At 72.1% G+C, this 55,889-nt stretch carries 54 protein-coding genes, 1 tRNA gene and 1 riboswitch (1 of these 56 running past the window's edge); of the genes, 25 read left to right on the forward strand and 30 right to left on the reverse strand.

The features are described 5' to 3' along the window. Window positions 1-194: 194 nt before the first annotated feature. Together M1E25_RS07665 and M1E25_RS07670 are read right to left on the reverse strand one after the other, a co-directional pair. Window positions 195-1,013: a methyltransferase domain-containing protein gene (locus M1E25_RS07665; protein WP_251411705.1), complete on the reverse strand. Its 819-nt coding sequence runs from the start codon at window positions 1,011-1,013 to the stop codon at window positions 195-197. Continuing rightward, window positions 1,010-1,717, reverse strand: coding sequence for a copper homeostasis protein CutC (locus M1E25_RS07670; protein WP_251411708.1), 708 nt, complete (start codon window positions 1,715-1,717; stop codon window positions 1,010-1,012). The genes M1E25_RS07665 and M1E25_RS07670 overlap by 4 nt, the downstream gene beginning before the upstream one ends. Window positions 1,718-1,789: 72 nt before the next feature. On the opposite strand from M1E25_RS07670, the gene M1E25_RS07675 reads away from it, so the two are divergent. Both M1E25_RS07675 and M1E25_RS07680 read left to right on the forward strand, forming a co-directional pair. After that, window positions 1,790-2,461 (forward strand): HD domain-containing protein, encoded by a 672-nt coding sequence (locus M1E25_RS07675; RefSeq protein WP_251411711.1) that lies wholly within the window; start codon window positions 1,790-1,792, stop codon window positions 2,459-2,461. A 429-nt stretch (window positions 2,462-2,890) separates the two neighbouring features. After that, a complete protein-coding gene (locus M1E25_RS07680) occupies window positions 2,891-4,141 on the forward strand; it encodes a Cmx/CmrA family chloramphenicol efflux MFS transporter (RefSeq protein WP_251412018.1) in 1,251 nt (416 codons plus the stop codon). On the opposite strand, the gene M1E25_RS07685 is transcribed toward M1E25_RS07680, so the two are convergent. Together M1E25_RS07685 and M1E25_RS07690 are read right to left on the reverse strand one after the other, a co-directional pair. Next, window positions 4,104-4,364 (reverse strand): DUF4031 domain-containing protein, encoded by a 261-nt coding sequence (locus tag M1E25_RS07685; RefSeq protein WP_251411714.1) that lies wholly within the window; start codon window positions 4,362-4,364, stop codon window positions 4,104-4,106. The two genes, M1E25_RS07680 and M1E25_RS07685, sit on opposite strands and share 38 nt — an antisense overlap. Next, window positions 4,361-4,732 (reverse strand): DUF8819 family protein, encoded by a 372-nt coding sequence (locus M1E25_RS07690; protein ID WP_251411717.1) that lies wholly within the window; start codon window positions 4,730-4,732, stop codon window positions 4,361-4,363. Before M1E25_RS07690 ends, M1E25_RS07685 begins: the two co-directional genes overlap by 4 nt. A 66-nt stretch (window positions 4,733-4,798) precedes the next feature. Between M1E25_RS07690 and M1E25_RS07695 the strand changes: the two genes are divergently transcribed. The 4 genes from M1E25_RS07695 (at window position 4,799) to M1E25_RS07710 (ending at window position 9,320) form a co-directional block, all read left to right on the forward strand. Then, window positions 4,799-5,713, forward strand: a complete 915-nt coding sequence (locus M1E25_RS07695; RefSeq protein ID WP_251411719.1) for a MurR/RpiR family transcriptional regulator — start codon at window positions 4,799-4,801, stop codon at window positions 5,711-5,713. Window positions 5,714-5,754: 41 nt separating this feature from the next. Beyond that, window positions 5,755-6,696, forward strand: a complete 942-nt coding sequence (murQ, locus tag M1E25_RS07700; protein WP_251411722.1) for an N-acetylmuramic acid 6-phosphate etherase — start codon at window positions 5,755-5,757, stop codon at window positions 6,694-6,696. 117 nt (window positions 6,697-6,813) lie between these two features. Continuing rightward, complete coding sequence (locus tag M1E25_RS07705) at window positions 6,814-8,391, forward strand: PTS transporter subunit EIIC (protein WP_251411724.1); 1,578 nt, start codon at window positions 6,814-6,816, stop codon at window positions 8,389-8,391. A gap of 140 nt (window positions 8,392-8,531) precedes the next feature. Then, the gene (locus M1E25_RS07710; RefSeq protein ID WP_251411726.1) at window positions 8,532-9,320 is read left to right on the forward strand and encodes a VOC family protein; all 789 of its coding nucleotides are present in this window, start codon (window positions 8,532-8,534) and stop codon (window positions 9,318-9,320) included. Window positions 9,321-9,352: 32 nt separating this feature from the next. Here the strand turns inward: M1E25_RS07710 and M1E25_RS07715 are convergent, their stop codons facing one another. The 6 genes from M1E25_RS07715 to thrC all read right to left on the reverse strand — a co-directional run bounded on the left by M1E25_RS07715 (window position 9,353) and on the right by thrC (window position 14,790). Next, entirely contained in the window at window positions 9,353-9,946 is a 594-nt protein-coding gene (locus M1E25_RS07715; RefSeq protein ID WP_251411728.1) for a Uma2 family endonuclease, read from the reverse strand. Window positions 9,947-10,051: 105 nt separating this feature from the next. Next, entirely contained in the window at window positions 10,052-10,249 is a 198-nt protein-coding gene (locus M1E25_RS07720) for a type II toxin-antitoxin system VapB family antitoxin (protein WP_251411730.1), read from the reverse strand. A gap of 113 nt (window positions 10,250-10,362) precedes the next feature. Beyond that, the gene (gene groL / locus M1E25_RS07725) at window positions 10,363-11,985 is read right to left on the reverse strand and encodes a chaperonin GroEL (protein ID WP_251411732.1); all 1,623 of its coding nucleotides are present in this window, start codon (window positions 11,983-11,985) and stop codon (window positions 10,363-10,365) included. Between the two features lie 426 nt (window positions 11,986-12,411). Continuing rightward, on the reverse strand, window positions 12,412-12,615 hold the full coding sequence (locus M1E25_RS07730; RefSeq protein WP_037653356.1) for a cold-shock protein: 204 nt from the start codon (window positions 12,613-12,615) through the stop codon (window positions 12,412-12,414). 484 nt (window positions 12,616-13,099) lie between these two features. Next, window positions 13,100-13,375 (reverse strand): MoaD/ThiS family protein, encoded by a 276-nt coding sequence (locus M1E25_RS07735; protein ID WP_251411734.1) that lies wholly within the window; start codon window positions 13,373-13,375, stop codon window positions 13,100-13,102. 122 nt (window positions 13,376-13,497) lie between these two features. After that, the gene (gene thrC / locus M1E25_RS07740; protein WP_251411736.1) at window positions 13,498-14,790 is read right to left on the reverse strand and encodes a threonine synthase; all 1,293 of its coding nucleotides are present in this window, start codon (window positions 14,788-14,790) and stop codon (window positions 13,498-13,500) included. A 17-nt stretch (window positions 14,791-14,807) separates the two neighbouring features. Beyond that, window positions 14,808-14,933: riboswitch (SAM riboswitch) on the reverse strand. A 217-nt stretch (window positions 14,934-15,150) separates the two neighbouring features. Between thrC and M1E25_RS07745 the strand changes: the two genes are divergently transcribed. Next, window positions 15,151-16,146 carry a glucosyl-3-phosphoglycerate synthase gene (locus M1E25_RS07745; RefSeq protein WP_251411738.1) on the forward strand — a complete coding sequence of 332 codons (996 nt, stop codon included), beginning with the start codon at window positions 15,151-15,153 and terminating at the stop codon, window positions 16,144-16,146. 112 nt (window positions 16,147-16,258) lie between these two features. Beyond that, a complete protein-coding gene (locus M1E25_RS07750) occupies window positions 16,259-17,767 on the forward strand; it encodes an alpha,alpha-trehalose-phosphate synthase (UDP-forming) (RefSeq protein ID WP_251411740.1) in 1,509 nt (502 codons plus the stop codon). A 31-nt stretch (window positions 17,768-17,798) separates the two neighbouring features. On the opposite strand, the gene otsB is transcribed toward M1E25_RS07750, so the two are convergent. From otsB to M1E25_RS07765, 3 genes are read right to left on the reverse strand one after another with little or no spacing between them, the layout of a single operon-like run. After that, entirely contained in the window at window positions 17,799-18,668 is an 870-nt protein-coding gene (gene otsB, locus M1E25_RS07755; protein ID WP_251411742.1) for a trehalose-phosphatase, read from the reverse strand. 47 nt (window positions 18,669-18,715) lie between these two features. After that, window positions 18,716-18,994 (reverse strand): DUF3263 domain-containing protein, encoded by a 279-nt coding sequence (locus tag M1E25_RS07760; RefSeq protein ID WP_251411744.1) that lies wholly within the window; start codon window positions 18,992-18,994, stop codon window positions 18,716-18,718. Further along, window positions 18,991-20,262 (reverse strand): extracellular solute-binding protein, encoded by a 1,272-nt coding sequence (locus M1E25_RS07765; protein ID WP_251411746.1) that lies wholly within the window; start codon window positions 20,260-20,262, stop codon window positions 18,991-18,993. Before M1E25_RS07765 ends, M1E25_RS07760 begins: the two co-directional genes overlap by 4 nt. 202 nt (window positions 20,263-20,464) lie before the next feature. Between M1E25_RS07765 and M1E25_RS07770 the strand changes: the two genes are divergently transcribed. The 3 genes from M1E25_RS07770 (at window position 20,465) to M1E25_RS07780 (ending at window position 23,630) form a co-directional block, all read left to right on the forward strand. Then, window positions 20,465-21,394 (forward strand): ROK family protein, encoded by a 930-nt coding sequence (locus M1E25_RS07770; RefSeq protein WP_251411748.1) that lies wholly within the window; start codon window positions 20,465-20,467, stop codon window positions 21,392-21,394. Between the two features lie 7 nt (window positions 21,395-21,401). Next, window positions 21,402-22,586, forward strand: a complete 1,185-nt coding sequence (gene nagA, locus M1E25_RS07775; RefSeq protein WP_251411749.1) for an N-acetylglucosamine-6-phosphate deacetylase — start codon at window positions 21,402-21,404, stop codon at window positions 22,584-22,586. A gap of 102 nt (window positions 22,587-22,688) precedes the next feature. Beyond that, window positions 22,689-23,630 (forward strand): 1-phosphofructokinase family hexose kinase, encoded by a 942-nt coding sequence (locus M1E25_RS07780; protein WP_251411750.1) that lies wholly within the window; start codon window positions 22,689-22,691, stop codon window positions 23,628-23,630. 140 nt (window positions 23,631-23,770) lie between these two features. Here the strand turns inward: M1E25_RS07780 and M1E25_RS07785 are convergent, their stop codons facing one another. After that, window positions 23,771-24,769 (reverse strand): carbohydrate-binding protein, encoded by a 999-nt coding sequence (locus M1E25_RS07785; RefSeq protein WP_251411751.1) that lies wholly within the window; start codon window positions 24,767-24,769, stop codon window positions 23,771-23,773. Window positions 24,770-25,105: 336 nt separating this feature from the next. Continuing rightward, window positions 25,106-26,776, reverse strand: coding sequence for a diguanylate cyclase CdgB (cdgB, locus tag M1E25_RS07790; RefSeq protein ID WP_251411752.1), 1,671 nt, complete (start codon window positions 26,774-26,776; stop codon window positions 25,106-25,108). A 355-nt stretch (window positions 26,777-27,131) separates the two neighbouring features. On the opposite strand from cdgB, the gene M1E25_RS07795 reads away from it, so the two are divergent. After that, window positions 27,132-27,608, forward strand: coding sequence for a flavin reductase family protein (locus tag M1E25_RS07795; protein WP_372500541.1), 477 nt, complete (start codon window positions 27,132-27,134; stop codon window positions 27,606-27,608). 81 nt (window positions 27,609-27,689) lie between these two features. Here M1E25_RS07795 and arfB read toward each other — a convergent pair whose 3' ends face one another. After that, window positions 27,690-28,118: an alternative ribosome rescue aminoacyl-tRNA hydrolase ArfB gene (gene arfB, locus M1E25_RS07800; RefSeq protein WP_251411754.1), complete on the reverse strand. Its 429-nt coding sequence runs from the start codon at window positions 28,116-28,118 to the stop codon at window positions 27,690-27,692. Window positions 28,119-28,291: 173 nt separating this feature from the next. On the opposite strand from arfB, the gene M1E25_RS07805 reads away from it, so the two are divergent. The 6 genes from M1E25_RS07805 (at window position 28,292) to M1E25_RS07830 (ending at window position 33,948) form a co-directional block, all read left to right on the forward strand. Continuing rightward, the gene (locus tag M1E25_RS07805; protein WP_251411755.1) at window positions 28,292-28,867 is read left to right on the forward strand and encodes a TerD family protein; all 576 of its coding nucleotides are present in this window, start codon (window positions 28,292-28,294) and stop codon (window positions 28,865-28,867) included. Window positions 28,868-29,052: 185 nt separating this feature from the next. Beyond that, window positions 29,053-29,292, forward strand: a complete 240-nt coding sequence (locus tag M1E25_RS07810; RefSeq protein WP_251411756.1) for a hypothetical protein — start codon at window positions 29,053-29,055, stop codon at window positions 29,290-29,292. A 573-nt stretch (window positions 29,293-29,865) separates the two neighbouring features. Continuing rightward, a complete protein-coding gene (locus M1E25_RS07815; RefSeq protein WP_285830523.1) occupies window positions 29,866-31,413 on the forward strand; it encodes a M4 family metallopeptidase in 1,548 nt (515 codons plus the stop codon). A gap of 152 nt (window positions 31,414-31,565) precedes the next feature. Next, window positions 31,566-32,651 (forward strand): S-(hydroxymethyl)mycothiol dehydrogenase, encoded by a 1,086-nt coding sequence (locus M1E25_RS07820; protein ID WP_251411760.1) that lies wholly within the window; start codon window positions 31,566-31,568, stop codon window positions 32,649-32,651. Further along, complete coding sequence (locus tag M1E25_RS07825) at window positions 32,651-33,307, forward strand: MBL fold metallo-hydrolase (protein ID WP_251411761.1); 657 nt, start codon at window positions 32,651-32,653, stop codon at window positions 33,305-33,307. Before M1E25_RS07820 ends, M1E25_RS07825 begins: the two co-directional genes overlap by 1 nt. Window positions 33,308-33,447: 140 nt before the next feature. Further along, on the forward strand, window positions 33,448-33,948 hold the full coding sequence (locus M1E25_RS07830) for a hypothetical protein (RefSeq protein ID WP_251411763.1): 501 nt from the start codon (window positions 33,448-33,450) through the stop codon (window positions 33,946-33,948). An 18-nt stretch (window positions 33,949-33,966) separates the two neighbouring features. Here the strand turns inward: M1E25_RS07830 and M1E25_RS07835 are convergent, their stop codons facing one another. The 6 genes from M1E25_RS07835 to M1E25_RS07860 form a co-directional block, all read right to left on the reverse strand. After that, window positions 33,967-34,407 carry a hypothetical protein gene (locus tag M1E25_RS07835; protein WP_251411765.1) on the reverse strand — a complete coding sequence of 147 codons (441 nt, stop codon included), beginning with the start codon at window positions 34,405-34,407 and terminating at the stop codon, window positions 33,967-33,969. A gap of 111 nt (window positions 34,408-34,518) precedes the next feature. Next, window positions 34,519-35,208 (reverse strand): pentapeptide repeat-containing protein, encoded by a 690-nt coding sequence (locus tag M1E25_RS07840; RefSeq protein WP_251411767.1) that lies wholly within the window; start codon window positions 35,206-35,208, stop codon window positions 34,519-34,521. Between the two features lie 100 nt (window positions 35,209-35,308). After that, entirely contained in the window at window positions 35,309-35,779 is a 471-nt protein-coding gene (locus M1E25_RS07845) for a GNAT family N-acetyltransferase (protein WP_251411769.1), read from the reverse strand. Then, window positions 35,776-38,031: a SpoIIE family protein phosphatase gene (locus M1E25_RS07850; RefSeq protein WP_251411771.1), complete on the reverse strand. Its 2,256-nt coding sequence runs from the start codon at window positions 38,029-38,031 to the stop codon at window positions 35,776-35,778. The genes M1E25_RS07845 and M1E25_RS07850 overlap by 4 nt, the downstream gene beginning before the upstream one ends. A 297-nt stretch (window positions 38,032-38,328) precedes the next feature. Further along, a complete protein-coding gene (locus tag M1E25_RS07855) occupies window positions 38,329-38,877 on the reverse strand; it encodes a hypothetical protein (RefSeq protein ID WP_251411773.1) in 549 nt (182 codons plus the stop codon). Between the two features lie 477 nt (window positions 38,878-39,354). Then, a tRNA-Thr gene (locus M1E25_RS07860) sits at window positions 39,355-39,427 on the reverse strand. 178 nt (window positions 39,428-39,605) lie between these two features. Here M1E25_RS07860 and M1E25_RS07865 point away from each other — a divergent pair. From M1E25_RS07865 to M1E25_RS07875, 3 genes are all read left to right on the forward strand, one after another. Next, window positions 39,606-40,742 (forward strand): ABC transporter ATP-binding protein, encoded by a 1,137-nt coding sequence (locus M1E25_RS07865; RefSeq protein ID WP_251411776.1) that lies wholly within the window; start codon window positions 39,606-39,608, stop codon window positions 40,740-40,742. A gap of 203 nt (window positions 40,743-40,945) precedes the next feature. Further along, the gene (locus M1E25_RS07870; protein WP_251411779.1) at window positions 40,946-41,362 is read left to right on the forward strand and encodes a hypothetical protein; all 417 of its coding nucleotides are present in this window, start codon (window positions 40,946-40,948) and stop codon (window positions 41,360-41,362) included. Window positions 41,363-41,477: 115 nt separating this feature from the next. Next, window positions 41,478-42,275, forward strand: coding sequence for a nucleotidyltransferase family protein (locus M1E25_RS07875; protein ID WP_251411782.1), 798 nt, complete (start codon window positions 41,478-41,480; stop codon window positions 42,273-42,275). 92 nt (window positions 42,276-42,367) lie between these two features. On the opposite strand, the gene M1E25_RS07880 is transcribed toward M1E25_RS07875, so the two are convergent. The 6 genes from M1E25_RS07880 to M1E25_RS07905 form a co-directional block, all read right to left on the reverse strand. Next, entirely contained in the window at window positions 42,368-43,993 is a 1,626-nt protein-coding gene (locus tag M1E25_RS07880) for a DoxX family protein (RefSeq protein WP_372500538.1), read from the reverse strand. A 183-nt stretch (window positions 43,994-44,176) separates the two neighbouring features. Next, window positions 44,177-45,127, reverse strand: a complete 951-nt coding sequence (rlmB, locus tag M1E25_RS07885; protein ID WP_251411785.1) for a 23S rRNA (guanosine(2251)-2'-O)-methyltransferase RlmB — start codon at window positions 45,125-45,127, stop codon at window positions 44,177-44,179. 164 nt (window positions 45,128-45,291) lie between these two features. After that, complete coding sequence (gene cysS, locus M1E25_RS07890; RefSeq protein WP_251411788.1) at window positions 45,292-46,686, reverse strand: cysteine--tRNA ligase; 1,395 nt, start codon at window positions 46,684-46,686, stop codon at window positions 45,292-45,294. Between the two features lie 125 nt (window positions 46,687-46,811). Then, a complete protein-coding gene (gene ispF, locus M1E25_RS07895) occupies window positions 46,812-47,357 on the reverse strand; it encodes a 2-C-methyl-D-erythritol 2,4-cyclodiphosphate synthase (protein WP_251411791.1) in 546 nt (181 codons plus the stop codon). Next, a complete protein-coding gene (gene ispD, locus M1E25_RS07900; protein ID WP_251411794.1) occupies window positions 47,347-48,117 on the reverse strand; it encodes a 2-C-methyl-D-erythritol 4-phosphate cytidylyltransferase in 771 nt (256 codons plus the stop codon). The genes ispF and ispD overlap by 11 nt, the downstream gene beginning before the upstream one ends. A gap of 389 nt (window positions 48,118-48,506) precedes the next feature. Further along, window positions 48,507-48,989 (reverse strand): CarD family transcriptional regulator, encoded by a 483-nt coding sequence (locus M1E25_RS07905; protein WP_003953493.1) that lies wholly within the window; start codon window positions 48,987-48,989, stop codon window positions 48,507-48,509. A gap of 598 nt (window positions 48,990-49,587) precedes the next feature. On the opposite strand from M1E25_RS07905, the gene M1E25_RS07910 reads away from it, so the two are divergent. Continuing rightward, window positions 49,588-50,259 carry a DUF461 domain-containing protein gene (locus M1E25_RS07910; protein WP_251411797.1) on the forward strand — a complete coding sequence of 224 codons (672 nt, stop codon included), beginning with the start codon at window positions 49,588-49,590 and terminating at the stop codon, window positions 50,257-50,259. 106 nt (window positions 50,260-50,365) lie between these two features. On the opposite strand, the gene phoP is transcribed toward M1E25_RS07910, so the two are convergent. Both phoP and M1E25_RS07920 read right to left on the reverse strand, forming a co-directional pair. Beyond that, window positions 50,366-51,046: a two-component system response regulator PhoP gene (gene phoP / locus M1E25_RS07915; RefSeq protein ID WP_251411800.1), complete on the reverse strand. Its 681-nt coding sequence runs from the start codon at window positions 51,044-51,046 to the stop codon at window positions 50,366-50,368. Beyond that, window positions 51,043-52,458 (reverse strand): sensor histidine kinase, encoded by a 1,416-nt coding sequence (locus M1E25_RS07920; protein WP_251411803.1) that lies wholly within the window; start codon window positions 52,456-52,458, stop codon window positions 51,043-51,045. Before M1E25_RS07920 ends, phoP begins: the two co-directional genes overlap by 4 nt. A 205-nt stretch (window positions 52,459-52,663) precedes the next feature. Between M1E25_RS07920 and phoU the strand changes: the two genes are divergently transcribed. The 3 genes from phoU to M1E25_RS07935 all read left to right on the forward strand — a co-directional run. Beyond that, window positions 52,664-53,344, forward strand: a complete 681-nt coding sequence (gene phoU / locus M1E25_RS07925) for a phosphate signaling complex protein PhoU (RefSeq protein ID WP_251411806.1) — start codon at window positions 52,664-52,666, stop codon at window positions 53,342-53,344. Between the two features lie 1,028 nt (window positions 53,345-54,372). Next, the gene (locus M1E25_RS07930; protein ID WP_251411847.1) at window positions 54,373-55,278 is read left to right on the forward strand and encodes a hypothetical protein; all 906 of its coding nucleotides are present in this window, start codon (window positions 54,373-54,375) and stop codon (window positions 55,276-55,278) included. A gap of 334 nt (window positions 55,279-55,612) precedes the next feature. After that, window positions 55,613-55,889, forward strand: the 5' portion of a protein-coding gene (locus M1E25_RS07935) for a SpoIIE family protein phosphatase (protein WP_251411850.1). Its footprint extends 1,397 nt past the window's final position; only the first 277 of its 1,674 coding nucleotides appear in the window; it begins with the start codon at window positions 55,613-55,615; its stop codon lies off the right edge, out of view.

Below are 55,889 nucleotides of genomic sequence, written 5' to 3' on the forward strand. Positions count from 1 at the left end.
ACCCGTGACGCCGCCCGTCGTTCGTGCCCCGAGTCCGTGACCGGGCCCGTCACGGCCGGCCCAGCGAGCAGCACGCCTTTCCGGTCACCGGGCGGGACACGCAGGCAGCGGCCCGCTTCCGGCGTCCGCCGCCCGCGCCGCGCGTCCCGATCAGCCGCCGGCTCCCGTGCACGACGGTCGGCCGGGGGTCCGGTTCAGGGCCGACGGCCCCAGGCCGAGATCATGGGCCCGGTGGCGAGGTCCATGTCACCGCGCGCGACATTGGCGAGGTGCTCGTCGATCTCCGCGTCCGTGGCCAGTCCGGCGGCGACCAGCCGCCCCCGCACCTGGCGCACGGTCGCGGCCTCGAGCGTCCGGCAGGCCGGCAAGGCGAGGGGAAACCAGGCGTCGGCGGCGACCTGTTCGAGGCCGGCCTCGCGGAGCAGCCGCGGCAGGGTCCGCCCGTAGGAGAGGTCCGCCCCGCGCTCGGCGAGGAGGGTCCTGAAACCCTGCCGCAGCCGGTTGGCGAGGCGTTGCGCGGGGCCGTGCTCGTCCGGACTGACGAGCGGCTGGAGTGCGGGGTCGGCGTCCTCCAGCAGCAGCACCCCGCCCCGCTCCAGCGTCCCGATCATGTTCCGCAGGGCGGTCTCCCGGTCCCGGACGTGGACCAGCACCAGGCGCGCGTGCACCAGGTCGAAGCGCTCCGCGGGCGGCGCGTCGGCAGCGACGTCGTGCCGTCGGAGTTCGACGGGCGGCGCCGCCTCCCCGGCCCAGGAGATGTCGATGTCGGTGGCGAGCACCCGGCCGTGCGCGCCCACGCGCCCGGCGAGCCACCGCGTGACGCCCGTGCCGCCGGCGCCGACCTCCCAGCAGCGCCACCCCGGGCCGACCCCCAGCCGTTCGAAGTGACGGAACGTCGACGGGTCGAACAGCTCGGACAGCGCCGTGAAGCGCTCGCCCGCCTCGGACTGCCGGTTGTCCAGGAGGTATCCCTCGGTGCCGGACGGCGGTACAGCGTCACCGTGTCTGCTCATCGCGCCTCCTCAGGGGCGTCCAGGAGTTCGCGCCACTGCCGGACCGCCGCGGCGTCCACCGGTTCGTCCCATCCGCCCGCACGTGCGGCGCTGCCGATGTGGAACGCGTCGATCCCCGCCGCGCGCAGCTCCGCCACGTGCTCCCGGCGCAGCCCGCCGCCGGCCACGATCCGCGGCTCGTACCCCGGTTCGCCGGCGGCCGTACGGGACGCCTCGTCCCGCAGCACGTCCAGGCCGTCGCCGACGCCGTGCGGCGAGCCGGCCGTCAGACAGGCGTCCAGACCCGGGAGTTCCGCGATCAGCCGACGGGTCTCGTGGCGGTCGGCGCTGTGGTCGATGGCCCGGTGGAACGTCCAGGCGCAGCCCTCGATCTCACCGACCACCATCTCGGTCGCCACCAGGTCGGGGTGCCCGTGGTGGTCGAGGAAGCCGAGCACGAACTCGTCGGCCCCCTCGGCGCGCAGTGCCACCGCGGAGGCGCAGACGACGTACGGGTCCCCGACGCCGAACCCGTCCTGTGCACGCAGCATCACCCGCAGCGGGACGTCGACGGCCGCACGGATCCGGGCGAAGGTCTCGCGGGTGGGAGTGAGCCCGTCGGCGTGCATGCCGGCGACCACTTCGAGCCGGTCCGCGCCGCCGGCGCACGCCGCCACCGCGTCCTCGGGCCCGAGCGCGATCACTTCGAGCAGTGGTCCGGCCATGGCTCCACCCTGCCACAGCCGATCACTGCGGCGGGGCGTCATCAGCACACCCGGGCGGACGACAATGGGCCCATGCCCGCAGCGAACCCCGACCGCCACCCCGCCCACGACACCCTGCTCGCCCGCTGGACGCGGACGCTGGGCGCCCTGGCCGAACCGGATCCCGAAGCCCCCGAGCCGCACCGCTACGGCGAGGACCTGCTCGCCCGCTGGGCCGAACCCCAGCGGCGCTACCACACCACCGACCACCTGATCGCCGTCCTCGACCGGGTCGACGAGCTCGCTGCGCACGCCGCCGATGCGGACCTCGTCCGCCTCGCAGCCTGGTTCCACGACGCCGTGTACCTGCCGGAGCGGTCCACCAACGAGGAGCGCAGCGCCCGGCTCGCGGAGCGGGCCCTGCCCGAAGCGGGGGTGGCTGCCGGCGCCGTCGCCGAGGTGGCGCGGCTCGTCCGGCTCACGGTCACCCACGACCCGCAGCCGGGCGACCGCAACGGCGAGGTGCTGTGCGACGCGGACCTCGCCGTGCTCGCCGGCACCCCGCAGGACTACGCCGGCTACGCGGCTGCCGTGCGCCAGGAGTACGGCTTCGTCCCCGACGACGCCTTCCGCGAGGGCCGGGCCGCGGTGCTGCGGCACCTGCTGGGGCTCCCCCGGCTGTTCCGGACGCCTGCGGGCCGTGACCGCTGGGAGCGAGCCGCCCGGCACAACGTGGCCACCGAACTGGAGTTGCTGGGGTCCTGAGCCCCGGTCGCCGGCGACCCGGTCCGCCGGGGCCGTCCGCCGCCACGGCACCGGGCAGTACCCGGGGAAACGGACCGGTGTGCGGCCCGCGAGGCCGCCGGGCACCCCGCGCACGGAACGGCGGGGGCCCGTCCGGTACCCGGGCGCCGGCAGCCGTGCGGCAGGACGTACGCGGCGCATCCGGTGTGGGCCGGGCTCGGGGCCGGGACGTCCCGCCCGGCACGCAGGGCGGTGCGATCTCCGGCTGTGCTCCGGCCCGGGGCGAGCTGTCCGGACGTTACGCCCGGCATCGCGGCGCGCACTCCGGCCGGTCCGCCCGGCAGCCGCACCCGGCCGCCGGGCGTGACGTGCCGGACACCGACCGCGGGAATCCCCGGGCTCCGGGGCGCGTTGGACACCGTCATGCCCACCCGTGCCGAGCACACCCGCATGCCCGTAGCCGTTCATGTCCTGGGCCTCGCGGTCTTCGCCCTGGGCAGCTCCGAGTTCATGCTCTCCGGACTGCTGCCGTCGATCGCGCGCGACATGGACGTCAGCATTCCGCAGGCCGGGATGCTGATCTCGGCCTTCGCGATCGGCATGGTCGTCGGCGCCCCGCTGCTCGCCGTCGCCACCCTGCGGCTGCCCCGCCGCACCACCCTGATCGCGCTGCTCGCGGCCTTCGGGCTCGGCCAGGTCGCCGGGGCTCTGGCGCCGACCTACGCCGTGCTCTTCGCCTCCCGGATCGTCAGCGCCCTCGCCTGCGCGGGGTTCTGGGCCGTCGGCGCGGCGGTCGCCGTCGCGACGGTCCCGGCGACGGCCCGGGCCCGGGCGCTGGCCGTGATGATCGGCGGGCTGAGCATCGCCAACGTCCTCGGTGTGCCGGCCGGAGCCTTCCTGGGGACCAACTTCGGCTGGCGGTCCGCGTTCTGGGCCGTCGGCGCGGCGTCCGCCATCGCCTTGGCCGGGGTCGTCGCGCTGGTCCCGCGCACCGCCGACAGCCCCACGGCCGACGGCACCGACGGTCCGCGGCTGCGCCAGGAGATGCGCATCTACCGGGACCGGGCGGTGTGGCTGGCGGTGGTGACCACGGCTCTCGTGGGCGGCGGGGTCTTCTGCACCTTCAGCTACCTCGCGCCGCTGCTCACCGACGTCGCCGGGCTGACCCCGCAGTGGGTGCCGACCGCGCTCGGTCTGTTCGGGGTCGGAGCACTGATCGGCACCACCCTCGGCGGCCGGCTCGCAGACGCCCACCTGTTCGGGGTGATGCTCGGCGGCGTCACCGCGTCCACCGTGCTGCTGGTGCTGATGGCGCTCACCGCCCGCAGCCCGGTCGCCGTGGTGGTGTTCTCGTTCCTCGTCGGCGTCTCGGCGTTCTTCACCGCTCCCGCGCTCAACGCCCGGATGTTCGACGTCGCGGGCGCCGCCCCGACCCTCGCCGGGGCCACCACCACGGCCGCGTTCAACCTCGGAAACACCGGTGGCCCGTGGGCCGGCGGCATCGTCATCGACCTCGGGTTCGGCTTCACGTCGACGGCCTGGGCGGGCGCGGCGATCAGCGCGGCGGGCGTCGCGGCCACCCTCGCCTCGATGCGGCTGCACCGCTCCCGCGCTTCCCGCACGGTCGCATCCTCGGCGTCGCTTGCCGCTACCGGGACGCCGGTCAGCGGTGCTTCGGGCGGCGCAGACCGGCGTCGGTGAGCCGGCGCAGCAGCTCCTTGCTGCCCACCTCGACCGCGCCGAGCCCGACCGCGTCCCGGTAGCGCTCGCTCGGCACGTCGTAGTGGTCGCGCTCGAACGCGCGGCGCGGTGCGCCCAGGCGCTCCGCGAAGGCGTGCAGTTCGTCGAAACTCACGTCGCTGATCAGGTGCGACCACAGCCGTCCGTGCCCCGGCCAGGTCGGCGGGTCGATGTACACCGTCACCCGGCGGCCGCTCCGCCGAGCCCGCCGAGCCCGCCCACCCGTGCCACGACGACCCCGGCCTTGCCGCACACCCAGTGCGGGTCGGGGCCCAGCTCCGGCTCGACGTCCAGGGCGTGCGGATCCCCGCTGTCCGTGCAGACGGGACACAGCGGCCAGCGGCCGTACCGCTCCAGCAGCGCGTCCTGCACGTCCTGCGCGACGAGTCCGGCCACGAAGGGGGCACCCTCCGGCCACTGCTCGACCCACCAGCGCCGGTGCGCCACCGCGTCCTCGACGAGGGAGACGACATCGGCCCGTGCCACGTCCCCCGCCGCCAGGTCGGCCATCACCAGGGCTCGCGCCGCGTGCAGTGCCTGCTCAAGCTCCATACGGCCATTGTCCAGCCCTGATCCACCGGGGTTGACTCCCCCCAGGGGTGAAAATACCTTTCATGGGTGAGCAGCAACCTGAAGGAAACTTTCACTCACGCTCCGCCCGCTCCCGCAGCACTCGCAGCGAAGGTCCGCACGCTCGGTCCGTCGATGACCCGGTCCATGCAGCGGGTCGCCGAGGCCGTCGCGGCCGATCCCGCGGGCTGCGCCGCGCTCACCGTCACCGGTCTCGCGGAGCGCACCGGCACCAGCGAGGCCACCGTCGTCCGCACCGCCCGTGTCCTCGGCTACCCCGGCTACCGCGATCTGCGTCTGGCGCTCGCCGGTCTCGCCGCCCAGCAGCAGTCCGGCGGCGCTCCGGCCGTCACCGCCGACATCGCCGTCGACGACCCGCTCGCCGAGGTGGTCGCCAAGCTCGCCCAGGAGGAGCAGCAGTGCCTGGCCGACACCGCGGCCGGGCTCGACACCTCCCAGCTCGACGCGGCCGTGGCGGCTCTGGCCACCGCCCGCAGGATCGACGTGTACGGCATCGGCGCCTCCAACCTCGTCGGCCAGGACCTCGTCCAGAAGCTGCTGCGCATCGGGCTGATCGCGCACGCCCCCGGCGACCCCCACCTGGCCGTGACCAACGCCGTGCAGTTGCGGGCCGGGGACGTCGCCATCGCCATCACCCACTCCGGGCGCACCGACGACGTGATCGAACCGCTGCGCGCGGCCTTCGACCGCGGCGCCACTACCGTCGCGATCACCGGAAGGCCCGACGCCGAGGTGACCCAGTACGCCGACCACGTACTGACCACCTCCACGGCGCGGGAGAGCGAACTGCGCCCCGCGGCCATGTCGAGCCGGACCAGCCAGCTCCTCGTGGTGGACTGCTTGTTCATCGGCGTCGCCCAGCGGACGTACGAGTCGGCGGCGCCCGCGCTCTCGGACTCCTACCAGGCCCTCGCCCACCGGCACAGCCCCCGCCACAGCTGAACCCCGTGCCCTCCCCCCCACCAGTGAAAGAGCCGCCTCCCATGACCTCGACCGCCGACCACAGCCGGCTGCGGGCCCAGCTCGACACCCTCGCCACCGAGGCGTTCCGCAGCGAGCTCGCCGACATCGACCGGCTGCCCACCGCCGAGATCGCCCGCATCATGAACGGCGAGGACACGAGCGTCCCGGGCGCCGTCGCCGAACAGCTGCCCCGGATCGCCGCCGCCATCGACGCCACGGCGGAACGGATGGCCCGGGGCGGACGGCTCGTCTACGCGGGCGCCGGCACGGCGGGACGCCTCGGGGTGCTCGACGCCAGCGAGTGCCCTCCCACCTTCAACACCGACCCCTCGGAGGTCCGGGGACTGATCGCGGGCGGGCCGTCGGCGATGGTGTCCGCCGTCGAGGGCGCCGAGGACAGCGCCGAACTGGCCGCGGCCGACCTGGACGGCATCGGGATCGGCCCGGACGACGTGGTGGTCGGCATCTCCGCCTCCGGCCGCACCCCGTACGCCGTCGGCGCCGTCGAGCACGCCCGTGCCCTCGGCGCGCTGACCATCGGGCTGTCCTGCAACGCGGACTCCGCGCTCGCCGCCGCCGCGGACCACGGCATCGAGGTCGTCACCGGACCGGAGCTGATCACCGGCTCCACGCGGCTCAAGGCGGGGACGGCGCAGAAGCTCGTACTCAACATGCTGTCGACGATCACGATGATCCGGCTGGGCAAGACCTACGGAAACCTGATGGTCGATGTGCGCGCCTCCAACGAGAAGCTGCGGGCCCGCTCCCGGCGCATCGTCGCCCTGGCCACCGGCGCATCCGACGCGGAGATCGAGACCGCGCTGGAAGCCACCGGCGGCGAGGTGAAGAACGCGATCCTCACCATCGTGGGCCAGGTGGACGCGGCCACGGCTGCCCGTCTGCTCGACGCGTCGAACGGCCATCTGCGGGCCGCGCTGCAGGCCGCCGCGCAGCAGGGCTGACCCGGTCCGCCGGCCGCACCTGCACCCCCGCCCCGCCCCTGCTCTCCCGGCTCCGCGCCGGGGCCCTCACACCACATCCCCACGCAACCGCCCAGTTCGCACAGCAAGGCACCACTCATGGCAGAGAACAAGCACCGCGACATCGCCGCGTCGATCCTCCCGCTGGTCGGCGGCGCCGGAAACGTCACGTCGGTCGCGCACTGCATGACCCGGCTCAGACTCGGGCTGGCCGACCGCTCGCTCGTCCAGGAGGACCCGCTCAAGGCGCTCCCGGCGGTCATGGGCGTCGTCGACGACGACACGTACCAGATCGTGCTCGGGCCCGGTGCCGTCGCCCGTGTCACCCCGGAGTTCGAGCAGCTGGTCGCGGAGGGCCGTCCCGCCGGGCCCGCCGACTCCGCCGCTGACGGTTCCGCACCCGCCGCGGGCACCGGCGGGACCAGCGCCGAGGACCTCGCCGCACGGGGGGCCGCCATCCGCGCCGAGCGCAAGCAGCGGAACGCCACCCCGGTGAAGTTGTTCCTGCGCCGGATCGCGAACATCTTCGTCCCCCTCATCCCGGCCCTGATCGGCTGCGGCATCGTGGCGGGCCTCAACGGCCTGCTGACCAACCTCACCGGCACCGGGCACCTCACCTGGGCCGCCCCGCTCGTTCCGGCGCTGGCAGCCATCGCGTCCGGATTCATGTCCCTGATCGCGGTCTTCGTCGGCATCAACACGGCCAAGGAGTTCGGCGGCACCCCGGTGCTGGGCGGCGCGGTCGCGGCCGTGATCGTGTTCGCGGGCGTGTCGAACGTGCACGTGCTCGGCCAGAAGCTCGCGCCCGGCCAGGGCGGGGTGCTCGGTGCGCTGGGCGCGGCACTGCTCGCGGTCCGGATCGAGAAGTGGTGCCGGCGCTGGATCCCGGAGGCGCTGGACGTCCTGATCACGCCGACGATCACCGTGCTGGTCACCGGCCTGGTCACGCTGTTCGGCCTGATGTTCGTCGCGGGTGAGGTGTCGACGGCGATCGGCACCGGCGCCGACTGGCTGCTCTCCGCGGGCGGCGCGCCGGCCGGGTTCGTCCTCGGCGGCCTGTTCCTGCCGCTGGTGATGCTGGGCCTGCACCAGGCTCTGATCCCGATCCACACCACCCTGATCGAGCAACAGCAGTACACCGTGCTGCTGCCGATCCTCGCGATGGCGGGCGCCGGCCAGGTCGGTGCGGCGATCGCCGTGTACTTCCGCCTGCGCCGCAACGCCTCGATCCGCAAGACGATCCGCTCGGCCCTCCCGGCCGGTCTGCTCGGTGTCGGCGAGCCGCTCATCTACGGTGTCTCCCTGCCGCTCGGCCGGCCGTTCGTCACCGCCTGCGTGGGCGGCGCGTTCGGCGGCGGGTTCGTCGGTCTGCTCAACCAGCTGGGCGACTCGGTGGGCTCCACGGCGATCGGCCCGTCCGGCTGGGCCCTCTTCCCGCTGCTCGACGGCAACAAGCCGCTCGGCACGGTGGTCGCGATCTACGCGGCCGGGCTGCTCGCCGGCTATGTGACGGGCTTCCTCGCCACGTACTTCTTCGGGTTCGGCAAGCAGATGCTGACCGACCTGAACCGCGCGCCGCAGGAGGCGTCGGGCGGCGGCGCCGTCGCGGACCCGGCCGCTGCCCTCGTCCACGAGACGCCGGCCGAACCGGCCGGGGCAGCCACACCGGCGGGCTGACCGCCGTCTGCCTCACCGGCCTGCACCGCGCCCGGCCCGCCATGTCCCCGGCGGGCCGGGCGCCGTCGTTTCGGACGTGTGCCCGGCGGGAACCCATCGGCCCCGGCGAGCGTGCAGACCGACCCGACCAGGAGGCCCCGATGTCCCACGTCACCGTGCCCTACCAGCCCGGCACCCCGTGCTGGATCGACCTCGTCGTGCCCGACCAGCAGGCCGCCCTCGACTTCTACGGTTCGCTCTTCGGCTGGTCGGGCGAGATCGGGCCGCCGGAGGCCGGCGGCTACTCGGTCTGCATGTCCGAGGGGCACCCGGTGGCCGGGATCATGTCCTCGCAGGGGATGACCGGCCAGCCCGAGCCGCCGACCGTCTGGACGACGTACCTGTGCACGGCCGACGCGAATGCCACAGAGGAGGCCGTCACCCGCAACGGCGGGAACGTGCTCGTGAGCGCGATGGACGTGATGGAGCACGGGCGGATGCTCGTGGCCGCCGACCCCTCCGGCGCGGTGTTCGGCGCCTGGGAGCCGAAGAAGTTCATCGGTGCGGGGACGGTGAACCAGCCCGGCGCACTGATCTGGAACGAGCTGAACACCGGTGATCCGGACGCGGCCTCCGCGTTCTACTCGGAGGTCTTCGGCATCGACACCGAACCGATGGAGGCGGAGGGGGCGGAGGGCTACTCCGCCCTCAAGGTCAACGGCCGGACCGTCGGCGGCTCCCGGAAGCTGGACGAGAACGTGCCCGCGGGCACCCCCTCGCACTGGATGGTGTACTTCGCCGTCGAGGACGTCGACGCATCCGTGGCCAAGCTGACCTCGCTGGGCGGTTCGGTGATCCGGGCCCCGTTCACGATGGTCGCCGGCCGGATGGCGCTGGTCACCGACCCGCAGGGCGCGCCCTTCGCCGTCATCGCGCCCGTGCCCATGTGACGCGGCGCCGGTGATGCTGCGCGCAACTTCCGTCAGGAGCTGAGACAGATCGCCGTGAGGTCGATCTCGACGGGGAACGGCACGGTAGTCCTGAACTTGTCGTGGTGGATGCCCGTCACCGCGTATGTCCCTGTGGCGGGCTCCAACTCGAACTGGTAAACGACAGGCCTGTCGCTGTCGTTCTCCACACGCCAGAAGTGCGGAATGCCCGCGGCGGCATACTTCCGCGGTTTGGCATCCCTGTCGCGGTCCTCGGAATCCGGTGAGACCACCTCGATCACCAGGAGGACGTCGTCCGGCCGGAAGCTCGTCTGCCGCAGACCGGCAAAGGCCTCAGCGCGCACCATCATGAGATCGGGCTCCGGGCGATTGCGCGGCCCCAAGGTGACAGTCATCTCACGGACGACCTCCAGTTCCGGCGGCGCGGCCTGAAGCAAGTGGTTCTCGAGCACGCGCATGGCGCGCATATGGAACAGGGCCTGCGGGCTCACGAAGACAAGGCTCCCGTCGATCAGCTCCGTATGGGGAGGCAGATTCGGCAGCCTGTCCAGGTCATCGGCGGTGTATCCGCCCACCGGTGGGCGCGGCCACTCGTACTCGGGCTCGACACTCATCACTGCTCCCATGAGCCGGATCCTCGCCGACCGGTCCAGCGTACTCAGATGGTTCACGGGAAGGACCACTCCCACGAGCGAACGGACAGGGAGGACACGGTCGCAGCACGGGTGCGGCTACCGCCACGCTTCGGCCGGCACGTCTGGGTCCGCAAGATCATCCAGGGCTCCCTCGTCCAGCAGCTCGACGAAATGGCGGCGCCTGGCGGCAGCGACGAGTTCCGTGAGAACGCCGTGGACGGTTGCCTTGATCGTCGCCGTGCCCAGTACCTCCGCGGCGTCCTGTACAAGCGCGTCATCTGCTTCTCCAGGCATGCGACAGAAGAGTCCTCACGCCGAACGTGGGGCACGACGCCCGAGGGCGGCACCTCCGCCAGGAAGGTGCCGCCCTCGGTCGGTACGACTGGAACAGCCGATCCGTTGCCGGATCAGAAGTCCATGTCACCGCCCGGCATGCCGCCCGGAGCAGCCGCGGCGGCCTTCTCCGGCTTGTCGGCGATGACGGCCTCGGTGGTGAGGAAGAGCGCCGCGATGGAGGCGGCGTTCTGCAGCGCGGAGCGCGTGACCTTGGCCGGGTCGATGATGCCCTCGGCGACCAGGTCGACGTACTCGCCGGTCGCGGCGTTGAGACCGTGACCCGGGGTCAGGTTGCGCACCTTCTCCACGACGACGCCGCCCTCGAGGCCGGCGTTGACCGCGATCTGCTTCAGCGGGGCCTCGAGCGCCAGCTTGACGGCCTGCGCACCGGTGGCCTCGTCGCCCTCGAGGTCGAGCTTCTCGAACACGGAGACGGTCTGCAGCAGGGCCACGCCACCACCGGCGACGATGCCCTCCTCGACGGCGGCCTTGGCGTTGCGCACCGCGTCCTCGATGCGGTGCTTGCGCTCCTTGAGCTCGACCTCGGTCGCGGCGCCGGCCTTGATGACGGCCACGCCGCCGGCCAGCTTCGCGAGGCGCTCCTGGAGCTTCTCGCGGTCGTAGTCCGAGTCCGAGTTCTCGATCTCGGCGCGGATCTGGTTCACGCGGCCCTGCACCTGGTCGGCGTCACCGGCGCCGTCCACGATGGTGGTCTCGTCCTTGGTGACGGTGACCTTGCGGGCGCGGCCGAGCAGGTCGACGCCGGCGTTCTCGAGCTTGAGGCCGACCTCCTCGGAGATCACGGTGCCACCGGTGAGGATGGCGATGTCTCCGAGCATGGCCTTGCGACGGTCGCCGAAGCCCGGGGCCTTGACGGCGACGGACTTGAAGGTGCCGCGGATCTTGTTGACGACCAGGGTCGCCAGCGCCTCGCCCTCGATGTCCTCGGCGATGATCAGCAGCGGCTTGCCCGACTGCATGACCTTCTCGAGGAGCGGGAGCAGGTCCTTGACGTTCGTGATCTTCGAGTTGACGATCAGGATGTACGGGTCGTCGAGCGACGCCTCCATACGCTCCATGTCGGTCGCGAAGTACGGCGAGATGTAGCCCTTGTCGAAGCGCATGCCCTCGGTGAGCTCGAGCTCGAGCCCGAAGGTCTGCGACTCCTCGACGGTGATGACGCCTTCCTTGCCGACCTTGTCCATCGCCTCGGCGATGAGCTCGCCGATCTGCGGGTCGGCGGCGGAGATGGAGGCCGTGGAAGCGATCTGCTCCTTGGTCTCCACGTCCTTGGCCTGCTCGAGCAGCTGGGCGGAGACGGCCTCGACGGCCTTCTCGATGCCGCGCTTGAGAGCCATCGGGTTGGCGCCGGCCGCCACGTTGCGCAGACCCTCGCGGACCAGCGCCTGGGCCAGGACGGTCGCGGTCGTCGTGCCGTCACCGGCGACGTCGTCCGTCTTCTTGGCGACTTCCTTGACCAGCTCGGCGCCGATCTTCTCGTACGAGTCCTCGAGCTCGATCTCCTTGGCGATGGACACACCATCGTTGGTGATCGTGGGGGCGCCCCACTTCTTCTCGAGGACGACGTTCCGGCCCTTGGGGCCGAGGGTCACCTTGACGGCGTCGGCGAGCTGGTTCATCCCGCGCTCGAGGCCGCGCCGCGCCTCCTCGTCGAACGCGATGATCTTGGCCATGTGAAGTGGTCCTCCCAGGACTTCGGGGGTCCCCCCGGCCTATGGCTGGGGGAGGATTGCTCCGGACCGCGCTGGCGCCCGCGACGGACGGCCTGCATGCCCAGCGGTTCCCTTCCCCGCCCGGCCTGCGGGCCTCACCGACCCGGCCCTTCTGTCACTCTCAACCTCAGAGTGCTAATGCCAATGATTAGCACTCGACCCCCTCGAGTGCAAGCGTGACCCATGACCCGGGGCGGCGCCGGCCCGGCCGGCGACCTCATCACGGCAGGTGGGAGCGACGTCGCCCGCACGGACACGAAACGGGGACGAACCCCGGCCGACAGCGACCCGCCCCAGGCGCAGGACATCGGAAGACGTCCCCCGGACGCACCGAAGGGCCCACCCCGGCGGGGGCGGGCCCTTCGTGACATCCGGTCAGCCGACGCTTCAGACTGCCACGCGGACCATGTCCGCCTGCGGCCCCTTCTGGCCCTGCGAGATCTCGAACTCGACCCGCTGACCTTCCTCGAGGGTGCGGTAGCCGTCCATCTGAATCGCGCTGTAGTGCACGAAGACGTCCGCACCACCGTCGACCGCGATGAAGCCGTACCCCTTCTCCGCGTTGAACCACTTGACGGTGCCCTGAGCCATGCCCAACTCCCCTATTACTGGCCCTTGCACAGGACCGCACTTCGCGGACCCGGGTCAGACCTCACCCCCTGCCGAAGCGGAGGTGTGCGCCGGAACGCGTCGACCGCGGCTGAATGTATCTGCACGGATGCCGTCCGCAACAGGTCCATCGGACGAGAAATCTGGGCGCGAACGATCGTCGCTTTAACGAAATTGACGGGCAATCAGGGCGATTCGGCCCGGGCATGGCGGACGAAAAGGGCAATCCGCATCCACACTTCGGGCACAGAATCTCGCATTCTCATATGCGCTCGGCACAACCGCAGTGTGGGACGCCCCAACTCTACCGCGGATCAAGAGCTCGGAATCCCACGCTCCCTTTGTGAATCCCGGAAAGCTCCCGGACGGCAGGCCCCGCGACCGGGCGGAAAAACCGGCCGTCTCCGGGCCGGCGGGCACGCGCAGCACCCGTCGGCCCGGAGGCGGCCCGGAAGCGGTCGGGGCCTCAGCCGCCCGCGACGGCCGGAATGATCGAGACGCCGGCGCCGTCCGGGGTGGGGGTCCCGAGGCCCTCGACGAACCGGACGTCGTCGTCGTTGACGTACACGTTCACGAACCGGCGCAGCTTCCCGGTGTCGTCCAGCACCCGTGCGCCGATGCCCTGGTGGTTCTTCTCCAGGTCGGCGAGCACCTCGGCGAGCGTGGCTCCCTCGGCGGAGACCTCGGCCTGTCCGCCGGTGTAGGTGCGCAGGATGGTCGGGATACGGACGTTGACGCTCATGCTTGGCTCCTCGCTGGTCTCTCGGACGCGCACTCGGCGCGCCCCGGATGAATCGCCCGGCCACCGCGCCGTACCCGCCGGGTGCCCCCGGGCCGGGCGGCGCTGCGGCGCGCGCACGCCGGTCAGGCCAGTCCGGCCTCACGGAAGGCTTCGAGACTGGGGCGGATGGTCGCGGAAGGGCCGGTGGTGGGCGCCACCGCGTCCAGGGTCTTGAGGCCGTCGCCGGTGTTGAGGACGACCGTGTCCTCGGCCGGGTCGATCGCGCCGGTCTCGATCAGCTTCCTCAGCACGCCGACCGTCACGCCGCCCGCCGTCTCGGCGAAGACGCCCTCGGTGCGGGCCAGCAGCTTGATCGCGTCGACGACCTGCTCGTCGTTCACGTCCTCCACGGCGCCGCCGGTGCGCCGGCAGATGTCCAGCACGTACGGCCCGTCGGCCGGGTTGCCGATGGCCAGCGACTTCGCGATGGTGTCGGGCTTCACCGGACGCACCACGTCGTGGCCGTCCTTGAACGCCCGCGAGACCGGGGAACAGCCCTCGGCCTGGGCGCCGAAGATCCTGTACGGCCGGTCCTCCACCAGGCCGAGCGCGATCAGCTCCTTGATGCCCTTGTCGATCTTGGTGAGCTGCGAGCCCGAGGCGATCGGGATCACGATGTTGTCCGGGATCCGCCAGCCGAGTTGTTCGCAGATCTCGTACGCCAGCGTCTTCGAGCCCTCGCCGTAGTACGGCCGGAGGTTGACGTTGACGAATCCCCAGCCCTCGCCGACCGGGTCGCCGATCAGTTCCGAGCAGAAGCGGTTCACGTCGTCGTAGTTGCCCTCGATGCCGACCAGGTCACCGCCGTAGACCGCGGCCATGACGACCTTGCCCGCCTCTAGGTCGTGTGGGATGAACACACAGGACCGGAAGCCGGAGCGGGCCGCCGCGGCGCCCACCGCGCCGGCCAGGTTGCCGGTGGACGAACACGAGAGCGTGGTGAAGCCGAAGGCGCGGGCGGCCTCGACGGCGATCGCCACGACACGGTCCTTGAACGAGTGCGTGGGGTTGCCCGAGTCGTCCTTCACGTGGAGGCCGCCGGTGACGCCCAGCTCGCGGGCGAGGTTGTCGGCCTTGATGAGCTTGGTGAAGCCCGGGTTGAGGTTCGGCTGCGAAGCGACGTCGGCGGGGACGGGCAGCAGCGGCGCATACCGCCAGATGCTGTTCGGTCCGGCCTCGATCCGCTTGCGCAGGCCCTCCGGGTCGCCGACCGGAAGGTCGTAGGCCACCTCGAGCGGGCCGAAGCAGGCCTGACAGGCGAAGACCGGGCCGAGCGGTGAACGCTCGCCGCACTCGCGGCAGGAAAGCGCCGCGGCGGGCCCGAGATCGACGGAGGTGGTGGAGTCTGCAGCGTTCTGAGCGGTCTGCACAGCCATGGAGGCGGAAGCCCTTCTCCTCATCTTTCTCGCGACGTCTCTCGCCGCGAGGCGGAATTGGCACCTTCCCGAGTCGGACGATCACCGACCGGAGGGTTGCCGGGGCTTCAACGGGCCGTTCCCTCTGCCCCTCTGGATGAGCGGTATGGCGCCGGGCCTGGCCCGGGCTTTTGTCCCGCGGGGACGACCCCGGTATGCGGGGTTCCTGCGCGTTGCTCAAGACTGTAACCGAAGGCCCGGAGTGCTGAGACAGTCGTCCGAACCGCGAGACACCGCGCATCGGCGCGCGGTCCCGGGCGGACGCCGCGTCCCTCGGCACGCGGTCCGGGAGCACGAAACCAGGCAGGGGCGGAGAGCAGAGTGCTGGACGAGGTGGAGCAGTGGCTGAAGCGGCGCTCCTGGAGCGCCGCCGAGCGGCCCCTGGACCGTCTGCTCACCGCCAAGCGCGCGGCCGGACGGGCGGGCACGGTGAGCGTGGTGCTCCCGGCGCTCGACGAGGAGGCGACGGTCGGCGCGATCGTGGAGACGATCCGCCGCGAGCTGATGAGCGACGCCGTGCCGCTCGTCGACGAACTCGTGGTCCTCGACTCCGGCTCGCGCGACGGCACCGGCCGGGTGGCGGCCGAGGCGGGAGCGCGCGTGGTGCACCGCGACACGGTGCTGCCGCGACTGCCCGCGCTGCCCGGAAAGGGCGAGGTGCTGTGGCGTTCGCTGCTGGTGACCGGCGGCGAGATCGTCTGCTTCGTCGACGCCGACCTCCGGGATTTCCGCGCCTCGTTCGTCTCCGGCATCGTCGGGCCGCTGCTGACCGATCCGGACGTCCGGCTGGTCAAGGCGATGTACGACCGGCCGCTCGCCGGCGCGTCAGCCGCGGCGGGCGGCGCCGCCCGGGGCGGCCGGGTCACCGAGCTCGTCGCCCGGCCGCTGCTCAACCTGCACTGGCCGCGGCTGGCCGGCTTCGTGCAGCCGCTCGGTGGCGAGTACGCCGCCCGCCGCTCGCTGCTGGAACGGCTGCCGTTTCCCGTCGGCTACGGCGTCGAACTGGCCATGCTCGTCGACTCGCTCGATCTGGTCGGCCTCGACGCGCTCGCCCAGGTCGACGTCGGGGTCCGGCACCACCGCCACCAGGACGACCAGGCGCTGGGCCGGATGGCGGCGACCATCTACCGGACCGCCCAGGCGCGGCTCGGCGGCAGCCGGCTGGTGCGGCCGGTGCTGACCCAGTTCGACCGTGCCCCGGACGGCGGTTTCGCCCCCACCGTGCACGAGATCGCAGCGCTGGAGCGGCCTCCGATGGGCACGATCGCCGAGTACGCGGCCCGCCGGGAGCGCGGCTGCGGGGACCAGGTGGCCTGAGCCGGCCGGTGCGGCGACCCACGGCGGCGCGCGCCCGGATCGGCCCGCAGCAACGCGAGCGCGGGTGATCACCGTGCGTTTGAGGACATACGCGACGGGCTAGGCTCGCGACATGGTCGCTGAGCAGCCTGCCCGGATCCTGGTCGCCTCCAACCGCGGCCCGGTCTCGTACACCCGGACCGAGGACGGTGCCGGGCTCGCAGCCAAACGGGGCGGCGGCGGACTCGTCTCGGGCCTGTCGGCCGTCGGCTCGGGCGCGGAGGCGCTGTGGGTGTGCGCCGCGCTCGGGGACGGCGACCGCGAAGCGGTCCGGCGCACTGCCGGCCGGCTCGACCCGGCCGACACCGGCGGGCAGCGCGTGCGCATGCTCGACATCCCGAAGGACGTCTTCACCGACGCCTACAACGGCATCGCGAACTCGGTGCTGTGGTTCGTGCACCACATGCTCTACCGGACGCCCTTCGAACCGGTCTTCGACCAGGAGTTCCGGCGGCAGTGGGCGTCGTACGAGGCGTACAACACGGCATTCGCCGACGCGCTCGCCGAGGAGGCGGCCGAGGAGGCCGCCGTCCTGGTGCAGGACTACCACCTGTGCCTGGTGCCCGGCCTGCTCCGCGAGCGCCGGCCCGATCTGCGCATCGGGCACTTCTCCCACACCCCCTGGGCGCCCGCGGACTGGTTCGCGATGCTGCCCGACGACATCGCCGCGCAGCTGCTCGGGGGCATGCTGGGTGCGGACCGGGTGGCGTTCCTCACCCACCGCTGGGCCACCGCCTTCACCGAGAGCTGCCGGACCGCGCTGCCGGGCCGGTGCACCGTCGAGCCGGGGGACGACGACGGCCTGCCGGTCCTCCGGCACAGCGGCACCGGCTCCCCCGCGGACACCCCGGGAGGCAGGCACCCGCGCACCACCCGGGTCGGTGTGCACGGGCTCGGCGCGGACGCGGACTTCCTGCGCGAACGGGCGCACCGTCCGGACGTCGACGAGCGGCTGGCGACCCTGCGCGCGCAGATCGGCGGAGCGGACCGCAAGGTGATCGTGCGGGTGGACCGGACCGAACTGTCCAAGAACATCGTCCGGGGTCTGCTCGCCTACCGGCACCTGCTGGCGGAGCGGCCGGAGTGGCACGGCCGCGTCGTGCACGTCGCCTTCGCCTACCCCTCCCGGCAGGACCTGGCCGTCTACCGGGAGTACACCGGGGAGGTGCAACGGATCGCCGCGGAGATCAACGCGGCCTTTGCCACGCCGGACTGGCAACCGGTCGAGATGCACGTCCGGGACGACTTCGCGCGCTCGCTGGCCGCGTACCGGCTGGCCGACGTGGTGCTGGTCAACCCGATCCGGGACGGCATGAACCTGGTCGCCAAAGAGGTCCCGGTGGTCTCGGAGCACGGCTGCGCCCTGGTGCTGTCCCGTGAGGCGGGGGCCGCGGAGGACCTGGGCGAGCACGCCGTCATGGTCAATCCGTACGACGTGACGGGCACCGCCGACGCCCTGCACGAGGCGCTGGTGATGCCGGCCGCGGAGCGCACCGACCGCTCCAAGGCGCTGGCGACCGCCGCGACGGCGCTGCCGCCGGCCCGCTGGTTCAAGGACCAGCTGGAAGCGCTGGGCGGCTGACCGCGCGGACGGGTCGCGCTCCCGGCACCGCTCAAGGCGCTCCGAGCCGGTCGGCCAGGGCGTTCAGCAGGCCGACGACACCGTCCGGACCGTCGACCAACAGGTCTGCCTGTGCGGCGAGCTCGGGTGGCGTTCCGGTTCCGGCGGAGCCCCTGGCCGCGCTGCACACCCGCACCCCTGGCACTCCCTCGGCCCGCAGTGCCTCGACGGCGCCGAACGCGGCCAGGTCCCCGAGGTCGTCACCGGCGAACAGCACGGCTCCGGCCCCTGCTGCGCGCACGTGCCCGGTCAGCGCAGCTCCCTTGTCCATCCCGGGCGGGCGGAGCTCCAGCACGAACTTCCCCGGCTCCACGATCAGCGAGTTCCGTTCCGCGAGCCGCGCCAGCGGCTCCCACAGCGCGTCCAGAGCGCCCTGCGGATCAGCGGCACGGCGGGTGTGGACGGCGACGGCACGGCCCTTGTCCTCGATGTACGTGTCCCGCCCGGCGGCCGTCCGCGCCAACACGTCCGGCAGTTCGGCCGTCGCGGCGGCGACCCCCGGGGGCGCGGCGGGCGCCCGGACCTCGCCGGTAGCGGCCTCCCAGCGTTCGGCACCGTAATGGCCGAGGACCACGAGGTGTCCGAGCCCCGGCACCCCCGCGAAGCCGCCGCTGCGCACCGCCACCTCGGCCGGACGCCCCGTCAGCACCGCGACGGAACGCACCAGCGGCGCCAGCCGGACGAGCGCCGGGACTGCGCCGGGGTGGGCCCTTGCCTGCTCGGGGTCGTCGACGATCGGGGCGAGGGTGCCGTCGAAGTCCAGCGCGATCACGGCGTCCTCGGGCCGCGCCAGAAGCGCGGCGAGACCGTCGCGGCCGGCGTCGGTCCGCGAGTCCGGCACGGAGTGCGCGTCACTGCCCATGCGCCGACCCTACCGGCGGGCGCCGCCGGGCCGCCTCCGCCAGGGGACTACCTCCGCCTGCGGCGGGTCTCGCGCAGCCGCCGCAGCCGGTTGACGGTGACCGGATCGTGCGCCAGCGCCAGCGGATCGTCCAGCAGGGCGTTGAGCAGCTGGTAGTAGCGGGTGGGCGACATTCCGAGCTGTTCGCGCACCGCCCGCTCCTTGGCCCCCGGACCGGGCCAGGACCGCCGTTCGAGCGCGAGCACGGCCCGGTCCCGGTCGCTCAGCCCGGCACCGGCCGCGGGCTCCCCGCCGTCCGTGGCCGGCCCGGTCTCGCGATCCGTCATGACGGGCTCGCGTTCTCCGACGCGTCGGCCTCGCGCTGGAGTTCGGCGAGCACGCTCGCCGGGTCGCCGCCCTGCTCGACCGTCTTTCCGATCGTCAGTTTGAGCTTCTTGGCGACCGGCGCCCAGGACTGCTTGTTGACGGGGTAGAACTCGGCGGACGGCAGCTGCTCGAGGAACGGCCACAGGCTGCGGTTCTTGCGGTTCCCGCGCATGGCCTCGGAGGCCGAGTTGGTCACCGGCAGCAGGTTGTACTGCTCGGCGAACTCGAGCACGTTCTTCTTGCTGTACACGAAGTCGAGGAACTTGCCGACCTCGGCGCGGTGGCCGCCCGCCTTGAAGGCCATCATCCAGTCGGCGACACCGGTGGTCGCCGGGGAGGTGCCCCGCCGGCCGGGCAGCGGCACCATCCCGTAGTCCACATTGTTCTTCTCGGCCATGCCCATGAGCGTCGGGTGCCCGTTGAGCATGCCGACCTTGCCCTGGGTGAAGGCGCTGAAGACGTCACGCCGGTCGGTCTTCGCGGGGTGCGGGTTGGTCAGGCCCTTGGCCACCATCTCGTCGCGCAGCCACTGGAAGGTGCGGATGTTCTCGTCCGAGTCGATCGTGTACGTGCCGATCTTGTCGGTGTAGCCGCCGCCTCCCCCGAGGATCCAGTTCAGCGCCTCGGCCTGCGGTTCCTCGGGGCCGAGCGGCAGCCCGTAGGGGACCGGCACGCCGGCCCGCTTGAGCGCCACCGCGGTGTCGCGCAGTTCGTCCCAGGTGCGGGGCGGCTGCGTGATGCCGGCCTTGGCGAAGTGCGCCTTGTTGTAGAAGAGGACACGGGTGCTGGAGACGAACGGCAGGCCGTACTGCACCCGGTGCACCTCGCCGGCCTCGGCCAGTGAGGGTATGAAGTCCGCCTGGTTCGGTATGGAGAGCAGCTCGTCGGCGCTGTAGAGACGGTCCTGGGCCGCGTAGTCGGCGTACGCGCCGATCTGCGCCATGTCCGGCGGGTTCCCGTGCTTCACCATGTCGGCGACGCGGGTGTCCACCTCGTTCCAGTTGTAGACCTTGACGTCCACGTCGATGCCGGAGTGCCCGGCCTCGAAGTCGGCGGCCAGCCGGTCCCAGTACTTCTGGGAGCTGTTCTCGGAGCTGTTGCCGTAGTCCGCCGCGACGAGCCGCAGCGTGACATCGCCGGTGGCCGCTGTGTCGCCGCACCCGGAGAGTGCGGCCGCCATGACCGTCGCGACGCCTGCTGCTGCCAGGCCCAAGTACCGCCGCTGCACTGACGTACCCCTTTTTCATGGTTGTTCCTCGGCACCGGGCCGTGTGGGTCCCGGCAGGTCTGCGAGTCTGCTGTACCGGGATGACAAGGTCCACACCGGGGTCGGCCACCGACCGGCCGGTGGCCGCCGGGTGTCCGGCCCATGACGCACACACGGCCCAGTGGACTAGACCTCTCGTCCCCGCGCCGGGAGACTGGGGCCCGTGAGACACGTCATCGCCCTCGATGTGGGCGGAACCGGCATGAAGGCGGCGCTCGTCGGCACGGACGGCAGCGTGCTGCACGAGGCGCACCGGCCGACACGCGGCGAGGACGGACCCGAAGCCGTGGTCGCCTCCGTCCTCGACTTCGCCGCGGACCTCCGGGACGTCGGACGGCACCGGCTCGGCGAACCCCCCGCGGCGGCCGGGATCGCGGTGCCCGGCGTCGTCGACGACGAACGCGGCATCGCCCGCTGGTCCGCCAACCTCGGCTGGCGGGACGTGCCGCTGCGCCGGCTGCTCGCCGAGCGGCTCGGCGACCCGGACCTCCCCGTGGCCCTCGGCCACGACGTGCGTGCCGGTGCCCTGGCCGAGGGCCGCAGCGGTGCCGGCGCAGGCTGTGACCGCTTCCTGTTCGTCGCCCTGGGCACCGGCATCGCGGCGGCCCTCGGCACCGGCGGCCGCATCGACGCCGGCGCGCACGGGCAGGCGGGCGAGCTCGGCCATGTCGTCGTACGCCCCGACGGTCCGGTCTGCGGCTGCGGCCGGCGCGGCTGTCTGGAGCGGATCGCCTCGGCCTCCGCCGTCGCCCGCAGCTGGGCCGCGGCCGGAGGTGACCCGGAGGCCGGTGCGGCCGGCTGCGCCCGGGCGGTCGACGCGGGCGACGAACGGGCCCGCGCCGTCTGGTCGGAGGCAATCGGCGCCCTCGCCGACGGCCTGGTCACCGCCGTCACGCTGCTGGACCCGGAACGCATCGTCGTCGGCGGCGGGCTGGCCGCCGCGGGCGAGACCCTGTTCGGCCCGCTGCGCAGCGCGGTCGCCGAACGTCTGACGTTCCAGCACACTCCCCACATCGTGCCGGCGGCCCTCGGGGAGAGCGCCGGCTGCCTGGGTGCGTCGCTGCTCGCCCGGGACCTGATCACACGGAGGTAACCACCTGATGTCCGGACCCATGGTTCTCGACGGTGCGCGCCTGGTACTGCCGTCCGGCGTGGTCGACAGCGGCCGGCTGGTCGTCGACGGGGCCGTCGTCGCGTCCGTCACCGCGGACGGGGGTGTGGCTGCGGTGCCGGACGCGCCCGAGCCGCTCGACCTGTCCGGCCACTGGATCGTGCCCGGGTTCGTCGACATGCACGTCCACGGCGGGGGCGGCGCCTCCTTCTCCGCGGGCACCCCCGAGGAGGCGCTGCGGGCGGTCGCCGCCCACCGGCGCCACGGCACGACCACGACCGTCGCCTCCACCGTCACCGGAAGCCTGGACGACCTGTCCCGGCAGGCCGCCGCACTCGCGGAACTCGTCGAGCAGGGCGACCTCGCGGGGCTGCACTTCGAGGGGCCGTTCATCGCGGGCAGCCGCTGCGGGGCCCACGATCCGACCCTGCTGCGGGACCCCGACCCGACGGACGTCCGACGGCTCCTGCGCGCCGCCCGCGGCACCGCGCGGATGGTCACACTCGCCCCCGAACTCCCGGGCGGACTCGACTCCGTGCGGCTCCTCGCCGAACACGGGGTGATCGCCGCCATCGGCCACACCGACGCGACGTACGAGACCACGGCCGAGGCCGTGGATGCCGGCGCCACCGTGGCGACCCACCTGTTCAACGCCATGCCGGGGCTGCACCACCGCACCCCCGGGCCGGTCGCCGCGCTCCTCGAGGACGACCGGATCACCGTCGAACTCATCGACGACGGCGTGCACGTGCACTCCGCCACCCTGGGTTTGGCCGCGCACCGGAAGGGCCCGGACCGCGTCGCGTTCGTCACCGACGCCATGGGCGCGGCCGGGATGGGCGACGGCCGCTATCCGCTGGGCCCGATGCAGGTCGAGGTGCGGAACGGGGTCGCCCGGCTCCTCGAGAGCGGGACCATCGCCGGCTCCACCCTCACCATGGACGACGCGTTCCGGCGGGCGGTCACCGTCGACGGCTTCTCCGTGACGGACGCCGTACGGGCCTGCTCGGCCACCCCGGCGCGACTGCTCGGCCTGGAGGACCGGGTGGGCTCGCTGGAGCCCGGCAAGGACGCGGACCTGGTCGTCCTGGACGCGGACTTCCGCCCGGTCGGCGTGATGCGCAAGGGCGTGTGGGTCGTCCAGCCCGCCCGAACACCCTCCCGCCTGCAGTGAGTTCTGCCAGGCGGGTGGTTCCCGGGGGTGCCCTCCGCGCAGCTGCAATGGCATGATCACTCGCGCACTCGTACGGAAGACCGTGCCACGGGGAGGGAAAACGTGATCCTCACGGTCACGCTCAATGCCGCCCTCGACATCACCTACCGCGTCCCGCGGTTCGAGCCGTCGGCCTCGCACCGCGTCTCGGAGGTGACCGAGCGCCCCGGCGGCAAGGGACTCAACGTGGCGCGCGTTCTCGCGGCTCTCGGCCATCGCAGCGTCGTCACCGGATTCGCCGGCGGCCCCACCGGCGACCTGCTGCGCAGACTGCTCGCCGGCTCGCCCGGCGGGGAACGCCTGGAGGACGCCCTCACGCCGATATCCGGCGAGACCCGGCGCACGGTCGGTGTGGCCGACACCAGGAACGGGGGGACCACGCAGTTCAACGAACCCGGGCCGGTCGTCACCCGGACCGAGTGGGACACGTTCTGCGAGACGTTCCGCGCCCGCCTCGGCGAGGCCACCGCGGTGGCACTGTGCGGCAGCCTGCCGCCGGGCCTCCCGGTCGGCAGCTACGCCACCCTGGTGCGCGCCGCGCAGTCCGCCGGGGTGCCCGTCCTGCTCGACACCAGTGGCGAACCGCTGCGCCGCGGCATCGCGGCCCGGCCCGACCTCGTCAAGCCGAACACGGACGAACTGACGGGGCTCACCGGCTTCACCGAGCCCGTCCAGGCCGCCCGCGAGGCCCGGCGGCGGGGCGCCCGTGCGGTTGCGGCGTCGCTGGGCGCCGAGGGCATGCTGGTGGCCACCGCTGACGGCGGTTGGCGCGCCGCCCCGCCGCGCCGGATCCGGGGCAACGCCACCGGCGCGGGCGACTCGGCGGTGGCGGGTCTGCTCTCGGCGCTCGCCGAAGGCCAGGCCTGGCCGCAGCGGCTGGCCCGTGCCGTCGCCCTGTCCGCGGCGACCGTACTGGCCCCGGCGGCCGGGGAGTTCGACCGGTCCGCGTACGAGGACCTGTTGCCGCGGATCGACGTCAGGGCCTGCGCCTCCCCGGTGGTGTGACGCCGCCTCTGTGGTGCCCGGACCGTGAACAACAGACCGTCGAACCGCCCCTGCAGCGACGAAGACCCGGGAAAATGCCGGGACTTCTTGCTCGGCGCGAGCCGTGCGGCTCCCGGGGGCGCTGCCCGGCCGCCTCGGGGCTACTTCTTGACCTGACCGCTCTTCAGCCGCACCCAGTCGAGGTTGAAGTTGCACTGGTTGCCCTGCGCACAGGACACCTGGATGGCGTTGGTGCCCTCGTTGAGTTCGATCCAGGCGAACGTGCGGGTCCAGCCCTTGTCCCACTCCCCGGGCTTGGCGTTCGCGTAGTTCTTCAGCGGCAGCGGCTCGGTACGCGGCTTGCCGTTGACGACGAGCGTCGCGTTGGCGTCCTGGCCGGGGACCCCGTAGCCGACGAACAGCGTGTACAGCCCCTTCTTGGGCACGTCCACGCTCCACGAGGCCGTCGCCCCCGGCTGCTGCATGCCGCCGACGTAGGCACCGCTGCCGGACGTCGCGTTGGGGACGTCGCGCGCCGGGGTGGCACCGCCGTCCAGCCGCAGACCGACCGCGTCCTTCTTGCCCGTCGCAAACGGCTTGTCGGGACGCTTCCGCTCGCGGGAGCCCTCCTGGTCCCGACCGCCGTCGCCGGAGTCCGCCACGGCAGCCGCAGCGTCGTCCTTCCCCGGCTCCCGCCCGTCGTCGTTCCCGTTGGACGCCATCGCCACGCCGATGCCGATGACCACGGCCCCGACCACCGCGATGGCGCCGATCAGCAGTCCCTTGTTGTTGGGGCCGCGGGACGCCTGGCGCACCGCGGCGCGCCCGCCGGGGTTGACGCCTTCGGAGGGAGCCCCGCCCGGCAGTGTCTCGGGGGCGGCGTAGTGGGGGTTGGGGCTCGTCCGGTCGTAACCGGAACCGCCGTAGCCCTGGGGCTGCTGCGCCTGCTGACCGTACTGGCGCTCCCCGACCCGCTTGACCTGGTTGTAGGAGGTGCGCGGAACCCCGGGCTGCGGGGCCGTGCCGGGGTAGCCGTAACCGCCCGCACGAGGCGCCGCGCCGGTGTTCGCCTCCGCTCCGCCGTCGCCGCCCTCGGAGCGGTACAGATAGCCGAACGGATCGTCGTTCTCGGGGCTCGCGCCGTTGTTGCCGGCCGTCATCCCGTTTCACTCCCCAACTTCGTTCACCGGAACCACCGGCGCCTCGTGAAGGCGCTCGACAGCATCTTCCAGGGCCAAGGGGGCCGTGGTGAATCCTGCGCCGACCCGATGGCCAATGTTCATGATCGATTCATCGTCACGGCAGCGTCGCCGGTCGACCGAGCCTACCGGGTCCGCGCGCACAGGGGTCCATCACTCGTACAGGTGTACCGGCTTCCGCAGTGCGGCGGACGCCCCGTCCACCAGGTCCGGGACAGGACGCAGCGGTCCGGGCGCACCGAGCGCCCCGTGACCAAAATCCCACGGCCCGGTCGGCGGGAGCGTGCGGGGCACCCCTCATCCCACCCGGCGCTGCGCCTTCGACCGGGAGCGCTTCTCCACGTACATGCGCTGGTCGGCGGACTGGAGGACCTCCTCCGCGGACATGCCGCAGCCCGCCCAGCCGATGCCGAAGCTCGCCCCCACCCGCACGGCCCGGCCGTCGACCCGTATCGGCGGGATGATCGCGTTGCGCAGCCGGGCCGCGAGGTCCTCGGCGTCGCCGCGGCCGAGCCCGTCCGCCAGGACCACGAACTCGTCGCCGCCGAGCCGGGCGACCGTGTCACCGTCCCGCACCTCGTCGGTGAGTCGGCGGGCGACCTCGATGAGCACGGCGTCGCCGGTGTGGTGGCCGAACCGGTCGTTGATCGACTTGAAGCCGTCCAGGTCGCAGAAGAGCACGGCCAGCCCCTTGACGTCGTCGCCGGCGTTTTCGCCCGGGGCCACCGCGTGCACGTGCGGCACGAACGGGGCGGGCCGGACGCCGGAGCGGCTGCCGAAGGCAGCGTCGAAGCCGTCCGCGCGGAACACGTTCCCGCCGGGCTCGAGAGCAAGACCGTAGGCGGAGCCGGTCGTGACGTCGAGCGCCGGGCCCGAGACCCCGTTCTGCGGGCTGCCGCACAGCCGGCCGCTCAACCGGGCACGCAGTTCCGCGCTGTTGGGCAGACCGGTGAGCGAGTCGTGGCTGGCCCGGTGCGCGAGCTGCAGCTCGTGCCGCTTGCGCTCCTCGATGTCCTCGACGTGGGTGAGCAGGAAGCGGGGGCCGTCGGCGGTGTCCGCGACCACGGAGTTGCGCAGCGAGACCCAGACGTAGACGCCCTCGCGGCGGGCCAGCCGCAGCTCGGCCCGGCCGCCCTCGGCGGACGTGCGCAGCAGCAGCCCGACGTCGTCGGGATGCACGAGGTCGGCGAAGGAGAAGCGGCGCATCGCGGCGGCAGGACGGCCCAGCAGTCGGCACAGCGCGTCGTTGGCGCGCAGCAGACGGCCGTGCTCCTCCCCGCCCATCTCGACGATGGCCATGCCGCTCGGCGCGTACTCGAAGGCCTGCCGGAAGCTCTCCTCGCTGGCCCGCAGCGCCTGCTGCTCCCGTTCGAGCCGGACGAGCGCGCGCTGCATGTTGGAGCGCAGCCGGGCGTTGCCGATCGCGATGGCGGCCTGGAACGCGTACATCTGGAGGGCCTCGCGGCCCCACGGGCCGGGCACCCGGCCCTTCGGCGGCCGGTCCACGGACAGGACGCCGAGGAGTTCCTCGCCGCCGCTGACGTACATCGGCGCGTACAGCCGGTCCTGCGGGTGCCAGTCGCCGTCGTTGCGGGGCTCCGGGCCGTCGGTGTGCCACTGGGGAACGTCGTCGTCCTCGAGGACCCAGCCCTCGGTGTGCGACACGAACCGCAGGTCGCCCCAGCGTTCGCCCATCGCGAGCCGCCGCTCCCAGGAGCTGCGGGAGCCGACCCGTCCGGCGAGGAGCGCCTCGGCGCCCGGGCTGCCGGAGACCGCGGCGACGACGAGGTCTCCGTCGGGACGCACCAGGTTCACGGCCGCCAGTTCGTAGCCCAGGCCGGACGTGGCCCCGTCGGCGACGGCCTGGAGGGTCTCCGCCAGGCTGCGGGCGGTGTTCAGCCCCGCGACCACGTCGTGGAGCTGCCGCAGGGTCGCAAGGCGGACATACGGCTCCGACTCGGTCTCCATGCTCGCTACCCCCGAGACCTCACTCGACTCCCGGCTGGATGTCCTCCAACTGCCACCGCCACTGAATCACAGTGAGCTGTGCCATCGGTACACAGGGTCAGCAATAACCCCTTCCTGTGACTCAAGTCACACCTGAACTCCGGTGCGCCGGACGGTGGCCCACCCGCCCCGGACGGTTCCGGGGCGCGCGCCGGTTGCCCTGGGGCGACAGGCGGACCCGGTCCGGGACCGGAGCCCGATGCCCCCGGCCGGGAACGCGGATACCGTTCCGGACGTGTTGCACCCGACGTCTTCCCCCCGCCCGGAGATCATCCCTCATGCTGAGGGTGTGAGTGACGACGAGTTCCGGGCCGCCATGTCCCGGCTTCCGGCCGGCGTGGTCCTGGTGACCGCCCACGACCCCGACGACGGCCCGGACGGAGAGGACGCGGGCATGACCGCCACGGCGTTCATGTCGGTCTCCCTCGACCCCAAGCTGGTGGTGCTGAGCGTGCGCGAGGGCTCCCGGATGGACGAACTGCTCGAGCAGGTACCCCTGTGGGCGGTCTCGGTGCTGGCGGAGACCCAGCGGCAGACGGCCGGACGGTTCGCGATGAAGGGCCGGCTCGGCGACCGGCTGCTCTTCCAGGACCTGGGCTACGAGCGGGGGGATGCCTCGGGTGCCCCGCTGATCGACGGCGCGCTGGCGCTGCTGGAGTGCCGGACCGAACAGCGGGTGCCCGCGGGCGACCACACACTGGTGATCGGCCGGGTGCTCACTGCCCGCACGCCCGCCGTGCAGGCCGGGCCGCTGGCGTACTACCGGGGACGCTACCGGCGGCTGGACCGTTGAGGCGGGCCCGCCCGAGCCGGGGCCCGCGCACGCGCCGGGACCGGCCTGCGAGGCTCGGCCGGCGCGCGGTTCCGGCCGGGATCAGGTCCAGTCCCGGCCGCTGCGCCCGCGCTTGGTGTCCGCCCGGCGCTTCTTCTCACGCAGCCGGCGCTCGTTGATTCCGCGCGGGATCTTCGTGGGCCTGCGGGAGCGGGGCGGCGGGGCCGTCGCCTCCGCCAGCAGGGCGGCCAGCCGGTGGGCCGCGGTCTCCCGGTTGCGCCACTGCGAGCGGTGCTCGGAGGCGCGCACGGTCACCACCCCGTCGGCGAGGCGGCCGGCGAGCCGCTCCAGCGCCCGCTCCTTCCACACCGGCGGCAGCGCGCGGGTGTTCACGAGGTCGAAGCGCAACTCGACCTGGGTGTCACTGGTGTTGACGTGCTGCCCGCCGGGACCGGAGGAACGGGAGAAGCGCCACATGAGCTCGGCCTCCGGCAGGGAGACCGAACCGCGGATGACGTAGGGCCCGGACATGCCTCCATGATCCTCGACATCCGGGCGCGCGTCATACGGTTATACGCCCGCCGCCCGACGGTAAAGAATGCAAAGCCGAGGCGGAACCCGGCGCAGTTCCCTTGCGTTCAAGAGGGTGACGCCAACGTCGTTACGGGTACGAAGCCCGGCACACCGAAGGAAAGGGACAACCCATGCCTGTAAGCCTGTCCAAGGGCGGCAACGTCTCGCTCACCAAGGAGGCTCCCGGCCTCACCGCGGTCACCGTGGGCCTGGGGTGGGACGTCCGCACCACCACCGGGACGGACTTCGACCTCGACGCGAGCGCCATCGCCGTGAACGGCGACGGCACGGTGGTCTCGGACTCCCACTTCGTGTTCTTCAACAACAAGTCCACCCCCGACCGGACGATCGTGCACACCGGTGACAACCGCACCGGTGAGGGTTCGGGCGACGACGAGCAGATCAACGTCGACCTCCAGGGCCTGCCCACCGACGTCAACAAGATCGTCTTCCCGGTCTCGATCTACGACGCCGAGACCCGCAGCCAGAACTTCGGCCAGGTCCGGAACGCCTACATCCGGGTCGTGAACCAGGCCGGAGGCACCGAGATCGCCCGCTACGACCTGAGCGAGGACGCCGCCACCGAGACCGCCATGGTCTTCGGCGAGCTGTACCGCAACGGCGCCGAGTGGAAGTTCCGTGCCGTGGGCCAGGGTTACGCCTCCGGACTGACCGGCATCGCCCAGGACTTCGGCGTCAACGTCTGACCTGCCCGCCGGACTTGCACCGGCGCCGACACGCAGTGCCGACGGGCGCCCGGTCCCAGCAGACCGCGCCCGGTCGGCACAGCGTGCGGCGTGATCCTCGAACCCCTCACACCCTCCGCGGAGGCGGAACCAGAGCCTCCGGAACTCCCCGCGCCGCCGCTTGCCGAACCCTCCGCGCTCCACCGGTGCGACCCGGTCTTCCAGCGGATCAGCAGGGGGGTCCCGACCCGGACGACCTCCGGCCCGAGCACGTCGCCGTCGGCCTCGCCGCGGAACTCGGGCACCCGTCCGCCGAAGTGCTGCCCGCACGTGACGACGACCGGATCGTCGGCGCGGCCATCACCCTTGCCGAGCGCCCCGACCCCGTCGGCCCGGATCCCCGGATCGGCCTGCTCATGGTCCACGGCAAGAACCGACGCTCCTGATACGGGAGCGAGTCGGCCCGCCTCATGAAGAAGCGACCGGCCGTTGCCGGACACCTCGCGGTCCGGTCGGCGGTCCCGGAGCGCAGCACGCGCGCCCTCGCCTCCCGAACCGCCCAGGGCCACGATTTCCGCGCACCGGCCTCGCTTCGTGATGCACAAGAAGCCTGCACACAACACCGCATGACGAGGCGTCGGCATTTTTCCCGTCGCATCGTTCTCGACGCGCTGCGGTCAACCCTGAACTTCGTTGTTGTCAGGGGTTCATGACGCCGCATAACGAACAACAACGGACGCTCATCGGACAACTCCAGGTCAAATTTTTGTAGGTGATCTGTCAACAACGTTCATCGAGTGGCACGCTCTCCCCGAGCTCTCCGCCCCCACGAGCCACCCCGAGAGCTTGCACCACGCAGGCACCACTCCCGCAGTCCAGTCCCGCGGGCGGTCGTCCCCGGCCGCTCGCCCCCCCACCAGGGCCGTCAGGCCCCGCACCGAGGAGACCGAGTGAGACGCCCCGAGAACTCCCCCCGCCGCACCACCGTCCGTGCCGCCGCCCTCGTTGCCTCGGCGGCCATGGTCGTCGTCGGTATCCAGTCCGGCTCGGCGAGCGCCGGCAACGAGCGCAGCAGTGCGTCCGCGGTGACGATGAGTGCCGGCCAGCACGCCGCTGCCGTCAAGGACGCACAGGCGTCCGCTCCCGCAACCGCCGACGCCCTCGGGCTCGGCGGCAAGGAGAAGCTGGTCGTCCGCGACGTGATCAAGGACGCGAACGGCACCGTGCACACCCGCTACGAGCGCACCTACGCCGGTCTGCCGGTCCTCGGCGGTGACCTGGTCGTCCACGAGAAGAAGGACGGCGCCCGCTCCACCACCAAGGCGACGAAGGCCCGGATAGCCGTGGCCTCCACCACGGCCGAACTGCCCGCGGCGAGCGCGAAGAAGAGCGCCCTGAAGGCCGCCGAGGCGGAGAAGACCGGCAAGGCGGAGGCCGGCAAGGAGCCCCGCAAGGTGATCTGGGCCGCCGACGGCAAGCCCACCCTCGCCTGGGAGACGGTCGTCACCGGTCTCCAGCACGACGGCACCCCCAGCGAGCTGCACGTCGTCACCGACGCGAAGTCCGGCGCGAAGCTGTACCAGTTCGAGGCGATCCGGACCGGTACCGGTACCGGCGACTACAACGGCACCGTCACCCTGGGCACCAGCCCCGGGGGCAGCGGGTACACGATGACCGACAGCGGTCGCGGCGGCCACAAGACCTACGACCTCAACGGCGGCACCTCCGGGACCGGAACGCTGTTCACCGACGCCGACGACGTCTGGGGCGGCGGACGGCAGAGCGCCGGCGTCGACGCCCACTACGGTGCGGCCGAGACGTGGGACTACTACAAGAACGTGCACGGCCGCACCGGCATCCGCGGTGACGGCGCCGCCGCCTACTCCCGTGCCCACTACGGGAACGCGTACGTCAACGCCTTCTGGTCGGACTCCTGCTTCTGCATGACCTACGGCGACGGTGAGGGCAACTCCAACCCGCTCACCTCGATCGACGTCGCCGGCCACGAGATGACGCACGGTGTCACCTCCAACACCGCCGGCCTGAACTACAGCGGAGAGTCCGGCGGCCTGAACGAGGCCACCTCCGACATCTTCGGCACCTCCGTCGAGTTCTACGCCAACAACTCCGCCGACCCCGGCGACTACCTCATCGGCGAGAAGATCGACATCAACGGCGACGGCACCCCGCTGCGCTACATGGACAAGCCCAGCAAGGACGGCGCGTCCTGGGACTACTGGTCCACCGGCATGAACGGCATCGACGTCCACTACTCGTCGGGCCCGGCCAACCACTTCTTCTTCCTGCTCTCCGAGGGCAGCGGCGCCAGGACCGTCAACGGCGTGAGCTACAACAGCCCGACGTACGACGGCTCCACGATCACGGGCATCGGCCGCGGCAAGGCCGAGAAGATCTGGTTCCGGGCGCTGTCCACCTACATGACGTCCACCACCAAGTACGCGGGCGCCCGTACGGCCACACTCAACGCGGCGGCCGACCTCTACGGCAGCTCCAGCACCGAGTACCAGACCGTCAACGCGGCCTGGAAGGCCATCAACGTCAACTGATCCCGCACATCTGACGCACCGGCACCGGGCACGGGCCGCACCGATCACACGGTGCGGCCCGTTTCCCGTTCCGCCCGGGGTGTTGTGTCCGTCCCCCGACGTGGGCATACGACAGTGGATCCCACGCAGTCCGGCGAGGAAGAGAGACCCCCATGGCACAACAGGTACGCGGCGTCGTGGCACCCGGCAAGGGCGAACCGGTACGGCTCGAAACCATCGTGGTACCGGACCCCGGCCCCGGCGAAGCCGTGGTGCAGATCCAGGCATGCGGGGTGTGCCACACCGATCTGCACTACCGCGAGGGCGGCATCAACGACGAGTTCCCGTTCCTGCTCGGGCACGAGGCCGCCGGCATCGTCGAGAGCGTCGGCGACGGCGTGACCGAGGTGACCCCCGGTGACTTCGTGATCCTCAACTGGCGTGCGGTGTGCGGTCGGTGCCGGGCCTGCCGACGCGGGCGCCCCTGGTACTGCTTCGCCACCCACAACGCCTCCCAGCCGATGACGCTCACCGACGGCACCGCGCTGGCCCCCGCGCTCGGCATCGGCGCCTTCGCCGACAAGACCCTGGTGGCGGCCGGGCAGTGCACCAAGGTGGACCGGGCCGCCTCCCCGGCGGCGGCGGGCCTGCTGGGCTGCGGTGTGATGGCGGGCCTCGGGGCCGCGATCAACACCGGGAACGTCGACCGGGGCGACGCCGTCGCGGTCATCGGCTGCGGCGGGGTGGGGAACGCCGCCATCGCCGGGGCCCGGCTGGCCGGGGCAGCCAAGATCATCGCGGTGGACCTGGAGGACCGCAAGCTTGAGCAGGCGCGCGGCCTCGGGGCTACGCACACCGTCAACGCGAGCGCCGCGGACGTCGTGTCGAGCATCCGGGAGCTGACCGGCGGATACGGCGCCGACGTCGTCATCGACGCGGTCGGCCGCCCCGAGACCTACCGCCAGGCCTTCTACGCCCGGGACCTCGCGGGCACCGTCGTCCTGGTCGGCGTCCCCACGCCCGAGATGAAGCTGGAACTGCCGCTGCTCGACGTGTTCGGACGCGGCGGGTCGCTGAAGTCGTCCTGGTACGGCGACTGCCTGCCGGAAAGGGACTTCCCCATGCTGATCGACCTGTACCTCCAGGGGCGCCTGGACCTCGACGCGTTCGTCAGCGAGACGATCGGCCTCGAGGACATCGAGGAGGCGTTCGAGAAGATGCACCGCGGTGACGTGCTGCGTTCGGTGGTGGTCTTCTGATGGCCCCCGCCACCCCCTCGGCGCCCCACGCCGCCCGCATCGACCACCTCGTCACCTCCGGCACGTTCTCCCTGGACGGCGGCACCTGGGACGTCGACAACAACGTCTGGATCGTCGGCGACGACCGCGAGGTCTACGTGATCGACGCCGCGCACGACGCGGAGGCGATTCTCGGCGCCGTCGGCGACCGGCGGCTGCTCGGCATCATCTGCACCCACGGGCACGACGACCACATCGACGCCGCCCCCCGGGTCGCCGAACGTGCCGGAGCCCCGGTGCTGCTGCACCCGGACGACGACATGCTCTGGCGGATGCGCCACCCCGGCCTGCGGCCCGACGCCCCGCTGGCGGACGGCGAGGTGCTGACCGCCGGGGGCGTGGAACTGCATGTACTGCACACGCCCGGTCACAGCCCCGGTGCGGTCTGCCTGTACGCACCCGAACTGGCCACCGTGTTCTCCGGGGACACGCTCTTCCAGGGCGGCCCCGGGGCGACCGGGCGCTCGTACTCCTCGTTCCCGACGATCATCGACTCGATCCGGGAACGGCTGCTGACACTGCCCCCCGACACCGTGGTCCGCACCGGGCACGGCGACTCCACCACCATCGGCGCCGAGGCGCCGAACCTGGACGAATGGATCGCGCGCGGGCACTGAGCTGCCGGGCCTGGGCCCGCCGGGCAGGAGGAGCCGGGGCGGGCGCAAGCGGCGGGCCCCGCAGCGGCATCGCGGGCCCGCTCAGGGGCCGGGAACGGAGGCGGCGGGAAGCCGTGCAGCCGGTCTGTCACCATCGAACGGTGATCGACCTCGGCTACTCGCTCTCCCGCCGCTTCCCGGACCCCCCGCAGACGGACTACCGGACCGCCGACGTGCGCGCGCTGCGCCACGACCTGTTCTGCGGCGACGTCTACATCGCCGACACGAAGTCGGACCGCGAACTGTCCACAGCCTGGGGATGGGTACCCGTGCTGGACTTCGCCTGGGCCCTGTGCGACGTCGTCGAGCAGCTCGACCGCGACCCGAGGGGGAGCCGCTCGCACCGCGTCCAGTACGCGGAACTCGACTTCACCGAGTCGGCGGACTGCATGCTCTTCGAGCGCCGCTTCGGCTGGGTGGACGTCACAGCGGACTGGCAGGCCGCCGACGAGGCACCGTTGACGTTCAACCACCGTGCACTGCGCCGCGAGGCCCGCGACTTCCTGCACGATCTGATCGCCGACCTCACGGACATGCACGATGCCCTTGCCGACAACCCCGTTCTGTGGGATCTCCAGGCACGCTTTCCGCGCGTGGCATGACCCCGCGAACGGAAGGGATCAGAACCGGCGGATCCAGGTCGCCGCGCCGTGGCCGAGCCCGAGGTAGATGAGCGCGGGCAGGCCGTAGTTGAAGAGGACCCGGACGCCTTCGGTCTCCATGGTGAAGATGTCCTGGGACCAGCCGGCCAGCCAGTCGGCCATGCCGTGCACGAAGGCGACCAGAACGTTCCCCTGGTTGGCCTCGAGCAGGTACAGCAGGATCCACAGTCCGAGCACGGCGGCGAAAACATCACCGATGGTGTGGACGAGAAGGGCCATGCGGTGCCGTCCGGTGCCGTCCGGATTGCGGCGGTATCCCGCCGCCTCCTCGCGACCCGCGGCGGGGGCGTACTCGTAACCGTCTCTCCCGGAATAACCCGGGGCGTCGCGGTTTCCACCGTACGGGTCATGGGCAGGGTAGGGATTGTGCGCGTATCCGCGCTCGTCGGGGTGAGTCATGTGCCCCTGCTTGCCCCTGCCCGGATATTCGAAACCCCTTTCGCAAGTGAACGTTCTGCAACGGGGATGTGCACCGGTCGGCAAAAGGCAGCAAAAGCGCACGGAATCCTGTTATTCGGAATTCCCTTGCGATTCCACCCGTACGCCCAGAACCGATGCGAACACCGGCGCCAGCGCAATGAGTTGGTCCGGGGAGATCACCGAGCCCGCCAACCGGTCGACGCCGGCGGCAATATCGAATTCGGCCACCCCACGGAGATCGACGTCCTTCATCTCGGCATGGCCGAGATCAATCCGGCGCAGCGCGCAACCGGAAAAAGATACGCGTTCCATGGCGGATCCCCCGAAATCAGCTTCGACCAGAACGCAGTCCTCGAAAACGACATCGGTGAGCCGGGCACGTCGCAGATTCGGGTAATCGATCTTCCCGCCGCGAATGAGCACGCGGTCCAGTACGGCACCGTGCAGCTGGAGTCCCCCGAGCCGCGCCCCGTGCACCTCCACGTCCCGCAGTACGGCCCCCGACAGGTCTGCGCCCACCCCGCGGACGCCGTCGAGCACACAGTCGACGAACCGGGCCCCGCCGAGCCGCGCCGCGTCCAGCCCGCAGTCCCGGAACGCGCAGTCCAGGAAGCTCGCGCCCTCCCCGTACGCGGACGGGCCCAGTTCGGCACCGGCGAACTCGAGACCGTCGTAATCCGCCTCCGGCTGCGGTCCACCGTCCGGAGCGCGCCGCAACGGCGGCAGCACCACCTCCGGCCGCCTTACCGTGCTCGGCTGCTTCCTGGCTCCTCGCGCCATGGACTCCTCCACTCCGTCGCTTCCCGGACTGCCGGCCGATGACCGGAGTGTGCACCAGGGGTCCGACAACGGGTCGCCGGCACGTCCGCGCGAACCCGCCTCAGCCCGCTCCGAGACGGACCAGGCTCTCACCGGTCAGCCGGAACCCCGTCCACTCGTCCATGGCCGCCGCCCCGAGCGAGCGGTAGAAGTCGATCGACGGGGTGTTCCAGTCGAGCACCGACCAGTCGAGGCGGCCGTACCCGCGCTCCACGCAGATCCGGGCGAGTTCCGCCAGCAGCGCCTTGCCGTGGCCTTGCCCACGCGCCTCGGGACGGACGTAGAGGTCCTCGAGATAAATGCCGTGGACGCCGCGCCAGGTCGAGAAGTTCAGGAACCAGAGCGCGAAGCCCTCGATGCGACCATCCGCCTCGGCGATGTGGGCGAACACCGCGGGGCTCTCGCCGAACAGGGCGCTGTGCAGGTGGCCCTCGGTGGCCTCGACCTCGTGCTCGGCCTTCTCGTAGGCAGCGAGCTCGCGGATCATGGTGACGATGGCGGGGACGTCCCCGGGCGTGGCGGTGCGGATCATTTTCCCAGGCTATGACCCGGCGTCCGGACCTCCGACCGGATGTCCCCCCGATCTCCCCGATCATCCGGCGGGCCGCCCGCCGGTACCCGGAACTCGCACCACACGGCCTTCCCCGAGCCACGCGGCTCGACGCCCCAGCTGTCGGCCAGCTTCTCCACCATCAGCAGCCCGCGGCCCGATGTGGCGGACAGCCCCGGAGTGCGCCGCCGGGGCCACTCGCTCGACCGGTCCTGAGCCTCCACCCGGACCCGGCGCGGGCTGCCCGGCAGCAGCTCCAGATCGAGCAGTGCCCCGCCGTCGGTGTGCACCAGCGCGTTGGTGACCAGCTCGTCCGCGATCAGCTCGATCTCATGCGCGAGATCGCCGGTGCGCCAGGCCTCCAGCCCGTGCCGCACCATGGCGCGCGCCTCCGCGAGTCCCTCGGGGTCCGCCTGATGGATGTGCCGGCGCAGGCGCGGGAGCGCCGGCGCAGCCACCGTCGCGGAACGGCGCAGCAGCAGCAGCGCCATGTCGTCCTCGACGCCGGCACCCTCCCAGAGCAGTTCGGACACGTGGTCCGCGAGCTCATCCGGGTCGCGCGGGCCCCGGCTCACCGCGTCCGCGAGGGCGTCCATGCCCTCCTGGATGTTCCGTCCGGGCCGTTCGACGAGTCCGTCCGTGCAGAGCAGCAGGCCGGAGCCGGGGGCGAGATGCAGCCGGGTCTCCGGGAAGTCGTGCTCGTTGAACAGGGTGGCCAGTCCGAGCGGGAGACCGCCGCGCACGTTCGGCCAGTAGGCCCGGTGCCCCGCATCGCGGATCACGGGGCCCAGATGCCCCGCGCACACCACCTGGGCAAGGCCGGTCGCCAGATCGACCTGGACGTAGGTGCAGGTGGCGAAGCGTTCGGTGTCCAGGTCCGCGAGGAACCGGGAGGCCCGGGCCAGCACCGTGGCCGGCGGGTGGCCCTCGGCGGCGTATGCCCGGAGCGCGATCCGCAGCTGCCCCATCACCGCGGCGGCGTGGACGTCGTGCCCCTGGACGTCACCCACGACCGCCCCGAGCCGGCCCTGGGGGAGCGGGATCACGTCGTACCAGTCGCCGCCGACGTCCCGTCCGGTGGTGGCCGCGCGATAGCGGACGACGACATCGCCGCCGGACAGTTCCGGGATCCGTCGCGGCAGCATCGTGCCCTGCAGCCCGGTGGCGAGGTCCCGCTCCTCGTCGAAGAGCCGGGCGCGCTGGACGGACTGGGCCACGACACCGGCCAGTGCCACGTACAGGTCGCGGTCCTCGGCGGTGAACGTCTGCGGCTCCTCGTAGTACAGGCCGAGGGCGCCGATGCGCTGGGCCTGCGCGACCAGGGGGAGGAACGCGGCACTGCCCACGACGTGCGGCTCCAGGAAGCGCGCCACCTGCGGGTACTGCCGCCGGAACTCCTCCGCGGACTCCACGAAGCGGGGCCGCCGGCTCAGTACGGCATGTCCCAGGGGCAGGTCGGTGCCGAGCCGGACGAACTCGTCGTCGGTCCGCTCGCCGTCGGTCCGCTCGCCGTCGAACGGGCCGCCGGTCAGCGCGATGAACCGGAGACGGTCGCCGTCGACGACGCCCAGGGCCAGCCCCTCGACACCGAGGCCGCGCAGGTTCTCCGGGTCGGTGAGGACCTTGCCGATGTCCCGGGTCGTCAGTGCCTGCCCCAGCGCGGTGGTGGTCCGCTGCGCCAGCATGGTCCGGCGGCGCCGGGTCTCCTCGGCGGAGCGGGAGAGCGGCGAGTGGCCGAGCTCCGCCGTGGCGTCCCGGAGGATGCCGATGACGCGGCGGGGATACCCCGCGGCGTCCCGCAGCACACGGCCCTGGGCGTGGGTCCAGCGCCGGGAGCCGTCGCGGCAGGTGAGCAGGAAGTACGCGCCGTACTCGTCCCTGCCCTCGCGCAGGGCCTCCGTCACGGCGGCGTCGAGATGCATCGCCTCCTCGTGCGGTACGCGGACACCGAGCGAGAAGGGGTCCCCGTCGTATTCGTCCGCGCGCAGGTCCATGACGTCGAGTCCGCCCTCGTCGAGGAGGAAGGTCGAGGCGTCGAGGTCCCAGTCGAAGCTGCCCATGCGGTTGAGCGCGAGCCGGTGGCCTCCCGCGATCTCGCCGTGCAGCAGGTCGCCGGTGGGCGCACGGGCCGGCAGGTCTCCGGAGGACGCGGATGCGGCGGATCCGCCGGCGACCGGGAGCACGTCGGACCACGGCTCCCGGGGGTCGTAGCGCCGCTGTTCCGGCTCCGCCATGTCCGCGCTCCGATCACCGGCGTTCGGGCAACGCCCGAGACTGCACGCAGAACATACCTGCGTAAATCACCAGAATAGCCGTATGGGAGGCCGCCGTCCCCGGCGGATGCCGGACACCCGGCACGGCCCGGCCACGGGCGCTGTCCGAGTGGCGGCCGGCAACGAGCGGCGGGGCGCGGACCCCCGCCGCCGGGAATGCGCAGAGCCGCTCCACGGACCGAACGCCCCGGACGGCAGGACCGTCCGGGGCGTTCGGTGCCGTCCGGCGCGAAGCCGCCGGCGGGAGTGGAGCCGGGATCAGCCCACCGGGCCGTTGGCGTCCGTGGTCCCGACGGGCGCGCTGCCCGGGATCTCCTCGTCGCCGGTGGGACAGAACGGCACCGTGCCGGTGTTGGCGACGTACCGGGCGGTGACCCACGCCGCCTGGCCCCGGATCCGGTACCACAGGTCGTTGCCGTCGACGTTCTGGCCGTGGACCTTGCAGTCCAGCCCGACCTGGGCGTCGTAGGCAAGCGATCCGACGGCGGCGGACGCGGTGGTCGGCCCGGCCCGCAGCACCACACCGGTGGGGCTGATGACCGTGCCGTACGGCACCGCCGGGGTGCCCGCTTCCTCGCCACCGATGCCGGTGTCGCTGTGGCCGGAGCTGGATACGTTGTCCCGGCCGACGACGTTCTCGTCGCCCATCACGACCTGGTTGTGGTCACCGCGCACCACGATGGCCTTGCTGCCGTAGTGGTCCGCCCCGGGCCCGTCCTCCGCATGGGCGACCGTCGCCCCGCCGCCCGTCAGGGCCAGCGCCGCCAGGACCGCCGCACCGAGACGCATCCCGTAGTGCTTCTTCATGCCTGTTCCTTTCCATGGGAGATTGAGCCGAGGTGGACGGTATATACGGCGATCAAATTTGGCGCGTATTGGGTCAAATGTGGGCGAGTAGAGTCATTGCACAGTCGGAATTGATCACGTAGCCGCTGCGCAGGACGCGGCCCGGGAGGCACCGGGTTCGGCCCGGGTCTGCGCGTGCCGGACGCAGCAGCCGGCGTGTGTCCGAAGCGTGGGAGGAACGGCCGGGTGCGGCGCGGTGGATCCAACCACCGCCGATGACCGCCGCCTTGACCGGGAGGGCGCGTCGGACGCACGACGCCGGTCGTCAACGGCGGGCACATCCCGAGAGGTTGAGGCAGTGGGTTTCTCGACCCCGAAGCAACCGAGCTTGCGCAGGGTCACCACACACGACCGCCCCAGAACCACTGCCGTCGCCTGTGGATGTCAAACGCCCCGGACGATCTTGTCGTCCGGGGCGTTCTCGCTGCTGGAGCGCAGAGCCGACTGTCGGGTTCGAACCGACGACCTTCGCTTTACAAGAGCGGTGCTCTACCAGCTGAGCTAAGTCGGCGTCCCGAGCAGTGTACCCAGCCGGGGGCGTGGTCCGGTTCACGATTTTCGACTGCCCACAACTGATGACAACGATGTTATGACCGGGTTAACGTCACTGCACCTCATCCACCCATGTGGACCACACCACACCTTTACTCGGATCGTCCGGCACGTTCCTGCCGGTGAAGGGATCACCCATGGCCACGGTCACGTTCGACGGCGCCACGCGCATCTACCCGGGCTCCGAGAAGCCCGCTGTCGACAAGCTCGACATCGAGATCGAGGACGGCGAGTTCCTCGTCCTCGTCGGCCCCTCGGGCTGCGGAAAGTCGACCTCCCTGCGCATGCTCGCCGGCCTCGAGGACGTCGACGGCGGCGCGATACGCATCGGCGACCGCGACGTCACGCACCTGCCGCCCAAGGACCGGGACATCGCCATGGTGTTCCAGAACTACGCGCTCTACCCGCACATGACCGTCGCCGACAACATGGGCTTCGCCCTGAAGATCGCGGGCGTCAACAAGACGGAGATCCGAGCGAAGGTCGAGGAGGCCGCGAAGATCCTCGACCTCACGGAGTACCTGGACCGCAAGCCGAAGGCGCTCTCCGGCGGCCAGCGCCAGCGCGTCGCCATGGGCCGCGCGATCGTCCGCCAGCCGCAGGTCTTCCTGATGGACGAGCCGCTGTCGAACCTCGACGCCAAGCTCCGCGTTTCGACGCGTACGCAGATCGCGTCGCTGCAGCGCCGCCTCGGCATCACCACCGTGTACGTCACCCACGACCAGGTCGAGGCCATGACCATGGGCGACCGCGTCGCGGTGCTCAAGGACGGCGTCCTCCAGCAGGTCGACTCGCCGCGCAACATGTACGACCACCCGGCGAACCTCTTCGTCGCGGGCTTCATCGGCTCCCCTGCCATGAACCTGGTCGAGGTCCCGATCACCGACGGCGGCGTCAAGTTCGGCAACAGCGTCGTCCCCGTCTCCCGTGAGGCCCTGGGCGCCGCGTCCGAGAAGGGCGACCGCACGGTCACCGTCGGTGTCCGGCCCGAGCACTTCGACGTGGTCGAGGAGGGTGGCGCCGCCGCCGAGCGCCTCTCGAAGGCGAGCGAGGACGCACCCGCCGGCCTCGCCGTGACCGTCAACGTGGTCGAGGAACTCGGCGCCGACGGCTACGTCTACGGCTCGGCCGACGTCAGCGGCCAGAAGAAGGACCTCGTGGTCCGCGTGAACGGCCGCCAGGTCCCGGAGAAGGGCGCCGACCTCCACGTCCTTCCGCGCCCGGACGAGATCCACGTCTTCTCGACGTCCTCCGGCGAGCGCCTCACCGGCTGAGGCGGACAACTCCAGCGCCGCTGTACGTGGCCGGCACCTCCGCGGACATAGCGGCCATTTGGTCAACCGGCGTCAACACGCGGCCGGTTCGCGCGACGCTCCCTCCCCCGGGAGGGTGACCGAATGTCGCCAATTCACTACTCCTCGCTACGATTTCGTGTGTACCACACGCCCTCCCGCCCGACTCCCAGCGAGGAAGTCCCGTGAAGACCACAGCCCACCGCGTCGGCCGAACCCTGGCCCTCGTCCTGCCCGTTGTCCTCGTCCTGTCCGGGACCCTTGCGGTCGCGAGCGTGCCGTGGACCACACCCGACTCGCAGTACCAGGTGCTGACCGCGTCCTCGGCGAAGGCCTCGACGCTCGCCAAGCCCCGCGCCCCGCAGGACGTCCTGCGCGACCGGCTCCTCGCCGAACTCCAGCGGAAGGACCCCGGCGTCGCCCTCACCCACCTCCAGCAGGAGGTGCACCGCCGGCCCTCCCTCGTCAAGCACTGCGCCTCGATCGCGCGCGCCCTCGGCCGCGCCGCCGTCGCCAAGTACGGCCCGGTCGGCGCCCAGCGTTACTCCCGCCCCGTCTGCGACACCTCCTTCGCGAGCGGCGTCGCCCAGGAATCCTCCTGACGGAACGACCGGCCGGAACAGCCGGACCCCGAACCCCCGAGCGCCGGGAGGGCGCGGCAGCCACCGCCCTCCCGTGAACGCTCCACCGCGTGCGGCACCGCCTAGGGTGCACAGCATGACGGATGCCCACGAACCGCACAGATCGCACCAGTCGCGTGTCCGCGACCTGCCGGAGCAGCCCACGCAAGCCGTGGTCCTGGCCGGCGGGCACGGCACGCGGCTGCGCCCGTACACGGACGACCGGCCCAAGCCGATGGTCGAGGTCCCCGGGACGGGCATCCCGATCCTCGGCCATCAACTCGCCTGGCTGGCCGAGGAGGGCGTGACGGACGTCGTCGTCTCCTGCGGGCACCTCGCCGGTGTCGTCCAGGACTGGCTCGCGCACGCGGCCGGTGCCCCGCCCGGATCCGGCCGCGGATTCCCCGATTCCCTGCGCGTCTCGACCGTGGTCGAGACGACGCCCCTCGGACGCGGCGGGGGACTCAAACTCGCCGCGGCCTCACTCCCCCGTCCCGACCGCCCCTGGTACGCCACGAACGGCGACATCTGGACCCGGTTCCCGCTGCGGGACATGGCCGGCTTCCACGCGGAGCGCGACGCCGTGGCCACCCTGGCCCTGGCCCGGCCGCGCATCCCCTGGGGCGCCGTGGAGACCGACGCGTTCGGCCACGTCGTGGACTTCGTCGAGGCCCCGCCGTCGCCGTACCTCGTCAACGCGGGCGTCTACGTCTTCTCTCCCGGCTTCACCGACCTGCTCCCCGACCGCGGCGACCACGAGCGCACCACGTTCCCCCGCCTCGCCCGTTCCCGGCGGCTCGCCGGCTTCCCGCTGCCGCAGGAGTCCGCCTGGCGAGCCATCGACACCGCCAAGGACCTCGAGGAGGCCGCCGCGGACGCGGCCCGGCGCCACTGACTCCACCGCCCGTACGCGCTGCCCGGCCGGACCCCGGCACAGTCCCGGCCTGTCCCGCCGGAGGCGGGGCAGGCCGGGACGGACCGAGAGGTTCAGCCCAGCAGGCCGCCGAGGGCATCGCCGGAATCCGAACCCCCGCCGGAGGAACCACTGCCACCGGTCCCGCCCGACGAACTGCCGCCGCCCGGCGCGGAACCACCCGATGTGCCCCCGGTCGGCCCGGTGGGAGGCGCGGGCGGCGGCACGGGGCGGGTCGGGGTGGTGCTCGAACTGTCCCGGCCGGTCCCGTCGCCCACGCGCCCGTTTCCGCGCGCCGTCTCGCTCGGCGACGCCGGTGAGGACGGCTGGGCGGACCGTCCGGTGTTGCCCGCACCGGGCACCTGTGACTCCGGCCCGCGGGACGGCTCCTTCGGCAGCGGGGACCCCGGCAGATGGTTGGTCGGGGTCCCGCCCGGCTCCGGCACCGTCGCCGTCCGCGTGGACCGCACGGCCCCGCCGAGCATCGAACCGGTCAGCAGCGCGAGGCCCACCACGACCGTGACCAGGACCGTGCCCCGCCGCAGCACGCGCTTGCGCAGATCCCAGATCCCGGAACGCGGGCCCAGCCGGCGCCATGCCTCACCGGTGAGCCGCCCGTCCATCGAGTAGACCGGCGCCCCGGCGATCACCAGGGGGCTCCAGGCGGCGAGATACACGATGTCGGGGACGTCGTACGCCGGGGCGCTGCGCCAGCTGACCGTGAGCAGCAGCGCCGCCGAGAGCAGCGCGCCCAGCGAGGCGGCGACCCGCTGCCACAGGCCCAGGATCGTGAGCACGCCGACGACGATCTGGAGGAACGCGACCGTCAGGCCGGAGCCGACGGGGTGCGCGAGCGCGAAGTCCCGCAGCGAGGAGGCGAGTCCCCAGGGCCGGAGCGCTGCGAGCCAGGTGACCATGGTTCCGCTCTCGCCGCCGTCGAAGTAGACCGGGTCGCAGAGCTTGCCCATGCCGGCGTAGACGGAGATGAAGCCGAGGAAGATCCGCAGCGGCAGCAGGACGACCCCGAGGTTCATCCGGCGTCCGGGGTAGTACGCGTGGCGCACGGAGTCGTCGCCCGGCCGGCGCCGGGCGCGCGGTCCAGCGGCGTCCGCGGGCAGCCCGCCGGCGCCGAACCCGTCGTCCTCACCGAGCGGTTCGTCGTCCGCGACGTACGCGGCGCCGACGGCCGCGTCGTCGTAGGCGCCGACCGGACGGCGGCGCCCACGGGCGTCCCGGTCGCGGTACGGGCCGGAGCCCCCGTCCGCGGCATCCTCGTCGAACGCCCCGCGCACCGGGCGGGCCCCGCGCAGCATCCCGGTTCCGGGTCCCGGCGTGCGCGGCGTTCCGGCGTCCGGGATCCGGGGCAGCACCCGGGTTGCGGTCGGGTCGTCGGGCAGGCCGAGGCTCGCGCCGGAATTGCGTACCGCCTGCAGGAGTTGACCCGCCGCCGGGTCGCCGGGCTCGGTGCGTCCGCTCCACACCACCGGGGTGCGGCGGCGCTGCGGGGCGACCTTGGGGTGCCCCGCGGCGTCTGCCGTCAGGCCGTGGCGGACCACCGGCGTCGCGAGCTGCACACGGAAGCTTGCGTGGTTGACGATGACCTGTGCCGGGTCGCACGGCACCTTCACCGTGCTCAGCAGAGGCTCGTCGTCGAACCCCGGCGAGCGTCCGCCCATGGGGCGAGGTGTTCTGGTGTCCACACTCCTCTAACCGAGTGACACCCGTTAAGGACACTGCTTCGGTCCTTGCGAAAGCACCCGGGCACGTCAACGCGGCACGCCGGTCACCCGCAGCGCAACCCTCCGGAGAGGTCGGGAGGCTGCGGCGGATCGGGACGTGCTCCGGCCGGACGGGCCGGGGGTCCGGGCCGGCAGCGGACGGACTCAGCCGCGGCGGCGCGCCGTCTCGTACAGCACGACCCCCGCCGCCACACCGGCGTTGAGGGACTCGGCCCCGCCCGGCATCGGGATGCGGACCCGGATGTCGCAGGTCTCGCCGACCAGCCGCGACAGCCCCTTGCCCTCGCTGCCGATCACGATGGCGACCGGGCCGTCGAGCATCTCCAGGTCGCCCAGATCCGCCTCACCCTCGGCCGCCAGTCCGACGACCGTCAGCCCCGCCTTCTTGTACGCCTCGAGGACCCGGGTCATGTTCGCCGCCCGCGCCACGGGGGTACGGGCAGCGGTGCCGGCCGAGGTCTTCCAGGCGCCGGCGGTCATCCCGGCCGCCCGCCGCTCCGGAACCACCACGCCGTGCCCGCCGAACGCGGACACCGAGCGGACGATCGCACCGAGATTGCGCGGGTCCGTGATGCCGTCGAGGACCACGACCAGCGGGTCCTCACCGGCGTCGAACGCCGCGGCGGTGAGGTCGTCGGGGTGGGCGTAGTCGTACGGAGGCACCTGGAGCACCAGGCCCTGGTGGTTCAGCCCGTTGGCCATGCGGTCGAGCTCGGGGCGCGGCGCCTCCATGAGGTTCATGCCGCGGTCGGTGGCGAGCTGGATCGACTCCCGCACCCGGTCGTCGGAGTCGATGTACTGCTGGACGTACAGGGTGTTCGCGGGCACGCCCTCGCGCAGCGCCTCCACCACCGAATTGCGGCCGAGCACCAGCTCGTTGGTCCCCTTGGGACCGCCGCGGCGCGGAGCCGGCCGGCCGGTGGACTGCTTGGCCTTGGCGTTGGCGATGCGGTTCTTCACATGCCCCTTGCGGGCGGACGCGGGCGGGGTCGGGCCCTTGCCCTCCAGGGCCCGGCGCCGCTGACCGCCGCTGCCGACCTGCATGCCCTTCTTGTTGGACGTGCGGCGGTTCCTGCGCTGGCTGTTGCCGGCCATGGGTCACCTGACTTCTTTCCTTCGGCCGTCCCCACCGGCAGTCTCACGGAGCCTGCCGGCGTCGGGATCGGCTTCGCCGGAACGTTTCCGGCGGTTGCCTGCTTGTGTGCGTACTTGTCTGCGTACTGGAGGGTCCGGGGCCACTGTCCCGGACCGGATGGCGGTCAGCGCGGGCCGAGCTCCCACCGGGGGCCGCTCGGGGTGTCCTCGATGACGAGGCCGGACTGCTGGAGCTGGTCGCGGATCGCGTCCGCCGTCGCGTAGTCCTTGCGCTCGCGGGCCGCCTGGCGCTGCTCGAGCACGAGCCGCACCAGGGAGTCCACCACGCCGTGGAGGTCGCCGCCGTCACCGGAGTCCGCCCATTGTTCGTCGAGCGGGTCGAGGCCCAGCACTCCGAGCATCGCACGGAGCTCGGCGAGCCGGGCCGCCACGGTCTCCTTGTCGTCGGCGGTCAGCGCACTGTTGCCCTGCCGGACGGTCGCGTGAACGATCGCCATCGCCTGCGGAACGCCGAGGTCGTCGTCCATGGCCTCGGCGAACGCCGGCGGCACCTCGGCCGACGGCTCGACCGGTCCGGCCAGCTCGACCGCGCGGTGGACGAACCCCTCGATACGGGCGAACGCGGACTCGGCCTCGCGCAGGGCCTCCTCGCTGTACTCGATCATCGACCGGTAGTGCGGGGTGCCGAGGTAGTAGCGCAGGACGATGGGGCGCCATGCCTTGACCATCGCGGAGACGAGCACGGAGTTGCCGAGCGACTTGCTCATCTTCTCGCCGCTCATGGTGACCCAGGCGTTGTGCACCCAGTATCGCGCGAACGCGTCACCGAACGCCTTGGCCTGCGCGATCTCGTTCTCGTGGTGCGGGAAGATCAGATCGAGCCCGCCGCCGTGGATGTCGAAGGCGCTGCCCAGGTACTTGTGCGCCATCGCCGAGCACTCCAGGTGCCAGCCGGGGCGCCCGCGCCCCCACGGCGTCTCCCAGCTGGGCTCACCGGGCTTGGTGGCCTTCCACATGGCGAAATCGCGGGCGTCGCGCTTGCCGGTCTCGCCCTCGGCGGAGGGCTGCAGGAGGTTGTCCAGCTCCTGGTTGGACAGCGCGAGGTACCCGGGGAAGCTGCGGACGTCGAAGTAGACGTTGCCGTCGGCGGCGTAGGCGTGGCCCCGGTCGATGAGCCCGCGCATCATCTCGATCATCTCGGGCACGTGGCCGGTGGCGCGCGGCTCGTACGTGGGGGGCAGGCAACCGAGCGCGTCGTAGCCGTCGTTGAACGCGCGCTCGTTCTCGAAGCCGATGGCCCACCAGGGGCGACCCTGGTCGGCCTGCTTCGCGATGATCTTGTCGTCGATGTCCGTGACGTTGCGGACGAACGTCACCTCGTAGCCGCGGTGGGCGAACCAGCGGCGCATGATGTCGAAGTTGAGGCCCGACCTGATGTGCCCGATGTGCGGGGCGGCCTGCACCGTGGCACCGCACAGGTAGATCGAGACGCAGCCCGGCGTGAGCGGGGTGAAGTCACGGATCTGCCGGGCGCTGGTGTCGTACAGGCGAATGGTCACGCAACAAGGGTAGTGGGCGCGCGGCAGTGCCCCGTCCCCCTGTGGACAGGGACACGGAAACGTGACACCGGCCGGGTACGGGCGGCTTCCCGGCGCCGCGGCGCCGGGGTCGTACGCCACCGTGTTCAGGCGCCGCCGTGGCCCTGTGCCCCGGGGCCGGCCGGCACCACCAGGGCCGTTGCGATCGCGGCGAGGCCCTCCGCGCGACCGGTCAGCCCGAGGCCGTCCGTCGTGGTGCCGGAGACCGAGACGGGAGCGCCGACCGCGTCCGAGAGCGCCTTCTGCGCCTCCGCGCGCCGCTTGCCGATCTTGGGCCGCACTCCGACGACCTGGATCGCCACGTTGCCGATCCGGAATCCGGCGTCCCGCACGATCCGGGCGGCCTCACCCAGCAGCGCGACGCCCGAGGCGCCCGCCCACTCTGGACGGTCGGTGCCGAAGTGCGCGCCGAGGTCGCCGAGTCCCGCGGCGGAGAACAGGGCGTCGCAAGCGGCGTGCGCGGCGACGTCCCCGTCCGAGTGACCGGCCAGCCCGTACTCCGCGCCCTCCCACAGCAGGCCCGCGCACCACAGATCGCGACCGCGCTCGAAGGCGTGCACATCAGTCCCGACGCCGACGAGCGGGAGCAGCGCGGCGCCCACCCCGTGGCCTACGGCCGTCTCAGAAACCATCGTTGGCCCTCCTGCGGGCGAGCACGGCCTCGGCCAGGACAAGGTCCAGCGGCCGGGTCACCTTGAAAGCCTCCTCGTGGCCCGGGACGACGACGACCTCCACGCCGAGGCGTTCCACCATGCCCGCGTCGTCGGTCGCCCCCTCCCCCTCGAGGGCCACCTTCTCGTGCGCCTCGAGCAGCGTGCCGCGGTCGAATCCCTGCGGCGTCTGCACGGCGCGCAGCCGGGCCCGCTCCAGGGTGGCGACGACCGGCTCGGGACCGCCGTCGGCGCTCGGGCCGACTTCCTTGACGGTGTCCGACACGGGCAGGGCCGGGACGACCGCCGGGGCGCCGTCCCGTACGGCCGCCGCCACCGCGTCCACCGTGTCGACCGGCACCAGCGGGCGCGCGGCGTCGTGCACGAGGACGCCCGTGACATCGCCGGGCAGTGCGGCGAGGCCGAGACGGACCGACTCCTGCCGGGTCTCGCCGCCGGGGACGACGATCACCTCGGTGGTGCCCCGCGCGGCGAGCGCGTGTCCGTCGAGCAGCGTGCGCACCTCTGCGGCGCCCTCCGGGGGAGCCACCACCACGACCAGCGAAACGGCCCGGGAACGGGCCATGGCGCGCACGGCATGCACGAGCATCGGCGTGCCGTTGAGGGAACGCAGGGCTTTGGGCGCGCCGGGACCGAGCCGCAGGCCCCGGCCGGCTGCGGGGATCACGGCGGCGATGCGTGCGGGGATCCGCGGCGGGACGGACGGTTCTGTGTGGGACATCGCTTCCGCGTTCAGGTTTGCTTGCTCGACCGACATGGGTATTTGCTCAGCGTGCCGGGCACGGCGCTCGACCGGTCCCTTCCGTGATAACCGGTCGGGCGGCTCCTCGCCGGGCACGACGACGGACGCAGCGTACCCAGTGGGTCCGGCCTTCTGGCTGCGCACCGTCGAACGGGGCGGCGCAGGGGCCGGGCCGCCGTGGGACGCCGACCGAAAGGCAGGTATCCGGCCACCGGGCCCGGGCTGTGGGGGCCGTGACCACGTACGCCCCCACACGGGACGGGACCTCACCCGGACCGGGCCGGGGAATCATCGAAAGCAGGACGCATACGTGCCGCAGCACCCGGCGGTGACTTCCGTCATCACCCGGGCACCACGGCAGGGATGCGTCAGGACGCGAGAACCTCGTCGAGCAGGGCCTCGGCCTTGTCCTCGTTGGTGTTCTCCGCGAGAGCGAGCTCGCTGACGAGAATCTGGCGCGCCTTGGCGAGCATGCGCTTCTCCCCGGCGGAGAGACCGCGTTCGCGCTCCCGGCGCCAGAGGTCGCGCACGACTTCGGCGACCTTGATCACGTCACCGGAGGCGAGCTTCTCGAGATTTGCCTTGTAGCGTCGGGACCAGTTGGTCGGCTCTTCGGCGTACGGCGCACGCAGCACCTCGAAGACCCGGTCCAGCCCGTCCTGGCCGACCACATCGCGAACGCCGACGAACTCCGCATTGTCCGCGGGCACGCGCACCGTCAGATCACCCTGAGCGACCTTCAGCACCAAGTAGGTTTTGTCCACGCCTTTGATCTGCCGAGTTTCGATGGCCTCGATCAGCGCGGCCCCGTGATGGGGATAAACCACGGTGTCGCCAACCTTGAACGTCATGTGACAGGTACCCCTTCCGTGGCTATCCAGAGTAACACGGGACGAGACCGTTCTGAATGACGTTTTCGCAGGTCAGGGCGCATCTCGGGGCTTGACAACAGCCGCCGTGACGTGCTGTGCACACCCCTCCGGGAGCGGTCTTCGCAGGTCGGAGCGGCTCTGCGGGCGCGGCGAAACAACGCCGGAACCAGCCCGGACGGCCCCACAGGAGGTGCCGAACATCCCGTTTTGCCGGACTCCGAGCGGAGGACTTCGGCTGCTCCGTTCGGGGCTTCTGCGGTACCGGCAAGAACACGTTTCATGAATGGGACGGCGGGAAGACGACCCGGATGTCGATCAAATTCGACCGCAGTTCGGAATCGCTCCTGCTAAACGCGCTGCCTCGCACGTCGGAGGCCTTTCCCGAGATCACGCAGGAGCGGTGGGGCCGGCCGGTCGCCCTCGGGGGCGGGTCGGGTGCGCGGCCCCCACCACGGCTCGATAACCTGAGGCCGCTGACACATCCATAGCGGCTCTACGGCCGCCTCCGCAGTCCGTCCGCGGCCGCGCCCGACCCGGCGATCGGCCGCCGTAGTTCGTCCTAGGAGATGCCGCCGCCGTGAGCTGCAGCCTTCGACGCGGCGCCCTCGCCGCCTCCGCCCTGGTGTTCTCGCTCCTCTCGCTCACCGCTTGCGCCGCCGGCAACAGCGCGGCCACGAACGGGATCCGGCCCGACAACGCCGAGACGTCCGTCGGCGACATCAAGATCCAGAACGCCAACGTGATCACGCAGCCCGACGATGCCGAGGGCCCGGCCGTCGTCACGGCCAAGATCTTCAACAACGGGAACAGGGCTCAGACCCTCGAGTCCGTGACCCTGCCCCGCACCAGCGCCGAGGTGAAGCTCGCCCCGGCCAAGGGCAGCGGCCCGCTGACCGTCCCCGCACACGGCACGCTGATCCTCGGCGGCAAGGGCAACGCCTCGGCCGTCATCGAGAACGGACGCGGCGAAGCGGGCCGCGACGGCGACGCGCAGCGGATCGTCTTCGCATTCAACCGGACGGGCGAGGTCCGGATCACCGGCTTCGTGCAGCCCAACCGCGGCTACTTCACCGAGTTCGGGCCCAGCTCGGAGCCCAGCCCCTCGGTGTCCACGCTGCCCACCGGCTCGGCGAGCCCGTCGGCGTCGGAGAGCGCCTCCGGCGAGGCCACCTCGACCGCCGGTGCCGCCGGTTCCGGGGCCGGGACGGACGGCGCCTCCGCCACCGCCGGGGAGCACGCGGGCCACTGAGCCCGTCCAGGACGTGACGAGGGTCCCGGAGCACATCGCTCCGGGACCCTCGGTCGTCTCGTCCCGCTGCGCGGGGCCGGCGACTGCCCGTGCGGCGTCGCGTCGTCTACGGCTCGAACTTGTAACCCAGGCCGCGGACCGTCACCAGGTAGCGCGGAGCCCCGGGGTCCGGTTCGATCTTGGCGCGCAGGCGCTTCACGTGGACGTCGAGCGTCTTGGTGTCGCCCACGTAGTCCGCGCCCCACACCCGGTCGATCAGCTGCATCCGGGTCAGCACCCGGCCCGCGTTGCGCAGCAGCATCTCGAGCAGGTCGAACTCCTTGAGCGGCAGGTCGACCTTCTCGCCGGCGACGGTGACGACGTGCCGCTCCACGTCCATGCGCACCGGACCGGCCTCCAGGGAGGCCGCCTCGACCTCCTCGGACTCACCGTGGCGGCGCAGCACGGCCCGTATCCGGGCGACGAGCTCACGCGAGGAGAAGGGCTTGGTCACGTAGTCGTCCGCGCCGATCTCCAGGCCGACGACCTTGTCGATCTCGCTGTCCTTGGCGGTCACCATGATCACGGGAACGTTGGAACGGCCGCGCAGCTGACGGCACACCTCGGTGCCGGGCAGGCCGGGGAGCATGAGGTCGAGCAGCACCAGGTCGGCGCCGTTGCGCTCGAACTCGTCCAGTGCCTCGGGGCCGGTGGTCGCGACGGCGACCTCGAAGCCCTCCTTGCGAAGCATGTACGACAGTGCGTCGCTGAACGATTCCTCGTCCTCGACGACGAGCACTCGGGTCACGGAAGGACCTCCGGGGCGGAATCAGGTGCGCTGAGCGCGTCCTGGGATTGGCGTCGGTCTTGTAGTTGTTCTCCCCCGGACCGGTGGCCGGGATGTTCTGCCCCGTGCCGGTGGCCGCGGGCGGAAGGGGAGTCGGGGGGCGGCGACTGCGACTCGCCGGGATCGTCCGGGGCGTCGAAGCCCTCGCCGTCGTCGTCCTCGTCGAAGTCGTCCGGGTCGATCAGGGCCCGGCCGGGCCGCTCGGTGGCCTCGCGGGGACGCTCCCGGCCCACCTCGGGCAGGCGCAGGGTGAACGTCGAGCCCTGGCCCTCCGCGCTCCAGACGAGGACCTCGCCACCGTGCGAGGCGACGACGTGCTTGACGATCGCGAGCCCCAGACCCGTGCCGCCCGTGGCACGTGAGCGGGCCGGATCTACGCGGTAGAAGCGCTCGAAGATCCGGTCCTTGTCCTTGTCGGAGATGCCGATGCCCTGGTCGGTGACCGCGATCTCGATGAGATGCCCGGACGGGGCGCTCACCCGCCGGGCGGCTATGCCGACGCGCGTGTGGGCCGGGCTGTAGTTGACCGCGTTCTCCATCAGATTGCCGAGGGCGGCTGCCAGCTGGCTGCGGTTGCCCCAGACCTTGAGCCCGTCGGGCCCGCCGGTGGCCATCGTGATGTTCTTCGTGCCGGCCTGATGGCGGCAACGCTCCATCGCCTCGTCGACGAGGGCGTCCACGGAGACGGGCTCGGCGTCCTCGAGCGGGTCGTCGTTCTGCACCCGGGAGAGGTCGATGAGCTCCTGGACGAGGCTGGTCAGCCGGGTTGCCTCGATCTGCATGCGGCCGGCGAACCGGTTGACCGCCTCCGGGTCCTCGGCCGCATCCATCACGGCCTCGGACAGCAGCGACAGCGCGCCCACCGGGGTCTTCAGCTCATGGCTCACGTTCGCCACGAAGTCGCGCCGCACCGCTTCGATGCGCCGGGCCTCGGTGAGGTCCTCGACCAGCAGCAGCACCAGACGGGAGCCGAGCGGGGCGACGCGGGCGGAGACGGCGAGGGCGTCGCCGCGGCCCGAACCGCGGCGCGGCAGGTCGAGCTCAACCTGGCGTATCTCGCCGTCGCGGCGGGTGTCACGGGCCATCTTGAGCATCGGCTCGACGGTCAGCTTTCCGCCGCGCACCAGGCCCAGCGCGTACGCGGCCGAGCTGGCCTTGACCACGGTGTCGCCCTCGTCGAGCACCACGGCGGAGGACCGCAGGACGGACAGCACGGTGTCGACTCCGGGCGGCAGCACCGACTCCGTGTACAGCGGACTGCGGACGGTGCTGGCCTGCTCGCGCTCGCTCCAGCGGAACGCGAGCATGGCGATCACACCGGTGCACAGACCGGCCAGTGCAGCCACCGCGGCGACCGCGGCGTTCACGTCCATGCGTCCACACTAAGCCGCTGGTGAGGCCCTGCCGCAGCCTCGGAAGGGACTCCCGCAGGAGACGTTGCCCAGAATTCACCGTGGGGTCGGTGCCGGTTCACCCCGGCGCTCGTGTCCGGACGCGTCACCCCTGGAGCGTGGCAACGTGGGGGTAACCGCCCCGAGCCCCTTGCAGGGGCGGCGCAGGACCGAGGGAAGGAATTCGATGCGGGACGCATACCACGAGGAGCTGGACTCGATCGGCGACGGACTGGTCGAGATGGCCCGTCTCGTCGGCTCCGCGATCGGCCGGGCCACCACGGCGATCCTCGACGCGGACCTCAAGCTCGCCGAGAGCGTCATCGCCGGCGACGAGAAGGTGGACGACCTCCAGCACGACCTGGAGGCCCGTGCGATCGCCCTGCTCGCCCGCCAGCAGCCGGTCGCCACCGATCTGCGGATCGTCGTCACCAGCCTGCGCATGAGCGCCGACCTGGAGCGCTCGGGCGACCTGGCGCAGCACGTCGGGAAGCTCGCGCGGCTCCGCTTCCCGGACACGGCCGTGCCGGGCGACCTGCACGCCACCATCCTGGAGATGGGGCAGCTCGCTCAGCGGCTGATGGCCAAGGCGGCAGAGGTCATCATCACCAAGGACGTCGACCTGGCACTCCAGCTGGAGCAGGACGACGACGAGATGGACCGGCTGCACCGCACGCTCTTCCAGCACCTGATGGACGACCGCTGGAAGCACGGCATCGAGACGGCTGTGGACGTGACGCTGCTGGGCCGCTACTACGAGCGGTTCGCGGACCACGCGGTGTCGGTGGCGAAGCGCGTCGTCTTCCTGGTCACCGGCGAGCACGCGGACGAGCTCACTCCGGCCGCCACCGCCATCGAGGACGTGTAGGGCCGCCGGACGCGGGATCGAGGTTCACCGGGGCCGGGGCTCAGCCCTTCGGCCCCGGTACCGCCTGGGCGAACGCGGCCGTGGCGGCCGATCCACCCGGCGTGCGACGTCGTGCGGCGCAACCCGGTCGAGTCGACGGTCTCCGCCCCGCGCCGCGGCCACGGCAGAGCCTCGCCGTGGACGGGCAGTTGCTGCACGCGCCGCGGCCGGACGAATTCCTCGCCCCCTGGATGCGGCCGGGGGGCGTCTGCGCGTCGCCGGAGTGCAGCGACGTGGTGGCGGACGGGGCACCGGCCGCGTCGAGCCCGGACCGGATCTCCCGCCGGTACTCCTCGGCCGGCACGGTCTGCGGGACGACCGGGGTGCCTCCGACGTGGTCGAGGAGCCGGGAGGCGGTCTCCACCCACGACCGGGTGCCGCCGGGGGGCCGGTCCGGAAGTTGCCGAGCCTGCGCGCCAGGTCCGGCACGCGCATGAGCAGACGGTCGACCTGCTCGGCGAGCCGTTCCCCGGGCACGAGCCCTTGCAGCAGCCTTCCTGCAGGCCGCGGGCAGCGACCCGCGCGACGCCGCCGGGGGCGGCTGCCCGGATCGGCCGTCGGCGTCTTCTTCGAGTCCTTCGGCTCCGCCACGGACACACCGGCAACGTCGTCGTGCGGCGCGGCCGTTCCGGCCCTCCGGCCTGACCGCATCCGGCGCCCGGTCCGTCGGCCAGGGCACCCCCGGCCTTCCGGGCGCCGACGGCTCCTCACCGGGGGCACGGTCGACAGCCGTCCGACCTGCCGGCGTTCGCGCCGGGCGGCCTCCGTGTGGCCGGCCCGGCGTGCGCGGCGTGCGTCCACATCGTCTTGCCGGGCCGGGCATACCGGCTGACGTGGTGTCAGTAGCTGCTGTTAGTTTCCTGCGTGTGCTGCCGGGGATCACTCGTTGCCCCCCGTGGAGCCCGATTCGAGGGGTGCCCTGCACGGCAGCCGTGTGAGCGAACCAGACCGTCCCCGCGACGGACCGCTTTCCCATGGAGGAGCAGAACTTGACAAGACGCAGCAGCCTGAGCCGCACCGCGGCCGTCCTCACGGCAGCCCTGGCCCTCGCGGTGATCCCGTCGGCGGGCACGGCCCAGGCTCACGAGGCAATAACGGGATCGCTCAGCTTCACCGGCGACGCCGGCGAGTACGTTTCCGGGGGCGAGTCCCACCTCTACACCCCCGAGACGACCGAGATGTTCGACGTCTCGGGGCCGACCGGCCGGGGCGCAGCCGGCGTCACGGTCACCACCCCGGAGGGCGAGCGCTGGTCCCTGCACATGGAGGCGCCTTACGGCCAGGAACTGACGTCCGGCACCACCTACACCAACGCCTCGCGCTGGCCGGACGCCGGGCCGGAGGACCCGAAGCTGGAGTTCGGCGAGACCGACCGCTGGTGCACCACCAGCACCGGCTCCTTCACCATCTCCCACGTGGCCTACGGTCCCTACGGCTACATCCGCGAAATCGACGCCACCTTCGAGCAGTACTGCAACGGCTCCACGCTGGCCCTGCGCGGTGAGATCCATGCTCGTATGCCCGAGCCTCCGGCGGAGCTCGCCGTCGGACTGAACCTGCACAGCGCAGGCGCGGTCGACACCGGCACCGGAGAGATCACCGTCGGTGGCACGGTGACCTGCAACAAGCCGGCCCGGATCACCCTGACGGCCAGTGCCTACCAGACGCAGAAGAAGGCGACCGCGTCCGGCTCGTACGAGGACCTGGTCGTCCTCTGCGAACCCGGAGGCCCGGTCCCCTGGGCCGTCTCGTTCACCAGCAACATCGAGCCCACCGCATCCTTCGAACCCGGCACGGCCACGCTCCGGGGAATCGGAAGGGCGAACGACCCCGACTACCCGACGACCGCCGACACCGGCTTCCAGAGCACGGAGATCACTCTCGTCAAGTCCTGACCCCAGGGCGAGCCGGAGGGTGACGGCATTGCACAGGCCCGGGCCCGGGGTTCGCACTCCGGGCCCGGGCCCCTTCCGGTGGATCGGCGGAGGTCGATGCCGCACTCGACACTCCGGCCGCCCGCAGGTCGGTAGCCGAGGCAGTAGTACATTCACCGTGACTCCCCGCCGGCCCGGTGCACCTGCGGTGCGCTCCTGGAGGTTTGGACGAACTCCTCGAGGGGTCAAACTGAGCGCGCGGGGTTGTCATGCTCGGTTTGCCGCGAGGGTCACCCGTGTTCCCGGGGGCACCGGGAACGCAGGGCGTTTTTTCCGGTGACGGGAGGGAGCAGTGATGGGCCCGGATGGTCCGCAGGAAGCGATTGCCAGGACTCTCGACACTCTCGGCACGGGTGCTTACCTGGTGGACGAGCAGGGGTTGATCGTCGCTGTCAACGCGCGCGGCGAGCAACTCCTGGCCCGCCCCGCTGCCGATCTGGTCGGCCGGGACGCCCACGACCTGCTGCACCGCACCAGCGGCGGGGAAGCCGTGCCGAGGGTCCGGTGCCGCATGCGCGAGACCGTCCTCGGCGGGCCCACGCAGCAGGGTGCGGACGAGTGGTTCGAGCGCG

Origin of the sequence: Streptomyces meridianus (assembly GCF_023703325.1) — a bacterium.
Lineage (GTDB): Bacteria > Actinomycetota > Actinomycetes > Streptomycetales > Streptomycetaceae > Streptomyces > Streptomyces meridianus.

What these genes read in the sequence shown, in the direction of transcription:
- M1E25_RS07665 (WP_251411705.1), bottom strand. Translation starts at nt 1,013, where the DNA reads ATGAGCAGACACGGTGACGCTGTACCGCCGTCCGGCACCGAGGGATAC.
- M1E25_RS07670 (WP_251411708.1), bottom strand. Translation starts at nt 1,717, where the DNA reads ATGGCCGGACCACTGCTCGAAGTGATCGCGCTCGGGCCCGAGGACGCG.
- M1E25_RS07675 (WP_251411711.1), top strand. Translation starts at nt 1,790, where the DNA reads ATGCCCGCAGCGAACCCCGACCGCCACCCCGCCCACGACACCCTGCTC.
- M1E25_RS07680 (WP_251412018.1), top strand. Translation starts at nt 2,891, where the DNA reads ATGCCCGTAGCCGTTCATGTCCTGGGCCTCGCGGTCTTCGCCCTGGGC.
- M1E25_RS07690 (WP_251411717.1), bottom strand. Translation starts at nt 4,732, where the DNA reads ATGGAGCTTGAGCAGGCACTGCACGCGGCGCGAGCCCTGGTGATGGCC.
- murQ (WP_251411722.1), top strand. Translation starts at nt 5,755, where the DNA reads ATGACCTCGACCGCCGACCACAGCCGGCTGCGGGCCCAGCTCGACACC.
- M1E25_RS07705 (WP_251411724.1), top strand. Translation starts at nt 6,814, where the DNA reads ATGGCAGAGAACAAGCACCGCGACATCGCCGCGTCGATCCTCCCGCTG.
- M1E25_RS07710 (WP_251411726.1), top strand. Translation starts at nt 8,532, where the DNA reads ATGTCCCACGTCACCGTGCCCTACCAGCCCGGCACCCCGTGCTGGATC.
- M1E25_RS07715 (WP_251411728.1), bottom strand. Translation starts at nt 9,946, where the DNA reads ATGGGAGCAGTGATGAGTGTCGAGCCCGAGTACGAGTGGCCGCGCCCA.
- M1E25_RS07720 (WP_251411730.1), bottom strand. Translation starts at nt 10,249, where the DNA reads ATGCCTGGAGAAGCAGATGACGCGCTTGTACAGGACGCCGCGGAGGTA.
- groL (WP_251411732.1), bottom strand. Translation starts at nt 11,985, where the DNA reads ATGGCCAAGATCATCGCGTTCGACGAGGAGGCGCGGCGCGGCCTCGAG.
- M1E25_RS07730 (WP_037653356.1), bottom strand. Translation starts at nt 12,615, where the DNA reads ATGGCTCAGGGCACCGTCAAGTGGTTCAACGCGGAGAAGGGGTACGGC.
- M1E25_RS07735 (WP_251411734.1), bottom strand. Translation starts at nt 13,375, where the DNA reads ATGAGCGTCAACGTCCGTATCCCGACCATCCTGCGCACCTACACCGGC.
- thrC (WP_251411736.1), bottom strand. Translation starts at nt 14,790, where the DNA reads ATGGCTGTGCAGACCGCTCAGAACGCTGCAGACTCCACCACCTCCGTC.
- M1E25_RS07750 (WP_251411740.1), top strand. Translation starts at nt 16,259, where the DNA reads ATGGTCGCTGAGCAGCCTGCCCGGATCCTGGTCGCCTCCAACCGCGGC.
- otsB (WP_251411742.1), bottom strand. Translation starts at nt 18,668, where the DNA reads ATGGGCAGTGACGCGCACTCCGTGCCGGACTCGCGGACCGACGCCGGC.
- M1E25_RS07760 (WP_251411744.1), bottom strand. Translation starts at nt 18,994, where the DNA reads ATGACGGATCGCGAGACCGGGCCGGCCACGGACGGCGGGGAGCCCGCG.
- nagA (WP_251411749.1), top strand. Translation starts at nt 21,402, where the DNA reads ATGTCCGGACCCATGGTTCTCGACGGTGCGCGCCTGGTACTGCCGTCC.
- M1E25_RS07785 (WP_251411751.1), bottom strand. Translation starts at nt 24,769, where the DNA reads ATGACGGCCGGCAACAACGGCGCGAGCCCCGAGAACGACGATCCGTTC.
- cdgB (WP_251411752.1), bottom strand. Translation starts at nt 26,776, where the DNA reads ATGGAGACCGAGTCGGAGCCGTATGTCCGCCTTGCGACCCTGCGGCAG.
- M1E25_RS07795 (WP_372500541.1), top strand. Translation starts at nt 27,132, where the DNA reads ATGTCCCGGCTTCCGGCCGGCGTGGTCCTGGTGACCGCCCACGACCCC.
- arfB (WP_251411754.1), bottom strand. Translation starts at nt 28,118, where the DNA reads ATGTCCGGGCCCTACGTCATCCGCGGTTCGGTCTCCCTGCCGGAGGCC.
- M1E25_RS07805 (WP_251411755.1), top strand. Translation starts at nt 28,292, where the DNA reads ATGCCTGTAAGCCTGTCCAAGGGCGGCAACGTCTCGCTCACCAAGGAG.
- M1E25_RS07815 (WP_285830523.1), top strand. Translation starts at nt 29,866, where the DNA reads ATGGTCGTCGTCGGTATCCAGTCCGGCTCGGCGAGCGCCGGCAACGAG.
- M1E25_RS07820 (WP_251411760.1), top strand. Translation starts at nt 31,566, where the DNA reads ATGGCACAACAGGTACGCGGCGTCGTGGCACCCGGCAAGGGCGAACCG.
- M1E25_RS07825 (WP_251411761.1), top strand. Translation starts at nt 32,651, where the DNA reads ATGGCCCCCGCCACCCCCTCGGCGCCCCACGCCGCCCGCATCGACCAC.
- M1E25_RS07835 (WP_251411765.1), bottom strand. Translation starts at nt 34,407, where the DNA reads ATGACTCACCCCGACGAGCGCGGATACGCGCACAATCCCTACCCTGCC.
- M1E25_RS07840 (WP_251411767.1), bottom strand. Translation starts at nt 35,208, where the DNA reads ATGGCGCGAGGAGCCAGGAAGCAGCCGAGCACGGTAAGGCGGCCGGAG.
- M1E25_RS07845 (WP_251411769.1), bottom strand. Translation starts at nt 35,779, where the DNA reads ATGATCCGCACCGCCACGCCCGGGGACGTCCCCGCCATCGTCACCATG.
- M1E25_RS07850 (WP_251411771.1), bottom strand. Translation starts at nt 38,031, where the DNA reads ATGGCGGAGCCGGAACAGCGGCGCTACGACCCCCGGGAGCCGTGGTCC.
- M1E25_RS07855 (WP_251411773.1), bottom strand. Translation starts at nt 38,877, where the DNA reads ATGAAGAAGCACTACGGGATGCGTCTCGGTGCGGCGGTCCTGGCGGCG.
- M1E25_RS07865 (WP_251411776.1), top strand. Translation starts at nt 39,606, where the DNA reads ATGGCCACGGTCACGTTCGACGGCGCCACGCGCATCTACCCGGGCTCC.
- M1E25_RS07875 (WP_251411782.1), top strand. Translation starts at nt 41,478, where the DNA reads ATGACGGATGCCCACGAACCGCACAGATCGCACCAGTCGCGTGTCCGC.
- rlmB (WP_251411785.1), bottom strand. Translation starts at nt 45,127, where the DNA reads ATGGCCGGCAACAGCCAGCGCAGGAACCGCCGCACGTCCAACAAGAAG.
- ispF (WP_251411791.1), bottom strand. Translation starts at nt 47,357, where the DNA reads ATGGTTTCTGAGACGGCCGTAGGCCACGGGGTGGGCGCCGCGCTGCTC.
- ispD (WP_251411794.1), bottom strand. Translation starts at nt 48,117, where the DNA reads ATGTCCCACACAGAACCGTCCGTCCCGCCGCGGATCCCCGCACGCATC.
- M1E25_RS07905 (WP_003953493.1), bottom strand. Translation starts at nt 48,989, where the DNA reads ATGACGTTCAAGGTTGGCGACACCGTGGTTTATCCCCATCACGGGGCC.
- M1E25_RS07920 (WP_251411803.1), bottom strand. Translation starts at nt 52,458, where the DNA reads ATGGACGTGAACGCCGCGGTCGCCGCGGTGGCTGCACTGGCCGGTCTG.
- phoU (WP_251411806.1), top strand. Translation starts at nt 52,664, where the DNA reads ATGCGGGACGCATACCACGAGGAGCTGGACTCGATCGGCGACGGACTG.